The organism is Microbulbifer pacificus, assembly GCF_002959965.1.
Lineage (GTDB): Bacteria > Pseudomonadota > Gammaproteobacteria > Pseudomonadales > Cellvibrionaceae > Microbulbifer > Microbulbifer pacificus_A.
The window spans coordinates 584,214-641,884 of record NZ_PREV01000026.1; the positions used below are offsets into that span (position 1 = coordinate 584,214).

The following is a 57,671-nucleotide window of genomic DNA, read 5'->3' on the forward strand; positions in this document are numbered from 1 at the left end:
GAAGATCAAATTCACCCGCCGAAAGCGGAATAACATTATCGTCCACCCAGGCACAACGCTCATTTCTGTCGAGGCGCAGATTCTCGATATGCACGGACGTCATTTTTTCTCTCGACGGCAACCGCCGGCGAAGACAGGCCTGAATTCTCGCCAGCAGAATCTCCGGATGCACCGGTTTTACGATAAAATCATCCGCTCCGATTTCAAACGCCTTCAGCTGACTGCGCACATCACTCAGTGCCGTCAAAAACAGAAATGGCCCGTTAAATTCCTCACGAATCTGCCCTGCAATGTCGAAGCCATCTCTGCCGGGCAACATGACGTCGCACAGCACAAGATCAACCGATCCCGTTCGCAGGGTTTGCGAAATACCGACGCCATCGGAAAAGTGACGCACAACAAAACGCTGCCGCTCCAGAAAATGTACGATGGAGCGCGCGAGGCGCTGATCGTCTTCAATCAACAGGATACGTTTTCCATGCATCACAGAAAACTCCACAAATGCCGTCGTTTCAGCCGCACCTGGCGACCGACCGCCAGAATCCTGATGGAGCTGGAAGCGATTTTTTCCGGGGCCTGCTTCAGAGCGAGATCAAACCGGGTCGTTTCGCTCACGCTCAATTCCAGTGAAACGCGACCTGCTTTTTCAGTCGGAGAACAGTAAATTGCGCGCTCTTCGCCCGCACGAAAAATGCAGACCTCCGCCGAGGCTAACAGCTCCCAGGAAAACACAAATTGCATGCGGCAGGACGAATCACGGTCGACAACACAGTTTCCCGGGGCAACCTGGAAGCGTTCAATCTTCATAGGCACCTCCTCGGACGGTGCAGCGGCAACCGAACTGGTTTCCAGAAAAAATAAAACAACCGCAAACAACCTGTAGCCTGTCATATGCGGCTCACTTCAAGCTGTATTGCACACCGGCAAAAAAGGCGATGGGCTTATGCTGAACAACAAATGGGCTTGCTACGATGGTGTCGTCCAGCCAGTCCATCCGTCCCGCCAGCACCAGGTTCACAGACGTGGAGAGATAATATTTAGCTTCAAGCGTCGCATGGGTATTCAGGGCATCTCCAGCCCGATACAGCAGAATATTTGCCCGCGTGTTACCCAGCATGTCTGCACCGGTCTCTGCACCGTAGTAATAATCCACGAGTTTCCGGTTTTGATAGGTCGCACCCAGCTCGACACCGAATCCAAAACGTCCGATTGAAAAACGCTTCCCCAGCACCAGCGGTATTTCGTCTCCGCCGTGAACTCCGGTGACATCCCGGTACATTCCCAGGCTGATGTCCAGGGGGCCCAGCCAACGCGCGGAAAAGCCGCCCAGATAGGACACGCGGCGCTTGGGGGGTGCCATGTCCGTTTCCACGGGCTCATCCACACCCAGTAACTTCCCCGTCAGCGCAAGGCCTTCTGTCAGCTCACTGCCACTGCCCGGAAAGAACAGACCATCGGTATTCAGACGTCCGGCGATATCCAACGCGAAGTTGGGTGTTTCATACAGGCTGAAGCCAACACTGGTGTCTTCCAGATAAAAACGCTCGCCGTAGTAGCGGATGGCGGGCATCACATGAACATCAATATCTCCGCGGTCACTGAGCGGGCTTTGCAGTACACCGCGGCCTACGGCCAGTGCCAGTTCCCAGTGACCCGTTTTCACATAACCGTCTACCGTTTCAGCGGCACCAGCCGATACGGCTCCAGTGACAGCCATCACCCAAAAAAACGCACTGGCCACTCTCCGGGTCTGGGCCGTCCGCGCGAAAAACGCGTGCATATCCAAGAGTTTCCTGACTACTGACAACGGCTTTTACCCGGTTGAACGCCCATAACTAGTGATTTGCTGCAATCTATAGAAGCACCTTCCCCCGTAAAAGACCCTTTCGGGTGATTTGTACAATTTTGTACAACTCGCAACGCCAGTACTGGCGCCATCTCCGCGCTCGCCCGCCACAATTTTGCACAGTTTCACAGGCTCCACTTTGTTATACGGAAGCAGTTCTCGCGGCACCGCGCCGCAGTTCATTTCAATAACAGTTCCTTCCAAAGGAGAAGAAACGTGAAAATAAAAACCCTCGCGACGGTGATCGCCTCCGCGCTGTGTACCAGCGGCGTGGCGGCATCCGTCAACACTCATCCGGGGCCCGGGCTGCATCAGATCAAAGCGTCACAGATCGTCCGAAACACGCAACCTGTTGCCGCAACCACTCAAGAAAGTTCCACGCCGTCCCTTCAGCAACGCCGACCGGGCGGAGTCAACCAGCAGATCCGTCCAGCCTCCGCTGCGAACAAATTCGCCCATGAGCCGGAGCGCAGCGGTGAAGACGTATATATCGTGCGTCTGAACGACCTGCCTGTAGCCACCTACGATGGTCGCGTAAAAGGCTATGAGGCCACATCGCTCAGCGCACTGCGGACCGAAGCGGCTCAGGGTATCCTGGCGGTGCCGCGCGGCCCGCGAGGTCTGGAGACGATTCAGCAGAATCGCGCGCAGGGCTACAAAAACTTCCTGCAACAGAAGCAGCAGACGGTGCTGCAGGAAGCCCGCGGCCTCGGTGTCAAGCGCAACCCGCGCCTGCAGTTCACCGACGCCATCAATGGCTTCACCATAAAAATGACTCAGGCCCAGGCGAAGAAACTTGCCGAGTCACCGAACGTGGCCTTCGTACAGCGCTCCGACATGTTGCAACTGCACACGGATCGCGGTCCGGAATTTATCGGCGCCGACAAAATCTGGAACGGTGAGACCAAGGTCAATCCCGGTTTGGACCTGAAGGGCGAAGGCATGATCGTGGGTATCCTGGATACCGGCATCAATACCGACCACGTATCTTTTGCCGACATCGGTGATGACGGCTACGACCACACCAATCCCTGGGGTGAAGGTGTCTACGTGGGCGACTGTGCCACCGGTGCCTCTACCTGTAACGACAAGCTGATCGGTGTGTGGAGCTGGCCTCTCATCACCGACGGTTACAACGGCGTGCGCCCGCCCAGCGGCGAGGACTACAACGGCCACGGCAGCCACACCGCCAGTACTGCGGCGGGCAACGTCGTGCACAATGTGCCGCTGCTCGGTGGCTCTCTGGGTGACGGCGACGGCATTCCCAGCGGCTTCGAATTCGAGCAGGTAGCCGGTGTCGCCCCCCACGCCAATATCATTTCCTATCAGGTCTGTATCCCCAACGGCGGCTGCCCCACCGAAGCGGTGCTGAAGGCAGTGGACCAGGCGATTCAAGACGGCGTGGACGTAATCAACTACTCCATCGGCGGTGGCGACAACCTCCCCTGGGACAGCGCGGATGCACTGGCCTTCCTGTCTGCGCGCGAGGCGGGTATCTCCGTGGCGGCCTCTGCCGGCAACGCCGGTCCCGGCTTCTATACCCTGTCGCACACAGCGCCCTGGTACGCCGTTGTGGCCGCGACCACCTCCGACCGCAAGATGAACATTACCGGAAATGGCATAGCCCTGAGTGGCGGCGCCACCACCCCGCCGAACTTCTATGTCGACCCCACCGATGAATGGGATAACGTCGCCGGTATCTCCGCTTCCGGTATCGTTGGCACCCCGGTCATCGCCGCCGATTACGGCGACGAACTGTGCCTGAACGAGTTTCCCGCCGGCACCTTTGAAAGCAACGAAATCGTTATCTGTAAGCGCGGCCAGAACGCCCGCGTGGCCAAGGCCTTCAATGTACAGGCGGGCGGCGCCGGCGGCTTTATTCTCTACAACGCCGGCGACGAAGAAGATTCCAAGCTGATCGACGATATCTTCCCGCTGCCGGGCCTGCATATCGGCAGCTACAAAGGCGCGGAACTGCTGGCCTGGATCAACGATGGCGGCAGTGATCACACCCTGACCATCACCGCGGCCACTATCGACCGCACCCTCGATCCGGCAGAGGGCGATCTGCTGGCGGACTTCTCCTCTCGCGGTCCCGCTCAGCACTTTACCGGCAGCCTGGCGCCGCATATCAGCGCCCCCGGTGTGAATATCCTCGCGGCCTACGCCGACGAGCACCCCTTCCACCCGGATTCCGCGGAGTCCAAAGACTGGACCATGATCAGCGGTACCTCCATGGCCAGCCCCCATGTGGCAGGCGCGATGACCCTGATCAAACAGGCGCATCCGGACTGGACGGCAGCGGAAGTACAGTCCGCGCTGCAGATGACCGCCGCGCAGACCGTAAGCTACAAGTACAGCAGCTGGTCTGACGCCACCCGCCCGGCACACACCTATCGCGCAGGCAGCGGTCGTGTGGATGTGGCGGCCGCCGTGGACAGCGGTCTGGTGATGGACGAGACGGCAGCCAACTTCGAGTACGCCAACCCGAACAATGGCGGCGACGTGAAACAGCTGAACCTGCCGCAACTGGTCGACAACCACTGCCGCACGAACTGCTCCTGGATCCGTACAGTCCGCGCTACCCGCGCCGGCGAGTGGACCGTGAGCAACGGCGACTGGACCTATGACATCTGGAATACCGGTCAGGGCGAGGTCGCGGTCAGCGGTGCCAGGATCGAGGCCTACCCGTCCAGTTTCAAACTGGAGGCCGGCCAGAGCCAGACCATCATCTTCCGTGCCGATCTCACCGACGTTCAATGGGAACGCAACACGGTCATTGGCGGCCTGGAAGAGCTGGACCAGATGGAGCTGTGGAGCGAAGTACGTTTCACGCCGAAGAGTGACGATATTCCAGCGGCCCACTGGCCGGTGTCCATCAACTTCGACCGCGGCGGCCTGCCCAGCGCGGTGAATGTAGACGTACACCGCAATAACGGCGCCTACCATGTGAAGGACCTGCCGCTGCCGGCGATGAACAGCGTCCAGTACCGCGGTTTCGGTCCGGTCAAGGCGACGGTGGAGGAAATCACGCTGAACCAGGATAACAACCATATTCCGGTACGCGATGACAACGACTACAGTCCCGGCCACGCGCGCGTGAGCCTGCACGAGATTCCGGCGAACACGGCGCGTTTCGTAGTGGAAGTCCTGGAAAACGTGAAGAGCCCCGGCTGGCACGAGTATCGCGGTCCGCTGCACGGCTGGATGACCGTTTATATCGGTCGCGATAGCAACGCAGACGGCCTAGCGGACTTCGATACCGAGCTGCTGTGCGCCTCTTCCACTGAAATCGAGATGAACTACTGCAGTATCAGCAACCCGGATGCCGGTAGCTACTGGGTAGTGGTGGACAACCACCGCATTAACGCGACCGACTACGAGGATCTCGACGGCTTCGAGCTGAAGGACACCTACAAGCTGGCCACCGCCCTGGTACCGGCGACCGCAGGCGGCCTGCAGGTGAGTGGTCCCACCAGCACCAATGGCAACAAGGTGGGTGTGGATCTGACCTGGAACATGAGCGACTTCGAGGAAGGCGATGTAGCCTACGCCGGCTTCGATATCGGTACCTCCAATGCGCCGGGGAGTGTCGGCTTCGTACCGGTGAAACTGACCCGTGGCGTCAACGATCTAAGCCTCACTACCAGCCAGACGCAGGCAAAAGGTGGTGACGTGATCGACGTCAGCGTGCATATGGTGGAGAACAATTCCGGCATCGACCGCGAGATCGAACTGCTTGGCCAGTTGCCGAAAGGACTGACCCTTGTGGAAGGTTCGGTGAGAGTCAGCAACCCACTGATGCGCGACGGCCTGATGGTCGACGGCGACCTCATCAGTGTCGCCGGCGTGCAGAAGAACTCCGAAAACTGGCAGCGCGATTACAAGGTCACCACCAGCGAAACCGACCAGGCTTGCCGCACGCCGGTATACAGCAATGGTATCGTGGCCAGCGAGGGCGGGTTCGTCGGCCTTTCCGAGCGATTCGGTCTGTCTCCCGACTTTGGCGGCACCGCCATGGACTCGCAAAAGCCGGAATTCGCCATTCCCCTGTTCGCTTTCTGGGGTGAAGATGGAGAAATGAACCTGTTCCACAACGAGGAGTTCAAGGCCTACGGCAACCTGTATGTGTCACCGCAGGGCTACGCCTCTCTGGATCAGTACTCCTGGTACCCCAATCAGCACTGGATTCACAGGGAATTCCCCTACTACTCCGACCCCTACTCACCATTCATTGGTGTTTTCTGGAAAGGCGTTGACAACAGCGTGACCTGGTTTGACGTCCAGGCAGACATGCTGGGTACACCGCTGAATCCGGATCCCTGGAATCCGGCGATGAACTCCGGCATGGTGATGGGCTACGCCTACGACCCGGATAATAATGTCAACGACATTATTATCGAGTGGAATAACGCGCGTACCCAGAAGGTTGCACAGGATCCACTGACATGGGAGCTCGCGGTAACAGAAGACAAGGCCGATCGCTATAACTTCAACCTGATCCTGAGCAAGGGTTACCGTTATGGTGAAAGTGAGTTCGAAGTCATTATGGCTTACGGCAATATGGACTTTGCCGGTGAAGGTGGCGATGGCTCCGTCGGCTTGCACGGCAACTATGGTCCGCTGGATATCTACGGCTTGCCCTTCTACTTCGATCAGGAAATTGGCAAGAACTTCGCTTTTAACGACCTGGACAGCAAGCTGAAAAAAGATCTGGTGATCTGCTACGACTATGTGGGCCCGGAATCCACTCAGTTCGATCTGAATTTCCAGGTGCGTGTAGCGGAAACTGCCGCCGGTCAGGATCTGGAGCTGGCCTTCGTCAGCGATATCGACGGTATGGCCCAGGAAGCCGTAGCCCAGATCATCGTGGTACCGGGCAACCTGACCCTGGCTGGCATCGCCAACCAGACCGTTGCGGAAAACACTACGCTGGATGGTATCCAGGTGGTCTATCTGGATAAGGACGCGGCACCGAACATCATTGAGGTGAGCGGCGAGCACATCTCCGCAACCGTATCCGGCCACACCTCTGGTTCTACCATCAGCATCACTCCGGAAGCCAACTGGTATGGCGAGACGGACGTGACCGTTACCGTTCGCGATGAACAGGTGCCGAGTGACAAGCACAGTATCGCCTTCAAGCTAACAGTAACTTCAGATGGCAAGGAACCTGGTTGTACCGATCCGGCAGCTACCAATTACGATTCTGGTGCGAATCATAACGATGGTAGCTGTATCTACCCGGAGCCGGAGCCGGAGCCTGAGCCTGAGCCCGAGCCCGAGCCCGAGCCTGAGCCCGAGCCCGAGCCCGAGCCCGAGCCCGAGCCCGAGCCCGAGCCCGTATTAGGCTGCACCGACTCGAATGCAACCAACTACGACACCAACGCTACGGAGAACGACGGCAGCTGTAAGTACAAGAAAAAGAAAAAAGGTGGCTCCACCGGCACCATCCTGCTCGGACTGCTGATGGCATTGGGACTTGTCCGCCGCTTCAGGTTTAGTGTTGTGGCGCGATAAGCCAGCAGATCTTACAAGCGTCCTATTGAAATCGCGGTAACCGGAAGTGTCACCGCGATCCTCTCTCTTGCCCCGGTTATCCCGGGGCTTTTTTCGTTCCAGGTTTCCCTCACGCGGGACACCACCATCGTCGACCGCCAACTCCAATTCTGTACGTGGCGGCACATTCCCAGGCTTTCTGCCTACACTTTCACCAATAGACACGGAAGGTTTCACTGCGGAGATGGCTCATGGGACGCCCAAAACTCTGCCTACTGTTATGGATGGCACTGGTTTCCATCCCGTGCAGTGCACAGGATGACGAACTCCTCGCCAAAATGCTCGCCAATCCCGTTGGCGCCCCCAACAGCGTGCCGCTGCAGGCTAACTGGAATTACAACGTCGGCCCCAGAGAAGAAGGCAAACGCTTCGTCCTCAATATTCAACCCGTCCTGCCGTTTTCCATCAACGAACACTGGAACCTGTACAGTAGAACCATTCTGCCCGTGGTTCATCAGCAGGATGTACTACCCGGCAGTGGCGTCCAAAACGGAATCGCCGATACCGTGCAGCAATTTTTCTTTTCCCCAAAGAAATCACCGGGGACCAAGTTGCGCTGGGGCGCTGGCCCTGTGGTACTGATTCCGACGGGCTCCGAAGACTTACTGACGTTCGGGAAATGGGGGGCAGGACCCACCGCGGTCGCTCTGCTACAGGACGGCCCGTGGACCGTCGGTGCACTGGCCAATCAAATATGGTCTTTCGCCGGATCTGATCACCGACCGGATATCAACCAGGGATTTATCCAGCCGTTTTTGGCCTACACCACCTCGCGGGCCTGGAGCATCATCTTCATGTCCGAGTCCACCTATAAATGGGATACGGAAGAGTGGACAGTGCCACTCAACCTTCTCGCGGCCAAGGTATTCAAAATCGGCAGCCAACACGTTCAACTGAGAGCGGGCCCGCGCTACTACGCGGAAAGTACCGATCTGGCCCCCCATGGCTGGGGCTTCCGCGTCAATCTCATTTTGATGTTTCCCGAATAGACTGCCGTGACCAGCGCCAATGACGCCTGTAATTTCAATACCGAGCGCAATCTTCCTTAAGATCCGGTTCCTCACACGGTTACTACGGCGATGGTACGTATTACTGTTGATCGTCACATTAGCGGGGTGCGGCGGAAATCCGGAAGATCTGTCCGCACAAAAGGCAGCGGAGGGCCACAACAGCGCCTATGTGGAAACCGGAGATCTCGCGGCACTCAAAAAGCGGGGGACTATCCGTTTCGTCAGTGTGTCGGTGCTTGAGGAAAATGTTCTTGAGCAGTTCCGTCGCTCCGAGATCGTCACCCAGCGGCACTACGAGCGCGCCATGGAATTCGCCCGCCGACTTAAACTGAAACCGGTGTGGATGCGAGCGCAGACAGATCAGGAAATCATTGAGATGCTGCAAAGCGGCAAGGCCGATATTGCCGTAGACAGCGCCATCGTCACCGAGGAACGGCGCGAGCAGGTGAACTTCACTATCCCACTGGAAAAAATCCACCAGCTACTGGTTACCGGTCGCCACGGACCGGATATCAGCAACGTGGAAAATCTTCGCAACGTAACGCTGATGGTGATCAAAGGCACGGTTCTCGTGGATACAGCGAAAGAGATCATCAAGGCGCACCCCGACGCAAATCTCACGCTGCAGGAAATACCCTTTTCAGAAGGCGTCGACCAGTTTATCGATCAGGTAAATCGCGAGCGCAACGCGGTTACCATTATGCCGAGCAATATTGCCAAGGGTGTCACCGAGTATCGTAGCGACGTCCGCCTGGGTGCCCAGGTTTCCGACCTGCAAAGTATCGCCTGGGCTTACCGGCATAACTCCCCCGAACTCGGACAGCGCCTGGACAACTTCCTTACCAGTACCCTGGTCAACCCCATCGAAAAGCGTATCGCCGACTGGAAGCAGATAAAGGAATCCGGCGTTATTCGCCTGCTGACTTACAACGGGCCGACCGGATACTTCTTATGGAAAGGTGTTCTGATGGGGTGGGATTACGACCTCGCCGTCGCCTTTGCAGAAAAACACAAGTTGCAGTTGCAGGTGGTTGTTGTCCCCTTCGAACACAGTCTGGTGGAGTGGCTCAAGGAGGGCCGGGGGGATTTCGCCGGTTCCTTTTCCACGTTGACACCGGAGCGCAAGGCACAAGGTGTAGCCTTTAGCACACCGTTCGCGGAAATGGCGGAGCAGATTCTCAGCAACAGGAAAGAGCCTCCGATAACCAACCTCGAAGATCTCAAAGGGCGAACACTGATACTGCGCGCCTTCTCACCCTTCAGCGCCAGTGCGCACGCCCTGGAAAAGGCCGGGCTCGGGGTGAACGTCGAACTCGCACCACCGCAAGACTCCTACATGTGCCTGATCAACAAGGTCGCGGAAGGCGAACTCGATGCAACCATCATGGATGCCCACACTGCGCAGATTGAGGCATCCCTGAGACCGGATCTGATAGCGGGTATGATGACCAGCGATCCGAAGCCCAAAGGTTGGATGGTGCTGCCGGAAAACCAAAAACTGCTGCAGGAAATCAACACATTCATCCGCGACTATCGCAAGAGCGAAGCCTACTCCGAACTGGTAAAGCATTATCTGGAGCCCAAAAGTCGCTATCTGCCGCGTATGCAGGCACGTATCGTACCCGGTGCGGATATCTCGCCCTACGACGACCTTGTCAAGGCCTCTGCCGCGGAATACCGGTTTGACTGGCGAATGGTCGTGGCACAAATGTGGCAGGAGAGCAGTTTCAATCCCAACGCAGTGTCACCCGCGGGGGCACAGGGGCTGATGCAGGTGATGCCGCGCACCGCGGAGGACATGGGTTTCGATCCGCCACTGTTCGACCCGGAGCGGGGAATCCAGGCCGGAGTCAAATATCTCCGCTGGGTCCACGATCGCTTTCCCGAATCATTGGATGAAGATGAAAAGCTGTGGTTTACCCTCGCGTCCTATAATGCCGGATACGGTCACCTTCTCGATGCACGACAACTCGCGGAAAAGCTGGGTCTGGATCCCGATCAATGGTTCGATAATGTCGAAGTCGCCATGCTGAAACTTTCCGAACCCCGCTATTTCGAAAAGGCCCGCTATGGCTTTGTGCACGGCGCTGAGCCAGTCGCATACGTGCGCAATATCAGCAACCTGTACAAAGCCTATGCGGAAGTGGCCAGCGGGGATATTTCCCGTGCGGAAGGAAGCCCCTCGATCGAGGCAATATTCATCGCGATACCGGATTAACTGTCTAAACTTCCTATCACGTATCAGACAAATTGCCCGGTGTTTCTCGCGCTGGTCGCGTTCGTACACCCCCCTCCGCCCCGCTTATCCATACGACCAAGGAGTCCCGATGAATCGTTCGATAACCTGGCGCACGCTTACCAGGGCCATGATGGCTCTCACCGTGAGCCTGTCTGCATTCAGCACATCCGCGCATGCGGAACTGACGCCGGAAGCGGCGAAACAGATTGCCGTGGAAACCTATATCTACGGCTATTCGCTGATCTCGGTGGAAATGACCCGCAAGGTCATGACCAACGTTGCCAAGCCCAGTACCAAGCATGCGCCCATGGGGCAGTTTGCCAATCTGCGCGAGTATCCCTCGGCCAAGTTCCGCGACGTTACCGCGCCCAATGCGGACACGCTGTACTCCAACGCATTCGTTGACCTTTCCGAAGAGCCCTGGGTTGTGAGCTGGCCGGATATGGGCGATCGCTATTACGTGTGGGAGTTTTATGACGCCTGGGTGCCGGTCGTCTTCGACCCCGGTTCCCGCACCACCGGACAGAAGGCGCAAACCTATGTCCTGACCGGCCCCGGTTGGAGCGGCAAATTACCCGCCGGTGTAAAAGAGGTGAAGTCCCCCACGGCCACCGTGTGGATTCTCGCCCGCACCTATTCCACCGGAACCCCGGAGGACTATAAAAAAGTATGGGCGCTGCAGGATCAGTACAAGCTCTACCCTCTCAGTGCCTGGGGCAAAAACTACGTGCCTCCCGCGGGAAAAGTGGATCCGTCAATTGATATGAAGACCGCGGTACGCGATCAGGTCAACGCACTGAACGCCGAGCAGTACTTCGGCTGGATGGCGGAGCTGATGCAAAACAACCCGCCCACGGCCGAAGACGCACCGATGGTCGCGAAGATGAAGAAAATCGGCCTGGAGCCGGGCAAGCCTTTCGATCTTGGCAAGCTCAACCCCGCCGTCGCCGCCGCCATTAAACAGGCCCCCCAAACCGCCTGGGAGCAGATCGTCGCCTATACCAAAGACTCCGGAAAAATAAATAACGGCTGGCTGGTCAACCTCAAGGTCGGTCACTACGGCACCAACTATATGGCCCGCGCCTGGCTCTCGGCGTTTGGTATCCCCGCTAACGCCCCCAAGGACGCGGTCTACCCCGTTGGCCAGACCGATGCCGATGGCAACCCGCTGGATGCCTCCAAACACAACTACGTGATCCATTTCAAATCCGAAAAGGATTTGCCACCGGCCAACGGATTCTGGTCTCTGACCATGTACGACGACGAGTACTTCTTTGTGCCCAATCCGCTGAACCGCTATACCCTCAGCGAGCGCAATTCACTCAAGAAAAACGCTGACGGATCCATCAGTCTGTACCTGCAGAAGGACAATCCCGGCCCGGAGAAGGAATCCAACTGGCTGCCCGCACCGAATGCGAAATTCATTCCCATGTTCCGCCTTTACTGGCCGAAGGAGAATCCACCATCCGTGCTGGATGGCAGCTGGTGGCCGCCGGTCATTGAGAAAAACAGCGCATCAGAACGCTGAACTCAGGCTCTGCCCCGACTCGCCAGGCGCGCGCGGAACTGTGCAGGGGTGACCGCGTGCGCCGCGCGAAAACTGGCGGTCAGATGGCTCTGACTGCTGAAGCCGCACTCCTGGGCAATGCTGGCAATCGGCATTTCTGACAGAGACAACAGCTTGCGCGCCTGCTCCAGGCGCGCTGCCAATACATAGCGGTGCGGCGCCATACCCACCGCATCCTGAAACAGGCGCCGGAAATGCGCCTGGCTGACACCCGCTCGCAGCGCCAGCGCATCTGCCGAAAGATCCCCCGCCAGGTTCTGGTGAATATGATTCAACACCGCCTGCAAACGCGAAAAGTGCGCGTGGCGCGGGCTGATACCACCGGTACCCGGTGTGGTCAGCACGCGGTAAGTCTGCTCCAGCATCAACGCCGCCAGCCGCCCCATAAACGCCTGATCCGCCACCGGCCCCTTGTGCAATTCGCTCACCAGCTGCTGCGCCGCGGCGCCCACCAGCGGATCGCTGAAGGGCAGCGGCTGGCCGCGGGACCCTGCTAACAACTCCAGGTTCGCCATGGTGTCCGTGCCGCCCTCAAGAAAATAAAACACGGAAAAATCCACCGTGCCGGAGTAGTGCCAGTGGGTGGGTACACCGCGGGGAATCAGCAGCGACTGGGTCGGCAGGTTCTGGCTGACCCAGTGATCCTGCTCCCCCTCCTTCACCTGCCCGCCACCAAACTGGTTGATCAGACCAACGCAGTCCAGGCCGGATACGGTGCGTTCGATGGTCTGATACATGTAACGCTCCACAAAGAGCGGCACCTCCCCTTCGATAAACCCCTCGAGAATGGGCTTTTGCCCAAGCTCTTCGCGTACTTTCAGCCAGCTCGACTGCGGCAAATCCCAACCCTCCCTATGAGCGGATTTTGATAAAGATACGCACAGTTGCTGAAAGTCACCAGCGCCTTCGACGGCGCACACTGTGCGCTGCAGATAACAAATACGCGCGAGGCACCGATAGCGATGCAACTGAAAACCCAACTGACCCTGCCGGACGTCGGACTCTCCGGCTTTGAAACGCCGCTCAGCGAAGAGGAAGCAGCCATCCAGGCCTCCGTGCACCGTTTCGCCCGCGATACTCTGCGTCCGCTGGGCGCGGAGCTGGACAGGATGAGTGCCGATGACGTGGTTGCTCCCGGCTCCCCCTATTACAGCGCCTTTGCCGAGTTCGCCAAACTTGGTTTGAGCCCGGAGTTGCTGTCGGAACTCCCCCCGGAAATGGCGGTGCGCGTGGAGTCCCTGATTGGCGAGGAGCTTGGCTGGGGCGACGCCGGCCTCGGTGTATCGCTCGGCGCCGCAGGCTTCCCCCTGCAGATGGCCACCGCCATGGGCGACCGCGAACTGATCGAGCTGTGCACCGGCAAAATCGGCTGTTGGGTGATTACCCAGCCGGACAGGGGCAGCGATGTGCAGGTGTTCGACATGGCCCGCGAATGGGTGCCCGGCCAGCAAGGCAACAAGGGCAACCTGTGGGCACAGGTGCGCGGCGATGACATTGTCATCAACGGTCAGTGCTCGGCGTGGGTCTCCAACGGCGCCGTAGCGCAGGTGGCACTCTGTTATATGGCCGCCGATTACGGCGACGGCTTTTTCGAGGCGGATGGACGACCGAACGGCCTGAGCGTCATCGTGCCCCTGGATCTCCCCGGTGTTACCCGTGGCAAACCGCTGGACAAAATCGGCCAGCGCGCCCTGCCCCAGGGTGAAATCTATTTCGACAATGTACGCGTGCCGAAACGTTACGCGGTGGCGTTGAAAGACGAGTACTACGGGAACATGGCCTCTACCTGGTCCTACGCCGGCACCCATATGTCCCAGGTGTTTACCGGTGTGGCGCGCGCCGCCTTTGAAATGGCCCTGCAGTATTGCCACGAACGCAAACAGGGTGGCCGCCTGCTGATCGACCACCAGCTCACTCGCTTCCGCCTCGGCGACATGCTGCGCCGAGTGGAACTGGCGCGGGCCACCGCACGCCGCGCGCTGGCGTTTGCGCGCCTGTCGCCCAACAGCCATCCCTATGCCACCGCGTCTGCCAAGGTCACCGTCACCGAGGAAGCCATGCATGTGGCCGGCGAAGCGCTGCAACTATTTGGCGGCGCCGGCACCTCGCGGGAATACCCCATCGAAAAACTGGTGCGCGACGCCCGCGCCGCGCTGATCGAAGACGGCGAAAACCGTGTACTCACCATGCGCCTGGGGCTGCTGGCCCAGCAACTCTATGCCGAAGGCTGGACCCAGAACTGATTCCAAAAACAATGAGAATGATTGAGGAGAGAAAACAATGGCCAAATATCCCGTAGTCATTTATGGAGCCAGCGGCTACACCGGCATGCTGATCATGGACTGGCTGATCGATCAGAATATTCCCTTCACCGCCGTGGCCCGCAACGCCGGGCGCGTACAGGAAATGATGTCCCAGCGGGTAGTGCGCCTGGAATCCGCGACCTACGAAATCATCGAAGCGGAACACACTGTCGATAGTCTGGCAACGGCTTTTACCGGCGCCAAGGTGGTGTGTAACACCGTCGGTCCGTTTGTGAATTTTGGTCTGGTCGGCGTTGAAGCCGCATTGAAAGCGGGCTGCCACCACATCGACACCACCGGCGAACAGGAATACATCCGCACCGTGCGCGACGAGTATGGCGAGCAGTTCCGTCAGGCGGGCCTGCTGGTTTCCCCCTCGCTCGCGTACATGTACACCTTCGCGGAAATTGCCGCGGAACTCGCACTGGAGCACCCGGGCATTGACGCGCTGGAAACCACCACCCTGTGCCGCGGCCCACGCGAAGGTGTCGCCGGGGTTACCGTGGGTTCCACCGCGTCCATTTTTGAAATGCTGCGTGCGCGCGAATACTACCTGTGGGACGGCAAACTGAAAGAGCACGCCCCCCACACCTCTTTCAACATCACCTCGCCGCACTTCATGCAGCCGGTGTTCTCCCTGCCCTGGGGCGGTACCTCACTGCCGATTTATTTCGAAAAAGATTCACGGGTGAAGAGCTGTGTTTCCTCCGTCGGCTTCTACGATAACGACGTGATGCAGAAGGTGCACCAGCTCAGTTACAAGTGGGAAGAGGAGTACAGGGACCTGCCGCGTGAACACCAGGATGAGGTGATCAGGCAGGTAGTGGCGTCCACCACTCCGAGCATGCCGCCGCGGGAGCGCACCACGCAAATGCGTATGGTGGATACCGCCATCGGTCGCGGCCAGCTTTCCGCGGTGCGCGCGGAAGTCTTCGGTACCACCGCGTATATCGCCACCGGCGCCCTGCAGACCGCCGCGGTCATCAAACTGCTGGAAGGTGAAACCAACAAGGTGGGCTTCGCCTCCGGCTCCAAGGCCTTCGGTCACCGTTACCTGTTGGGCTTCCTCGAAGAACGCGGCCTGGCGCGCGCTTCCGTCACTCAACTGTAACTGCCGCGCAGTTATTCCCTGCCATCGCCGCGGCTCCCGCTTTCGGGAGCCGCGCCTGTTTCGAGGAATTTCCCATGGCCATTATCGATTTCTTTGACCGCGGCTGGCGCGGCAATCCGGAGGGCAGCGCGTATATCCAGGACGACCGCCACTACAGTTTCAACGAAGTGGGTCAATTGTCCTGCCGCATTGCCAACGCGCTGCTCGCCGAAGGCTTCGGCAAAGAAACCAAAGGCGCGGTCTGGGCCGGCAACGACGTGACGGCCTGGACCTGCACCCTCGGCCTGTGGCGCGCCAACATGTGCTGGATTCCCGTGGGTGCACGCAATGCCGTGGAGGAAAACCTCTATGTGCTGGACGCCTTTGATTGCGAAATTCTTTTCTTCCAACAGGCGTTCGCCGACACCATCGCCGCGCTGCAGTCGCGGCTGCCGAAAATCCGACTCTGGGTTTGTGTCGATGGCGAATCACCGCAAGTGATCGAGAGTATTTCCCTGAACGGCTGGGTGGAAACCCAGCCAGCCAGTAAACCGGAAGTGCCGGTGGACCCGGACGATGTGATCATGCTGTCCGCCACCGGCGGCACCACCGGCGCACCCAAGGGCGTGATGAACACCCACCGCAGTACCCAGGCCTTCTGCGCGCATTTCATGATGCGCTGTACCTATGGTGGTGAGAGGGGAGGCAACGAGCGCCCGGTGAACCTGGCCGCGGCCCCCATCACCCATACGGCCGGCCTGCTGTCGGTGCCCTGCTCCGCACTCGGCGGTACCGTAGTGGTGGTGACCAAGCCGGACCCGGCCCTGCTGCTGGGCGCCATCCCGAAATACAAGGTCACCGAATTATTCCTGCCGCCGACGGTCATCTACCGCCTGCTGGATATTCCCGACCTGAAACAGAAAGTGGATTTCTCGTCGCTGAAATATTTCATGTACGGCGCCGCGCCCATGTCCGTGGAGAAACTGAAACAGGCTATCGACACCATCGGCCCGGTGATGATGGGCGGCTACGGCCAGACCGAAGCCCCCGCCTCCATCGCCTACCTGCGCCCCGACGAGCACTTCGATACCGATGGCAACCTCGCTTCCGACACGCGCCTGTCTTCCGTCGGCCGCCCCAACGCACTGATCCGTTGCGAAATCATGAACGAAGCGGGAGAAATTCTCGCTGCCGGTGAAAGCGGTGAGATCTGCGTGCGCGGCGACCTGGTGATGAAAGGCTATTACAAAGCCCCGGAAAAAACCGCCGAAGCCATTATCGACGGCTGGCTGCATACCGGTGATATCGGCCATATCGATGCCGACGGTTACCTGCATATCACCGACCGCAAAAAAGACATGATCATCTCCGGCGGTTTCAATGTGTACCCCAGCGAAGTGGAACAGGTGATCTGGAGCCACCCGGCGGTGCGGGACTGCGCGGTAATCGGCGTGCCCGATGCACAGTGGGGCGAAACGGTAAAAGCGATGGTGGAACTGAATCAGGGGCAGTGCGCGACCGCCGAGGAATTGGTTGCCCTGTGCAAGGAAAAACTCGGCTCGGTGAAGTCGCCCAAGTCCGTGGATTTTATCGACGCGCTGCCGCGCAGCCCCGTAGGCAAGGTGCTGAAAAAAGACCTGCGCGCGCGTTATTGGGCCGATAGCGAGCGGAAAATCTGATGAGCAATATCTACATTGCCGGTATCGCCATGACGGTGTTCGGCCGGCATCTTGAACGCAGCCTCCACGATCTCGCCGGCGAAGCGCTAAAAGGCGCGCTCCGCGATGCGGGTTGCACCACCGACGATTTGGGCATCGCCTATTACGCCGGCATGACCAACGGCCCGCTACAGGGCCAGATTTCCATTCCCGGCCAAGTGGTGCTCAGCAAGATCGGTGTGCACAGCATTCCGATCTTCAACGTGGAAAATGCCTGCGCCTCCGGCAGTTCCGCCGTTCATCTGGCGGTGCAGAGCCTGAAAGCCGGCAGCGCCGACGTGGCGCTGGCACTGGGTGCGGAGAAAATGAATATCCCCGATAAAGCCAAAGCCTTCGCACTGTTTGAAGGCGGCTGGGATGTATCCCGCGCGGAAGAGAATTACCGGACGCTGGTAAAAATGGGCGAGGGTGTAGCGGTGCCGGAAGGTTCTACCTCCGAGCGCCCCTACAGCCGGTTTATGGATATCTACGCCGCCATGTGTCGCTTCCATATGAAGACCTTCGGTACTACGCAGCGGCAGATTGCTGCGGTGTCGGCCAAAAACCACGGCCATTCGGTGCACAACCCCAACTCTCAGTTTCGCCAGCCGTTCACGGTGGAAGAAATATTGGCAGCGCCGCCCATTACCTACCCCATCACCCTGCCCATGTGTGCGCCACTGTCCGACGGTGCCGCCGCGGCCATTCTGTGTACCGAGGAAGGGCTCAAGCGCATTGGTGCCGACAGAAAACGCTGCATCAGAGTCGCCGCCAGTGTAATCCAGAGTTTCAGCCACCGCCCGCTGGAGAAGCCCGAGCTGCACGTAGGCCGCCGCGCGGCGGATCTCGCCTATGAAACCGCCGGGCTCGGCCCCGGAGATATGCAGGTAGCCGAAGTACACGACGCTTCCGCCATGGGTGAAATCATCCAGGCGGAAAACCTGCGCCTGGTACCACTGGGAGAAGGCGGTCCAGCCGCGGAGCGCGGGGATTTCACCCTCGGCGGGCGCATCCCGGTCAATACCTCCGGTGGCCTGCAATCCAAGGGCCATCCCCTCGGCGCCACCGGCATCGGCCAGCTGTACGAGCTGGTAACGCAGCTGCGCGGTGAGGCCGGTGCGCGGCAGGTGGTTGGCGCTCGCCACGCCATTCAGGAAAACGGTGGTGGTTTACAGGGTATCGAGGAAGCTGCCCTTGCGATTCATATTCTCAGTAAGTAACCAAGTGACTGAATCATGACAACAATATTGAAAGGTGGCTGCCTGGCGATTTATCTGCTGGCGCTGGTGGGTCTGTTTACACCACTGCCGTTCGGCGCGGAAACGCCACTACTGTATACCGCGCTCTTCCTGCTGGCCGCACACTTGCTGGAAGCGGTGGCGATGTTTCGTATCGTGTCCCGTTATCCGGGCCCTCTGGCAACCAGCCTGATACTCACCCTGCTGTTCGGTTTTCTGCACTGGTGGCCGCTGCGTCAACAGGCAGCCTGATTCGGCTTTCCAGAAATAGTGTTTCTCTCACAGGAGAAAAATATGTTCGAGAATAAAGTGGTTGTCATTACCGGCGCCGGTTCCGGTATCGGCCGGGCTCTCGCGGTTCAATTTGCCGAGGCCGGCGCGCGTCTGGCGCTTTCCGATATCCATGACGCGGGATTGAATGCCACCCTTGCCATGCTGCCCGCTCACATCGAGGCGCGGGGTTACCAACTGGATGCCAGTTCGCGGGCAGCAATGTTCGATCACGCGGACGAAGTGCAGCGCGACTTCGGCACCGCCCACTATGTCGTCAACAACGCCGGCGCCACCGTGGTCGGTACCGTCGCCAATACGGATATCGAGGAGTACGAGTGGCAGCTGAACCTCAATCTCTACGGCGTGCTCTACGGCACCAAGGCCTTCCTGCCGATGATGCTGGCGCAACGCGAAGGCTGCATCATCAACATCTCCAGCGTATTCGGCCTGCTGGCGTTCCCCAGCCAGAGTGCCTACAACATGTCGAAGTTTGCCGTGCGCGGCCTGACCGAATGTCTTTGGCAGGAACTGGAAGGCACCGGCGTGCGCGCTGTGTGTGTACACCCCGGTGGTATCAAAACCAACATTGAGCGCGCCGGGCGCAGGGTAAAAGCCGCCGGCACCGAAGAAGAGAAATTTCTGGCGCAGGCAGAGAAAATGCTGGTGACGCCGCCAGAGACCTGCGCCGCGCAAATCCTCCGCGGTCTACGCAAAGGGAAAAAGCGCATACTCACCGGCCATCTGTCGCGCACTATTTTCTGGCTGGTCAGGCTGTTACCGGACAGCTACCCGGTGATTCTGCGCCGGCTGGGTTGATCATCCATTATTGCGCCAGAAGCGCACACCTCCGATGCCATCCTGTACTAGGGTTTAACGGAATTGTGCGATTTAGCCAGCGCCCCACTTTGCCCTGTCCGCTCGCGCCTGCAGACAGGGAATGTGTGCAGCCAAGCAAGACTTGGTGACAGAAAACTTCCGAGGAAAAGGATGTTAAGAAATTTCATCTATACCGCCGTGCTGTCAGCTGTCGCCACGAACGCCTTCGCAGACACGCCCAAATACAAGATGACCACGGACATGCCAGCGTCGATTACCACGCCGGACACTGTGGAAACTTCGGCTGGTACCTTTCGCTTCTTTGATGGAGTCCCCGACCTAAAATCGGTGCAGACCGCCTACGATGTGCTCGATCGCATGCGTGGTACCGAAGCGTACATCACCGGCCTGCCTACAGCCTCCGCGTACGCCCTGTATACGGGGCCAAAAGCCATTGGCTGGGAGAGGCCCAACCAGATCCAACTGTTCAAAGACCTATTGGACTCCACAGCGCTGATTCTGACTGGCAATACCTCCACGCTATACGCCATTTCCACCCTGGATCTGAAGACAGACGGCGCCACCGTGATCGAGATACCGCCGGGTATGCTCGGCGCGCTCGACAGCGCCTGGTTCAAATTTATTGGCAACTTTGGCCCCGCAGGGCAGGACAAGGGGAAAGGCGGTAAATACCTAGTGCTGCCGCCCGGTTACAAGGGTGATGTTCCCAATGGCTATTTCATATTGAAGGCCCCCACCTACCGCAATTGGCTGTTCTTGCGCGGCTCCATTGCCAAAGGCCTGAAACCGGCGGTGGAAAATATCGAAAAGCATCTGCGAGTCTACCCGCTCGCCAAGGCGAGCAATCCGCCGGCGACCGAGTTCATCAATGCCTCCGGCAAACAAATGAACACCATCCCCGCCAACGATTTCAGTTTCTATGAGCAGCTGAACGCCGCAGTGCAGTACGAGCCGATCGACTCTCTGGACCCCGTCACCCGCGGTCTCTACGCGTCCATCGGCATTGTCAAGGACAAGCCATTTAAACCCGACGCACGCATGAGGAGACTGCTGACCGATGCCGTGGCCATCGGCAATGCCATCGCCCGTGCCAATACCTTCTATCCGCGCAATAAAGGCAATTACATTTATGGCGAAGGCAGCGGCTGGGTTATGGGGTACGCAGACAAGAACACCACCTTCACCTATAGCGGTGCGTACGATTCCATGGCCGCGGCCTTCTTTCACTACAATGCCATCGGTGTCACTCCAGCGATGGCGCTCACCCGTCCCGGCGCCGGCTCGGATTACGGCATCAACGGCACGGATTCAAAAAAGCGTGCTCTGGATGGCTCCAAAACCTACCGTCTGAGGCTACCGCCCAATGTGCCGGTAAAAGATTTCTGGGCGGTGACTATATACGACACCCAAACCCGTTCACTGCTGCAAACCGACCAGCAGTTTCCCACCGTGGGTAGCCAAACCGAGGGCATGCAGAAAAATACCGACGGCTCCTACGACATCTACTTTTCACCCAAACCTCCCCAAGGCAAGGAAGGCAACTGGTTGCAGACGATTCCGGGCAAGAGCTGGATGATCATCCTGCGTATGTACGGCCCGCAGGAGGCGTGGATTGATAAAACCTGGAGGCCCGGCGAGATAGAGCTGATGGAGTGATCCGAATTCTGTGCCGATCATCCTCACGAAGATTTAAACTCTGTCATTGTGAAGGAAATAATCTGGGGAATTTGCCTTATGTGCCTGGTAATTACCTTGCGAAGCCGCAGAGAGTGGAAGTATTTCCCTGATTGTTGACATATCTCCCGGCATATCCCGACAGCAGAACATCTGCGTTGACGCGGCGCCAATCAAAAGGAGCCGGCGCCAATCAAGCACTTGACTCCGATCAACGCGCCTACACTGGAAACTGTGTCAGTTCCACAATGCATTCAAATTCGCCAAGGTAGGCAGGGATGAATATTCGGATTATTGGCCTTTTCCTGATGGCGCCGGCATTTGCTCTGGCGCAAAGCGGTGAGGATCTGGCGAAAAAACTCGCCAACCCCATCGCCAGCCTGATCAGCGTGCCCTTTCAGGGCAACTGGGATTACGACGTGGGGCCGCTGGAAGACGGCGAGCGCTTCACCCTGAATATCCAACCGGTGATCCCCATTTCCATCAACGACAATTGGAACCTGATCAGCCGCACGATACTCCCGGTAATCAACCAACGCCGGATATTTCCCGGCAGCGGCACCCAGACCGGCCTCGGCGCCACCACCCAGAGCCTGTTCTTTTCTCCCAAGGAACCAACTGAACACGGCATCATCTGGGGGGCGGGTCCGGTATTCCTGATTCCCACCACCACCGACGAACTGCTCGGCACGGAGAAATGGGGCGCGGGCCCCACCGCGGTGGCGCTCAAACAGCAGAACCACTGGACTTACGGTGCGCTGGTGAACCAGATATGGTCCTTCGCCGGCCCCGACAATGACCCGAACGTCAACCAGGCATTTATACAGCCCTTCTTTTCCTACACTACGTCTACCGCCTGGACCTTTACCTTCACGACCGAGTCCACTTACGACTGGGACAGCGAACAGTGGACAGTGCCACTGGACTTTCTGGTCGCCAAGGTGTTCAAGATCGGGCACCAGCACGCTCAGCTTCAGGTAGGCCCGCGCTACTATGCCGACAGCCCAACGACCGGTCCGCACAACTGGGGATTCCGCGTTAACTTCGTACTGATGTACCCCAAGTAAAATTTCAGCAGCAATAACGAGCCGGTGCGCTATCGCGGCTGATCCCGATGGTTAATAACACTCAGGGGCCCGAGTTCACCGGAGACCGTCGCCGAACCAACAAGGCTACAGCTACTTTTTTTGCACCAATGGGTTCACGAACCCGTGATGTATTGGCGCAGCCGGTGAACCGTACATGTGCCCATGAGCGGTGGGACGGTCTTGCGTTTACCTGGGCGTTCAAAAGCGATATCGCACCGAGGCGCGCAGTGCCCGCGGTTCGAAAATATGGAAATGGACATCCTCCACACCCTCGGCGTTTTCTCCCGGCAGGCGCGAGCCGTAAAAATAATCCACATCGTGGTCATCGGAATCCAGCGCGTTCAGCAAGTCCAGTTGAATACGCCAGTCATCGAACTCGCGCCCCACGCGCAGATTGATCAGGGATGAGCCATTGGACTCCACACTGCCGTCCTCGATCAGGGGGTAGGGGCCAAAATGGCGTAGATGCAGTGCAGCAAACCAGCCATTTTCTCCGCTGTAATTCACCGCGGCACTGGCGACAAATGGAATCGCCCCGGGAATATCATGACCCGAGGGGGCGCGGTCGGCGAAGCTCGCATCGGTATACGCGAGTTCCAGTTCGGTACTCAGCGAGTCGGTTGCAAACCAGTAAGCCCCCAGCTCAAGGCCATTGCGCTCGCTGGGACGGCTGGCCTCGGTATTGCCGGCGTCACCGACGAACAGCAGTTCCGAATCCAGCTCCAGATTCCATAATGCGAGCGTACCGTGCAGCTGATCGGTAACGAAAACCCGCGCGCCGAGCTCGTAGCCGGTGGATGCCACCAGCGGATCCACCCTGTCCACCGGATCACCACTGTTCGGGTCAATCCGGATGACGGTACCGCGCGCATCGTTGGAGTGCAGGCCCTGGCCATAGCTGGCATAGAATTCTGCCACCGGCAGCGGCTGCCAGGCCAAGCTCCCTTTCACCGAACTGGCGCCATCGGAACGGGTGCCACTGTTCTGGGGCAGCGACGCATCCACATCGAAATCATAATGGTCGTAGCGTAGGCCGAGATAACTACGCACCGTATCCGTCAACTGGTACTGATGTGAGGCGTAGAGGCCGAGGCTGTCTTCCAGCACCGCGTCCTCGCGCACCGTGGAGACATAGTCGCGTCGGCTGGTGCGGTAGAGGCCGACGCGGTCTATATCGTCGCGCCGGCCCTGAAGGCCGAGTTCCCAGTCGCTTCTGCCGCCGCGCCAGGATTGCGCCAGATCAAATCCATAGATGCGGCGATCGTCGAACTGTTTGAACTGATCACCGTCTTGCGGGTCGTCAAGCAGGTAGGTGAAGTTGGACCAGAGGGAAAACTCGTAGTCGACCACATAGGCGCTGGCGCTGAGCTCGCCGCTGGCCAGCGGGGCATCCCAGCCGGCCGACAGACTGTGTCGACTGGTCTCACCACCGAGTGTCGGGTCGAGGGAACCGTAGGCATCAATCATGCCCGACGCCACCGCGCGCGCGGGAATCTGATCCGGTGAATTCCAACGGTTGTCGTAGCTCATCAGCGTCACGCGGCCGCGTCCTTTGCCCAGGTCACCGCTGATGCGCGCGAGCAGATTGAGCTTGCCCACGTCCTCATCGATATCGCTCCAGGGACCAGCGTAGGTCTGCCACTCAGCACCATAGAGCACCTGGGTGGACGCCAATTCAGTGGAGTCCGCCACTACCCCACGGCGCCAGCCATACTGCCCGACACTGCCCTCGGCAATCCCCTGCGGCAGGTTATCGCTCAGGTGGAACTCCGCCGATCCCGCCGATGAAAAATCCCCGATATCCGCGTAATAAGGGCCCTTTCGATAGCGCAGCCGCGCGACAGTTTCGGGAATCACGAAATTGAGATCGGTGTACCCCTGACCGTGCCCGTGGGTTCGCAGGTTCACCGGCATACCATCGACGAAGGTGGCGAAGTCGGTACCGTGATCCAGGTTGAATCCGCGCAGAAAATACTGATTGGCCTTGCCGCTACCGGAGTGCTGGGTGGCCACCATGCCGGGCACAAACTCCATCAGGTCCCCGGTGCGCAGCAGCGGCCAGCCACCGATTTCAGCGGGCCCTACCTCCCCTTGCGATGCGGAAATCGCCTCGCCGGTAAGATTCACACGACGGCCGATGACCGATACTTCTTCCAGGGATTTGGCGGATGCGTCCGCCGGCTGACTGCCAGCAGCACCGGCGAGCGTAACCAATAGCAGTGGAATTACCGGATCCATGTTATTCCTCGTTATTTAGCTCAGGTCCGAAACGTAAAAGTTCGGCGATCAGTATAGTTGGCGATGATGAAACGCATATGTCTGCGGTTAAGGAGGGTTGCGCCGTGCAAGAGCCGGATTGCCGGCTCCTGCAAGTCCGATCATCAGGGTGTGTACCAGATAGGTGAGCTGTAAGCGCGCTCCTGGGTCACCATGGGCACATTCGATTCCTGCGTGCGCTCGAAGTGCGCCGCGTCGTAGGCTGTCCAGCGGGGTGTGGGAATCTCGATTACGCGGGCGTAATAGAAAGCGCGCTGAGCGGGGTCGAAGTCCGGATCTTCCCACACGGTACTCAGTTCCGGTGCGCCAATACGGTTGCTCCAGCTGGCGTCGGCCACATTGACCGTGTTGCCTACCGCCGGCAATACGCCGTCGCGCCCCATCTCGCGGTCACCGGACCAGACCACGTCGTACACGTTTTCCCGGGTTTCGCCGTTCTCGTTGAGCCAGCCCTTCACGATCTGCACCCGGTCCAGATTGCCGGACATCGGATCGCGGCGTGCCGACAGCAGGAAGCGCGGTGCCCTGCCCTCAGGCGCTCGAGCCAGGTCGCCCCCCATGGGCACACCTTTGCTGTAGCCGATGGCCGCGAGTTCACTGGACGTGGCATCGGCAGCCTCGAAATTCCAGCCGCCGAAGAAACGCAGTTCCATACGCGGCCCGGTGGTGGCATATACCTCTTTGCGCATCATGGCATCGAAAATTGCCTCACGTGTATTTTCCGTAGCCCAGACCGCGGCGTAGCCGGAGCCCACCATCTCCCACCCCATCAGTGTGATATCGCCCAGCTTACCCACCGGCTTGCGAGTGCGTTCCGCGTCCGGCTCTACGCCGGAGTGCTTGCCGAAGAAGTTATTCTCTTCCGCGGTGGAAAGGCCGGTGTGACTGTCGGTGGAACCCACCATGCCGAATTTGTACGGGTTGACGCCCAGCTCTGCTTCCAGTTTGAGGCCGTTTTTCAACGCCTCCCGGGCGTATTCGTACTGCAACATTTCCGGCTTTTTCGGCACCGGTCCCAGATTGGATTTATCCCAGGTTTCGTAATCGGCGAATTCATCGCTGGTAGAGAGATACGGGTGCGCCTCGCCGTCCCCTTTCATCTGGGTCACCTCGTAGATCGGCTCCCAGCGGGCCCGGGTCAAGGCGTACTCGCGGTCGATGCGTGTTCCCGTAGCCGGGTTGATCTCCGGAAACATCCAGCCGTTCGACAGGTTGCCGTTGTGGGCCAACGCCAGCACCCGGCCACCGGTGCTTTGCTCATACTGGTTCATCCATGCCCACAGGTCTTCGGGCCTGTCGCTCTCCATCGCGGTAAATGGCTGCACCCGCACCGCCTGTTCGGCGCCATCGCGGTAGAGCACGTTGCGATGCAGGTTGTTACCGCCGGGCATGGACGTCCACTCGTAACCGATAATCGCGCTGAAGTAACCCGGGACATTAAATTTGTCGGCGGTGGCCACGTAGTCCTGCCACACCTGGGTGGAAATCTTTCCATCGGACATCACCGCGGGTACATCGCCCTTGCCCACGGCGAGAATCAATTCCATGGTCGCACCGAAGCCCTCTTTACCACCCGAGTTGATGCGCTGGTGCCAGTCGCGTACTTTGGGGTCACTCAACAGGTGCGGATTCCCGGTAATGATTTCATCCATTACGCCGAGGGCATCCGAATGATCCGCAATAACCAGCCAGTTCAGCGGCCGCGACAGCTTTACCTTCTCGCCGCGGCTTGCGGTCACCACCTCGCCGCGGGCGAGGCGGTAGGCGGTCTCTGGATCCAGCGTGGCTCCGAATGCCCGCGCATCCAGCGACAGGCGCGTGTGCAGGTGAGTATCACCCCACAGCAGTTGGTCGGGAATATTTCGCCCCGCCTGGGGAGAATAGGGTGTACTTATATCCCCGGCGAACAGTGGCGCACTGCATTGCGCAGCGAGAAGCAACGCCAGCAGCTTTGCCGAAAGTTTCGTTTGGTTCCGTTTCATTTTTATTTTCATCGTCTTTCTCTCGTTGGTGCACGCGCTCAGGTCAGGAAATTACTTGCGCGATCAAAAAGCCAGAAGCTCGCCAGCGTCCCCACCAGATAACACCCCAGCTGTGGCAACCGCGGCCACTGTGCCGTCGGCAACAGACGCCCGACCAGCGCATACAGCAGCAAGCAGGCGACAACAAACAACAGCTGGCCAATCTCCACCCCTACATTGAACGCCAGCAGCGCCGCCGGTAGTTGCGTCTGCGGCAGACCGATATCTCCCAGCACCGAGGCAAAACCAAAGCCGTGCAGCAGACCGAACAGGGAGGAGACGAGCACCGGGTAGCGCCAGGTCCAGGAACCCGCCCGCGGCCGTGCAATTTCGCAGGCGAGAAACAGAATACTGAGCGCGATGACCGCCTCGACCGGCGCAATCGGCAACTGCACCCAGCCCAGGGTGGAAAGCGCCAGGGTCAGTGAGTGCGCGGCGGTAAACCCGGTAATGGTGATCAGTAAGCGCCGTGGTCCGCGGGCAACCAGCAACAGGCAGGCAACAAACAGCAAGTGATCGAGCCCTAACCAGATATGCTCGATGCCAAGCAGCGTGTACTGCGCCGCCACCGCGACCGCCTCCTCACGCTGGGGGATGTACCAGTGCTCCTCCCCAGGCGCCAGCAGCTGCGTGTAGCTGGCACCGCTCAACAGGTCCAGTTGTACGATGGTCGTGGTCGCAGGTTTGCCCGCGGGGTATTCAATGCGCAGTTCGCCACCGGCAACGCCCTTTTCACAGAGGAAAGTCTGGCGCAGTTGCAACGCGTCACTCTGGCGCAGCAGCGCCAGTGCCGTAGTGGCCTCACAGCCTTCGGGCATACCGACTTGCGGTGGCGCGGGAAGTGACCGAGGAAGTTTCGCCTGGAGCAGGAAATCACCCGCGGCACGCTCATGAATCTGCAGGTAAACCGGGCGCAATTCATGCGCGGCGACGGACGCGGACAGCAGCAACGCAAACAGTGAAAGCAGTGGAAACAGACAGCTGCGCATCACGAGTCGGAATTCCCATCAATGATGCGATAGCGATTTTTCAGCTTCGCAATGACCTGATCCACCTCACGCTGCACACGCGCCTCGCGCGCATCCGCCTCAACCTGTGCGTAGATGTTTGCAAGCAGCGCTGGTCGTGCCGGCTGGCGATCGGCAACCAGTACCAGATGGAAACCAAGCACCGATTCCAGCGGCCCCTGCCATTCACCATCATCGCCTTCGGGCACAAACAGCTCACGAGCAAACTGCTCATCAAATTGAGCGGCAACATAGTCGCGACTTCGCTCCACATAATTGCTGTGGTACGCAAACTGATCACCATATCCATTGGCCTGCTCGAACGCCACGCCATCGGCACGCAATGTTTCAAGAGCAGACTCCGCCAGTTGTGCCGCCCGCTGACGCCCGTGAATTGCGCTGGAGAAAAATACGTGAGTGAAGGTGATGGATGCCGGCTGGAGATAATCATCCTTATGCCGGTCGAAATAATCTTCCACCTGTTCGCGCGGAAGATTTCCGTCATTGCTGATAAATCCACGGGCGATAAATTCCATTTTGTTGGCCAGTCGCTGGCGGATGACATAATCATCGCGATCCAGTTGCAACGCCTTGGCTTCGCGGTAGAGGAGTTCCTCACGCAACCACTCCTGCTCCAGCTTGCGCCGAGCGTCTTCACCCATACGATCCAGCTCGTCGTCAAAGCGCTCCTGATCAAACGTCTTGGCGCGAAATTGCAGCATGGTTACCAGCTGCTCGCGACCGACACGAATTTCCAATGCATTGTCTGCGGCGCCATTGAATAGGCGCTCAGCGGCAAACAGCAGTGCACCCAACAATAAAAAGTGCATCAAGGGCTGCCTGGCGACACCAGCAATGAAAGAAGAGCAGAGAAAACGAGGAAACATCGAGTATCTCTTTAGAATTATTGATCGATATCCATGAACTACCGGAAAAGCTGTTCCACAGCCTCCCCATTCACGGAGGCACTATTGTTCAGAAAGAACGGTATAGGCGATTCACCCCAAAGGGTGATATGGCGATGGGTGATAGCAACCGCCACCACATGACACGCAATCCGATATGTATTGTTGCTAAGCTCAGAAGAACCTGAACGCAGATGTCTCACGACGGGGGACAGGTAAATGCTCCCGCACTCTGACTCCGGCAGAGCATTCCCTGACCTCACCGGGCATTCAGAAACGCTGACCTCGGGAATATCACTATGCGGTACGCTGCAAGTATTTTACTTTTCACATTAGCCATACTGAGTGTTTCACCAGCGACGCTGGCCGACGAAGACGGTACCAGCTTCTGGCTGCCAGGCCAGTATGCGAGCTTTGCCGCCATCGCACCGTCCTCGGAATGGTCGCTACCGATGCAAACCTACTACTACTCAGGCAACGCCGGAGCAGGACATGCAATCATTCGCGGTGATCAGATCACTTTCGGTCTTGATACAGATTTCGCAGCACAGTTCATCGCCCCCACCTACTCGCCCGACACCAAGGTGTTCGGCGGACGCCCCAGTCTTTCACTGGCATTTTTTCCCGGTTACGAGAGCACAGATATTGACTCTTCTCTCGGATCGCTGAGTACCCGGCGCAGCGATGCATTGACCGGATTCGGCGACCTCTATCCTACGGTGCAACTGTTCTGGGACTGCGGCACACACAACTGGATGGCTTATCTCACAGGCGATATTCCTGTCGGTGCATACGATCCCCACCGTCTTTCCAATCTTGGGCTAGGCCATGGTGCCGTCGACGCGGGCGGGGCCTATACCTACATGAACACAAAAACCGGATGGGAGTTTTCGGCCACTGCGGGGCTTACCTACAACCTGGAAAATTCGGACACCGACTATAGAAGCGGCATCGACTCACACCTTGACCTCGGGCTCTCGCGATCATTGACGGAGCACTTCTTCACGGGTCTGGTTGGCTACGCGTTCGTGCAGCTTACGCCAGATCACGGACAACCAGCGCTGCTCGGTGATTTTAAAAGCCGCACCTTCGCGATTGGCCCTCAAGTCGGCTACACCTTTCAGGTTGGCAGCAGGTCCATCTTTGCCAACTTGCGGGGTTACATAGAATTCAAAACTAAAAACCGGCCGAGTGGTGGCGACGTGTATCTCACCATCAATATCCCCCTCGGCAGATCGAACACCATAAATTAGATGCCAAAAAGTCAAAGAACGTAAAAGCACATAACAGACCTACTTATACTGATCCCACGCCATCACCATACACAGGGTTTTCACGGAGAATCACGTATGTCTCGCCACGGCAAATATCCCACCAGGGAATCGTTGATCGGCACATCCGCAGGGGTGTTACTTGCGCTGGCACTGCTGTCACCAGCATCCACCCTGGCGCAGGGTGATCCAGAGAGACGCGAGGCTTACTACGGGGAGACGCATCTTCACACCAGCTGGTCTTTCGACGCCTTTATCTTCGGTGATACCAAAGCAACACCGGCCCAGGCCTATGAGTACGCCAAGGGAAAACCACTCATGCACGCGCTGGGCTATGAAATGAAGATCACCCAGCCACTGGACTGGTTGGGGGTCACCGACCACTCGGAATATGTCGGCATTATCCAGACCGCCAATACCCCGGGTTCCGAGCTCTCGAAAACCGAACTTGGTAAAAAGCTCATCGTACGGGATGCCGCGGATATACAGCGTGTCTATCTGCTGCTGGGAAATTCGATGATCCAGAACAAGCCTTTCCCGGAACTGGTCGCGCCCAAACTGGCGGCGTCCATCTGGGATAAAAACAACGCCGCCGCAGACGCCGCCAACGAGCCAGGCAAATTTACCGCCTTCAACGCTTATGAGTGGACGTCGACGCCAAACAACGCCAACTTGCACCGGAACGTATTCTTCAAAGACGGCGACAAGCTTCCCGAAATGCCGTTCACCTCGTTTGACTCCCAGGCGCCAGAGGATCTATGGGCGTGGATGGACAAGCAGCGCAACAGTGGCATCGAACTCCTCTCCATCTCCCACAACGCCAATGTCTCCGACGGCCTGATGTTCCCGATGGAGGTTAACTTCAAAGGCCGCCCTATCGATAAGGCCTGGGCCGAAGCACGCATGCGCAATGAACCACTCACCGAGATCAAACAGATCAAGGGACAATCGGAAACACATCCGCTGCTCTCGCCCAACGATGAATTCGCGGACTATGAAATTTTTTCATTTTTGCTCGGAAACCCCGATGGCCGTTTCCCCAAGATCCCCGGAAGTTATGTGCGCGATGGCCTGAAAACCGGTATCGCCATGCAGTCGACCCGCGGTTACAACCCCTACAAAACCGGTATCGTTGCCGGATCGGACTCCCACAACGGCGCGGCGCCCTATCGCCAGGACAATTTCTTTGGCGGGCATGCGAGAATGGACGGCGGATTAAAAGAGCGCATGCGGGGGCATCTGTTTACGGGGCTGGATACCCGTTTGATCAATCCGGCGGGACTCACCGCCATCTGGGCCGATGAAAACACCCGCGCCTCGCTGTTTGAGGGTATGAAGCGCAAAGAGACATTCGCCACCAGCGGCCCCCGCCTCAAGCTGCGTTTTTTCGGCGGCTGGAATTATGCCGGGGACGCCGCCGACCACAGGGACTGGGTAAAGTCCGCCTATGAAAATGGTGTTCCGATGGGCGGGGATCTGCCAGCCGCTGCGGGCGAGGCACCAAGTTTTATCGTGTGGGCAACCAAAGATCCCACCTCGGGCAACCTCGATCGGGTGCAGATCGTCAAAGGCTGGTCCAAAGACGGGCAGTCCTTTGAGCAGGTGTACGACGTGGTTTGGGCGGGCGACCGCAAGCCGGACTACATCACCGGAAAGGTTCCCCCCATCGAGTCAACCGTCGACCTGGAACAGGCAACCTATAAAAACTCCGTGGGAAAAACGGAGCTGAAAGCGGTCTGGCGGGACCCGGATTTCGACCCGTCTGTGGATGCGTTCTACTACGCCCGGGCACTGGAAATTCCCACACCACGCTGGACGACCATTCAGGCGAAGGAGCTGAATATCCGGCCACCTCAAAATGTACCGGCAACCGTTCAGGAGCGAGCCTGGAGCTCCCCTATCTGGTATACGCCGACCGACCAACAGCGTAACGCGGCAAAATCTGCCGGTATTCGCATTGCGGATCTGAAGAAAAAAGGAATCAATCCACTGGGCGAAGCCGACCTCAGGAAATTGTTGGTTGAGAAGGATACCTGGATCAAAAACCGGGTGACCGGCGCCATATTCCGACTGGTGTGGCAGAAGAACGGTCAGCGCGCGCTGTGGAATGTCAATCCCAGTGATCCCATGCCACAGCATTTCGGCTTCGCCAGTGCGGACTCCTACCTCGGTATTCCCACAAGTTATGAGATCAAAGGCAATCAGGTCATCGAGCACTTCGGCAACGGCCCACTGAGCTGGACCCTGTACCAGTCCGGCGCAGTGACACTGATGGCCCGCAGCGATGAATACGGCTACGCCAATTACGAAATCATCGAGACACCGAAACATCTCGTTGATCTGGAAAAATTGAAACGAAGCCAGTAATTACGCCCGTCGGCTGCGCGGATCGCATCCGCGCAGTCTCTCCTACGCACAGAAATAATTTCAATAACCGGCTTTCAATATGAAGACCCAGAACGCCTCGAATCGTCGCGTCGCGACGCTGCCCCTTTGGATCCGCGATCCCCTGTTCCACTTCATCGTCGTCGGCATGGCAATCTTCGCCATCAGTGCGCTGCGCCAGGCGCCTTCGACCGAATCAGATATTGATGTCAGGCAAATCGTCATCACTCCCGACGACCTGATGCAAATGCAGCTCGCGCTACGCATGGAGTCACTGCCGCCCCGCCACTCCGCCGCATTCGACAGCCTGATCGAGACCAGGGTACGCGAAGAAGTTCTATACCGGGAAGCCCTCGCGATGGGACTCGATAAAAACGACATTATCGTAAAACGCCGCATGGCACAGAAAATGGACTTTCTTGCGGAAGATATTTCCGCACTGCGTGAACCTACACAGAAAGAGTTGGAGGATTGGTACGAGGCGCACACGGATACCTTTGCCATCCCGCCACGAATCACCTTCAGCCATCGCTTTTTTGCCTTTGACCGACACGGAGACAACGCCCGGAACGCCGCCAGAAGCGCCCTTGCCGAGATCGCCTCAGCAACACCGGCGGATCAGCTGGGCGATCCATTCATGTTCCAGGATTATTATCCGGATCGCACACCGATGCAGATCTCCTCGGTGTTCGGACCGGACTTTTCCAGGCAGCTGTCCACACTTCCGCCCCGAGAATGGAGCGGGCCTGTGGAATCGGGATTTGGCTGGCACCTGGTGTATATCGACAGCATCGTTCCATCACGGATTCCGGAGTTTGAAGAGGTGTCTGCCGAAATCAAGGCGGATTGGTTTGCGCACCAGCGCGAGAGCTTCAAGCGTACCGCCTATGAACTGATGCGTGCAAAATATGAAGTCGTACTGCCTGTTGAGGAAAACATCACTGCCAGCACGCAGGAAAATGCGCCCGGAGACAAACCGTGAACGCTTTACATTCCGCGACACGGGTACTGTTCCTGTTACTGCTGTTACCGTGTGTGCTGTTCTCCCCGCACGGATACGCGCACGATAGCCGCCCCGCATACCTGCAAATCACCGAGCTACCGGGCGGCGAGTACGCCATGCTGTGGCGAACCCCGGTGAAGTCCGGGCGACGGTTACCGGTGGCTCTGGGGTTGCCGGAGACAACCATCACCGTTGGTGAACCGGTCGTCCAGCGCCTGCACGACTCGCTGTTGGAACACCGAAGGTTCCGGTTGCCCGAAGGCATTGCCGGGCAACGGATTGATTTCACCGGTCTGCAGGCCACCATTACCGATGTATTGGTAAGAATCGAATACGCGGATGGCCGCCGGGCGACGCAACTGGTACAGCCCAGCCAGGCCTGGCTGGATGTCCCCGAACCACAGTCCGGCCTCACCGTGGCAACCAGTTATCTGCGGCACGGCGTCGACCATATCCTGTTCGGCTTTGATCACCTGCTGTTTGTTCTGGCGCTGCTGCTGATCGTCCGCAACCTGCGGGTATTACTGTGGACGGTGACCGCGTTTACCCTGGCCCACTCCATCACCCTCGCGCTCTCAACCCTGGGGGTTGTACGGTTGCCGTCGACCCCGGTAGAGGCGGTGATTGCACTCAGTATCGTGTTGCTCGCCAGCGAAATCCTCCGCGTGCGCCGGGGCCACGAGAGTGCAACGGCGCGCTGGCCGTGGCTGGTTGCCTTTGCCTTCGGGTTATTACACGGGTTCGGTTTTGCTGGTGCCCTGAGTGAGCTGGGACTTCCGGAGGGCGATATTCCGCTGGCACTGCTCGCGTTCAATCTCGGCGTCGAGCTCGGACAGCTGCTTTTCATCACCGCGGTACTGACCGTGATTGCGTTGGCGCGGCGTATGAACATTCCGACGTTGACGCAGCGCTATGCGATGATCGCCACTACCTATGGTATCGGCTGCCTGGCCATGTTCTGGTTTTGCGAACGCGCGGCGCAACTGATCTGATTGCGAGCGTCCGACGATTCACGGCGCCTGCTACCGGGCGCTGGCTATTCGAAGATTCCCAGCTGCTTCAGGCTGCGCACCGCCTGGGTGCGCCGCGAAACGCCCAGTTTTCCGTAGGCGGACTTCAGGTGGGTCTTGACCGTGTTGGTAGAGACACACAGTTTTTCGGAAATTTCCTTATTGGAATAACCTTCCACCAGTAACGCCAGGGTGGCCAGCTCTTTTTTGGTGAGTTCCCCGACCAGGCCGGATGCCACCTGCTCGGCGTTTTCCCGCGCGGGGGAAGGCGGAATTTTCTGATAGGGAGTGGCGATGATGTCGATCTGCTGCTGCCACAGTTGGTGCCGCTCGGTACCGGAGGTCTGCCTGAGCGCCTCTTTCAGTGACAGCAACGCCTTGATGACCGCCTCGCCCTCATCCCGAAACACCTGAATAACACTGTGCTCCATATCCAGGGCGAGGGCTTCCCTCAATGTCTGTTTCGCCAGATCCTCACGCTTTGCGGCCAGCTGGATTCGCGCCAACAACAACAGCAATTCGAGCGCGCGAAACCGGTTATCGCTATGGAGAAACTCCTCCAGAACCGGCTGCAAATGTGTTTCAGCGCGCTCCAACTTACCTTCCGCCAGCAACAGGCGCACTTCGGCAACACGCGTCCAGTACTCGATACTCGAGCGGGTGTGATCCGGAACGGCGGTGAACGAAGCGCGTGTGTTCTGCCATTCGTCGAAACGGCGCCGCGCCTGTGGCAACTCTCCCAGGGACAGCAGCAAGCGCACCCGCTCATGCACCAGGCAGGCCTGCAGACGCTTCCAGCCGCGCGCGTCCGCCAGCTGCTCCGTCTCACGCAGGTAATCGAGCAGCGCTTCATGCTTGTGCTGTCCATAGAGCAGCTGGGTCCGCGCGCGGGTAACGGCGATGACCAGGTCAACGGTGGCAATTACTCGCTGCGCATCCAGACCACGCTGAAAAAATTTCTCGGCTTTCTGCCGGTCGCCGCAGTGATAGTGAAGCACCCCAAGCATCGATTCCATCAGCGCCACCACCTGGGAACTGGGCATCACGTCGCGCAGGATATTGCGCAACTGGTCCTCCATGCGGTCCACACCCTGCTTGATCCTGGCGCCGACCAGACAGGTCAGCGCCTCGATACAACTGGCATAGGCCTGGTTGTATACCAGGTCCGGTACCGTAGGGGCAGAAAGCAACTCTCTCGCCACCGCCTGCGCGCCGGCAAAATCCCGCCGGTGGTAGCGCACCAGCCCCTGCAGCAGGCGAAACGTCGGGCGCAGGTAAATCGGCTCGGCGGGTGCCCGCGGTATCCAGGCCTCCGTCAGCTGGCCGGCTTTTTCCACCTGATCGTCAATGGTGTAGATGTTGGCCTCGATCAAATGCACTTCCACCTGCTGCGCCAGATTCAGCGTCTGCATGCGGGCTTTCAGTTCATCGAGCATACGCCGCCCCTGCTGCAGCTGATTGCTCAGCACCTGTAGCCAGGTCAGTTGGATCAGCACACCCAGGCTCTCCCCAAGCATGGCTTCCGGCAACCGCCGGATCACGCTGAGAAGCTGGGACATATACCCCTGCGCAATGAGGCTGACGCCGTGATCGTCCAGTAGATCGAGGGCACGGCTCTCGTCACCGGCGCTGATGGCGTGCTGAATGGCCTCCGTCATCATGCCCTCTTCTTCGAACCAGGTACTGGCCCGCCGGTGCAGCTGTACCAGCTGCGCGGCTTCCGCGGACGCCAGCTGGCGCAGGAGAAAATTGCGAAACAGCGGGTGTAACCGGTACCAGTAGCCGACATCATCCAGGCTCTGCACCAGCAGACGCGAGTCGCGCAGCCTCACCAGTTCGGCACTGTGCTGCTCATCGCCGCTGACCGCTGCGCACAGAGGCGCGCAGAAGCGCTCAAGAATGGCGATACGACGCAGGAAGTCCGCCAGCGCCCCCGGCATCTGTGCCACCACTTCTTCAGCCAGGAAATCGGATACCGAGGTGTGGTCCCCGGAGAAGGCACTGACAAAACGGCCGCGGTCCACCGCGCCCTGCATGGAGAGCGCCGCCAGTTGCAGCACCGCCGCCCAGCCCCCGGTGCGCGCCTGCAGCAACGCCACCTCCTCACCACTGACCTGCAGGTGGTTGGCCTCCCGCAACAGCGCCCCGGTCTCCTGGTCGTCAAATCCGAGAGCATCACTGTCCAGCTGCAGCAGGTCACCCGCCGCTCGCAGACGCGAGAGCGGCAGCGGCGGCTGGCTGCGAGACCCGATGAACAGGTACAGATTGTCCGGCAGGTGCTTCAGCAGAAACTGTACGGCCTCGTGCACCTGAGGGTTCTCTATATGGTGGTAATCGTCGAGAAACAGCGCGTATTTGCGCGAAGGGTTAAGGGCGCCGAGCAGTTCGGTGATCAGACGCCGGCCGGCGCCGCTCTCCCCCTGCCCCAGATAGCGCACGATAGCCGCTCTGGTGAGCGCCGGGTTCAGCCGGCAAAAGGCGGCAGCCAGGTAGTGAAAGAATTGATCCCGTTCGTTGTCGTCTTCATCCAGCGTCAGCCAGGCGGTGGCCATGCCCTGGTCGTCCAGTTGACGCAGGCACTGGGCCAGAAAAGTGGACTTGCCATAGCCCGCCGGTGCCGTGACCAGACACAACCGCGCCGCCGGCCCACCTTCTTTACAGGCGCGCCGCAGCAGCCGCTCTCGCCGCACACTGTCATCCGCCAGACGCGGGGGTGTCAGTCGCATCGCGATCAGTAGAGGGGAGCCGAAATTGTTCTCACTGCCAGAGACCATCGGGTTCTCCGTTCGGGGCGACTGCGGAAATTTCATCGCCGCGCATTTAATCAGGGGGACCAGCACATCGCCTCACCCGAAAGGGTGAGGCGATGTGCTTCCTACAAGCCCCATTTCGCTGAATTTTTGCACAGTTTCAGCGACTTGAAGGTCAGCCCACACTCGGCTGCCAAATTCATGCCGTTTACAAAATCATAACAAAGGGTGAAGAGGCCACCACGGGAATGCCCTAGCCTGCGTGCTCCATAACAATAAACCGTCAGCCCACCGCTGATAAACAGCGACTGTTTATACGCAGTCCTGCCGATGAGGAGAGCGCAAGTGCACACACCAAACCGTTCGACACTCTGGACCCGTTCCGCCCTCAGCCTCGCCGTAACCGCGGCGGCCCTGGGATTTTCGCAAGGCAGCCTGGCGCAACAGATTGAGGAAATCATGGTTACCGCGCAAAAGCGCGCGGAAAGCCTGCAGGATGTCTCCGCGTCCGTATCCGCCATGGACACCGGTCTGATGCAGGACGCCGGTATCAACGACATGTCCGATGTGTCCTACTTGGCACCGGCACTGACCGTCACCACCAACAATGGCCCATGGGCCTCCAGTTTCCGGATGCGTCGCATCGGTAACGAGGGCAATATCCCCACCTTCGAACCCGATACCGGGCTGTTCATCGACGGCGCCTTCCGCTCCCGCTCCGGTACCGGTCTGAGTGATCTGGTGGATATCGAGCGCATCGAAGTCGTCAAAGGCCCCCAGAGCACCCTGTACGGAAAGAACGTGACCGCCGGTCTGGTCAGTATCAGTACCCTCGCTCCCAGTCAGGAATTTGACGCCATGGGGGAACTGAGCGCGGGTTCCTTTGGCGAAATGATCGGTCGCGGTTATATCAACGGCGGCCTCAGTGATACCGTCAGCGGCCGTCTCTCCATCTCCAGCACCCAGCGCGATCACTGGGTTGAAAACCTGGGCACCGGCGGCGACGCCGACAACCAGCAGAGCTACGCGCTGCGCGGCCAGCTGCTGATCGAACCGACCGACGACCTCTCCGTGCGCCTGATCGCCGGTGCGGTAAACCGCGATTTCGACAGCGCGCTGGGCGATGTGACGTTTGGTAACCGCGTGCAGTCCCTGCTCGGCACCTCGCAACTGCTGTTCGGTTCCTCGGTCAGCAACACCACCGCGCTGCAGGACAATGTAGCCACCAACCGTCTTGTCGACCGCAACGGCAACACGCAATTTACCCAGGACTCCAAGGAGTTCACCGCCATTGCCGACTATGCGATGGGCGACCTGACCCTGACCTCGATCTCCAGCTACGACGATTACGACGTGGCCACGAATCAGCACGACGCCGACCAGTCCCAGCTGAGACTGGCCAGCTTCAACGAAACCACCAGCGGGCGCTCATTCAGTCAGGAACTGCGCCTGGCGTCCGCTGGCGGTGAAACCGTCGACTGGATGACCGGCCTCTTCTATTACGACAACAACTTCACCCGCGGCGACGGCTCGGATACCGATTTCCTGATGCTGGAAGACATTGACGAACTGGGTAAAACCATCGCGTTTGCACAGCTCGACCCAGCCACCCAGGGCATGCTCCTCGGCCTGCCGGAAGGTGCGCGTTACGGCGCCCTCCCCGCGCTGCTCGGCCAGCCCGGGGAATATGCCGATTTCTACAACGAACAGGACACCAACACCTTTGGCGCCTTCGCCTCCGCCACCTGGAACATCAGCGACGACTTCTCGCTAAGCGGAGGCCTGCGCTACAACCGGGAGAAAAAATCCGCGCTGCTGGAATCCAGCAACAACGGTACCGGCATTTCCGTCATCGGCCTCGGCAACCCGAACAACCCGTTTGCCACCCCCGACAATCTGGGGCTGGTGGGTAAGCTCGCCCCCAACAATCACTGGGAAGCGGAAGATACCTGGAGTCACGTCACCTACAACCTGACTGCGGAATACCACTGGACCGACGATTTCATGACCTACCTGACCGGCGCCCACGGTTTCAAGGCCGGCGGTTTCAACCTGGGCTTTGGCGACGCCCCGAACGACGAGCGCCCCTTTGGCGAGGAAACCGTAGACACCGTGGAACTGGGCTGGAAAAGCCACCTGTTCGACAGCCGCGTGCAGCTGAATGGTGCTCTTTTCCACACCGTGTACAACGACTTCCAGTCCGCGGCCTTCCAGGGCCTGCAATTCAACGTGGACAACGCCGAGAAGGTCACCAATCAGGGGCTGGAGTTCGACGCGCTGATCATGCTCGGCGAGCGCCTGAGCATGAATCTGGCCGCCTCCTATGTGGACGCCCGCTACGATGAGTACACCCGCGGCACCTGCGCCTTCGGCGTCGCCGCCGGCGCCAATGGCTTCTGTGACCTGAGTGGAGAGACGCTGCCCTTCGCGCCCAAATGGAAAAACAGCGCCGGACTCCAGTACGAGTACCCGCTGGCCGGAGGCGACCTCTACACCCGCCTCGACGTGTCCTATGTCGGCGAACATATCCCGGCGTCCTCCCTGGACAAACGCTTTACCCAGGAGGCCTACACCCTCACCAATGCCCGCCTCGGCTGGCGCAACGAGAACTGGGACATTTCCGCCTGGGGCAAAAACCTGACCGATGAGACTTATGTCGGGCAGTACGCGCCGGACAACGTCATGGGCGCGCTGGGCGCGGATAACTCCTATCAGGCATTCCTCGGCGCACCGCGCACCGTCGGCGCCACCTTACGCTATCACTTCTAACACCCGAGTACCCGGATGCCGGCAACACCGGAATCCGGGGTATTCCCGCAACCATTTTTATGTGGAGACCACCATGGGAAAGATGTTTTTTGAAACCGTAGACACCGCCTGTATCGACCCGGACGATCTGCCCTGGACCCCCTTCACCCCTTACACCGAGGAGGTACACGTGAAGCTGTTGCGCGTGGACCCGGTGAAAGGCGAGACCGTCACCATGCTGCGCGCACCGGTCCATATGCAGCTGCCAAAGCACCACCACTCGGGAACGGTGCAGCTTTACACCATCGCCGGCGCCTGGAAATACATGGAGCACGACTGGGTCGCCAAGCCCGGCAGCGTGGTACTGGAAACGGCTGCCAGCTCCCACACCCCCATCGGTGTGGAAGGTTACGGCGATGAAATCATTACGTTCCAGATCACCACCGGCGACCTGCTCTACCTGGATGAAAACGATCAGGTATGCGCGATTGAAAACTGGAAAACGGCCATGGAACGCTACCTGGCCTACTGCGAAGCCAACGATATCGAGCCCAAAGATCTGAGCCACGCCTGATACTTCCCGCCACAGCCCGCGCGCCAGCTCGCCGGGCTGCACGGCGAGATGCAAACACCCCCAAAAAACAGAACCGAGGAGAGCCCATGCTAGGCAAAATGATGCAATGGCCACTGCTGGTCTCGCGTATTTTTGAATACGCCACGCAATTTCACGGTGAACAGACCATCGTTTCCGTCTGCGCCGGCAAATCCGTATTCCGCTACAGCTACCGGGATTTCGGCCTGCGCGTATGCCAGCTGGCCAACGCGTTGCAAGCCGCCGGGGTAAAGCCCGGAGATCGCGTGGCAACCCTGGCCTGGAACGACCACCGCCACCTTGAACTGTACTACGCCATCTCCGGTATCGGCGCGGTCTGTCACACCATCAACCCACGCCTGTTTCCCGCGCAGATGGAGTACATCGTCCACCACGCGGACGATGTATTGCTGTTTGCCGACCCGACATTCTCCGAACTGATTGCACCCATCGCCGCCAAGGCACCCAACCTGCGCCAACTGATCTGGCTGGGCGACGAAGACCTCCCGCGCAGCGATGTGCGCACCACCAGTTATGAAGACTTTATCGCCGGCCACAGCGACAACATCGAGTGGCCGGCGCTGGATGAGAACGCGGCGTCCTCTCTGTGTTACACCTCCGGCACCACCGGCAATCCCAAAGGTGTGCTTTACAGCCACCGCTCCACGGTGCTGCACTCCATGGCCGTCACCGGCGCCAATGCGCTGAACATCGGCCTGCACGACGCGGTGCTGCCGGTTGTGCCGCTGTTCCACGTCAACGCCTGGGGCATTCCCTACAGCGCGCTACTGAACGGCGCCAAGCTGGTACTGCCGGGGCCGAAACTGGATGGCGAGAGTCTGTACACCCTGATGGCCGCGGAAGGCGTTACCGTCACGGCCGGCGTACCCACCATCTGGCTGGCGCTGCAAAATCACCTGCGCGACAACCAGCTGCAGCTGCGGAACCTGAAGCGCATGATCGTCGGCGGCTCCGCCGCACCCCGCTCCATGATCGAATACTTCGAAGAGCAGCAGAACGTGGAATTCATTCACGCCTGGGGCATGACCGAAATGTCCCCGGTGGGCACCGTCTGCAAACTGAAGTCCCACCTGATCAACCGCGATCGCGACACCCGCTCCGAGGTGCAGGTCACCCAGGGCCTGCCGGTGTTCGGTGTGGAAATGAAACTGGTGGACGACGACGGTCAGGTACAGCCCCACGATGGCGAGGCCATCGGTGAAGTCTGGGTACGCGGCCCCTGGATTACCTGCGGTTACTACGAAGACGCGCAAGCCGACGAAGGCAAATTTGATCGCGACGGATACTTCCGCACCGGTGACGTGGCCAGCTTCAGCCGCGATGGCTACATGCGCATCTGCGACCGTTCCAAAGACGTCATCAAGACGGGAGGCGAGTGGATCAGCTCCATCGATCTGGAAAACGCCGCGGTTGGTCACCCCCTCGTCGCGGAGGCCGCGGTGATCGGCGTGCATTCGGAAAAATGGGCGGAGCGCCCGCTGCTGGTGATCGTTCCCCGGGACCCGGGCACACCGCCGACACTCGCCGCCATGCACGACTACCTCGCTGACAAGGTGCCCAAGTGGTGGCTGCCGGATGCCATGGAAGTCGTGGCGCAACTGCCTCACACCGCCACCGGGAAAATTCAGAAACGGGATCTGCGCGAGCAGTTCAGGGATTACCAGCTGCCCTGATTTCCGCGCACAGCACACGCGGTTTCACCTCTCGATTTACGTGGAGAAGCACCACCATGCCCATTACCGATCTGACGCACAGGAAGGTTCTGATTACCGGCGGCGCCGCCGGTATCGGTCTGGCAACCGCCGAGGCCTTTGCCCGTCAGGGCGCTCTGATTATTCTGGTCGACCTCAGTGAAGCGGCGTTGGAAGGCGCCCGCGCGCAGATCGAGTCCATCGGCGCACGCTGCGAAACGTACCGATGTGATGTCGCAAACTGGGACAGCGTCAGCGCGCTCGCGGATGACATTCACCGCACACTGGGACCGCTGGATATTCTGATCAACAATGCCGGTATCGCGTTTTTCGCCGGCGTGGTGGAGCACCCGCTGGCGCAGTGGGAAGCCATCCATCGCGTGAATGTCATGGGTGTGGTGCACTTGGTAAGCGCGTTTATGCCGGCGATGAAACAGGCCGGTGGACCCCGCCACATCGTCAATATCGCCTCCCTTGCCGCACTTGCTCCGGCGCCAAACATGAGCGCCTACGCGGCCTCAAAAGCGGCGGTACGCAACTTCACCGAGGTGTTGGCCATGGAGGAGCACGACAGTGAAATCGTGGTGCAATGTGTTTATCCCGGGTTTATCAACACCGCCATCGTCGCAGGCATCCATTCGGTGGGCGCGAACATATCACCGCGCCAACTGGAAAAGCTGCAGCAGTTTTATCGCGCGAAGGGTGCCGACCCGGATGTGGTGGCCAGTGATATCGTTCGCGGCGTGCTCACCGGGCGCGCCCACATTCACACCGGCCCGATGTCCAGTGTGGCCGCGTGGCTCGGTAGACTTTCTCCGCGCCTACTGCGCAAGGTATTGATCCGTTCGTCCATGAAAAGTGGGTACCTGGCGGAGTCCTGACCGCCACCGGCAAAAATTCCGACGGCTTACTGGCCGGGACCGAACGCGGTCAACGCTCCGCCAGCATATATCCCCGCCCCCATATGGTACGCACGGTGAGGGAGAGGTCGGCACGGGCATCCAGTTTTTTTCGCAGGCGACTGACACGCCGGTCGATGGTGCGGTCCAGACCATCGTATTCGCGCCCGAGCGTGTTGATGAACAGAAATTCGCGGCTCAGCGCCTGATGCCGATGGGTGGCGAGCATCCACAGAAGCTCAAACTCTCCCGTAGACAGCGGCATACGCTTGCCGCGCACCAGGGCACAGTGGTCGTTGCGATCGATGACCAGATTGTCTATTTCAACTTTTCCATCCGGCTCTGGCGGCTGCGGTGCCAGTACCCGCTGTCGCAGCCCGGCGCAGATGCGAGCCAGTAAAATACGCGGGTCGACGGTTTTACAGATAAAGTCGTCGACCCCGAGTTCAAAGGCTTTCAGTTCGCCGGCGATGTCCCCCTGCGCGGACAAGACAAAATAAAGACCGCCAAAGCAGCGGCGGACCGTCTGAATCCCGTCAAATTCTTCCCGCTCCAGCGTGTTGATATCGCTGATGACCAGATCGAAATTGCTGTATCTGAGGATCAGACTGAGATCAACCGTCCGGTCGAAAGACCACACGAGAAATCCCCAGCCACGCAGTAAAGAGAGCGTGGATCGCGTTGCACGCGGGTCGCTCTCGATTAAAAGTATGCGCTTGCCACGCACCTGAACACTTCCGAACACTGCACCGACCCGAATACCTACGTAATCCAAACCGGGGCGTACACACTGCCCCCGGAAATACCTGATAACGCCAATCCGGCTGCTTCGCAGGCAAATCCGGGTGTACCGGTTTATCGGGGAAGCAGGCAATGCCGTATCGTCCTCGGGCATTTTATTGCGATGGGGAGGCGGGAACTTTTCCGTAGGCGACATTCATTTTCCACTTCATGACACGCCCGTTCCGTGCACAGAGGACGCCACTCCCGCGGGACAAATTGGGACAGCTCTTTGATTTTCGCCGTGCTATTCAATCGGGTTCTGTGCGCCTCCATACGCCCAGAAGCAAAACGATAAGTAGTATTCCGTGGGAGTAAGAACTTGAAAGCTAAAACGCTAGCGACGGTGATCGCTTCCGCCATCTGTACCAGCAGTATGGCGGCAGCGGTTGCCACCCACCCGTCTTCGGGATTGCAGCAAATCAAAGCTGCGCAAATGGCAGAGCTCACAAAGCAAACCGCCAGTCATCAACCTACCATCCTGCCGGAAAACCGGCGCCCCGGTGGAGTAAACCGGCAGATCCGGCCCGCATCCGGCGACGATAAATTCGCCCATGAACCGGCACGCAGCGGCGAAGACGTGTACATCGTCCGCCTGCAAGACCTGCCGGTAGCCACCTACGACGGCCGAGTGAAAGGTTACGCCGCCACGGCCAAAAGTGTGCTGCGCAGTGAAGTGGAACAGGGCCTGCTGGTTGCTCCCCGCGGTACCCGTGGACTGGAGACCCTCCAGCAGAATCGCGCAGTAAGCTACAAAAACTACCTGATGGACAAGCAGCAGTCCGTGGTTCAGGAAGCCCGCGCTCTGGGCGTAAAACACATGCCACGCCTGCAATTTACCGACGCCATCAACGGTTTCACCATGTCGATGACCCAGGCGCAGGCGAAGGCGCTGGCGAAGCTGCCACAGGTGGCCTTCGTCCAGCGCTCCGATACCCTGCAATTGCACACGGATCGCGGCCCCGAGTTCATCGGTGCCGACAAGGTCTGGAACGGACAGACCGCGGCGAGCAATCTCAAGCAGAAAGGTGAAGGCATGATCGTCGGTATCCTGGATACCGGGATCAACACCGATCACGTCTCCTTTGCGGACGTGGGCGACGACGGTTACGACCACACCAACCCCTGGGGAAGCGGCAACTACGTGGGCGACTGTGCCACCGGCGCGGCCACCTGTAACGACAAACTGATCGGCGTGTGGAGCTGGCCATTCATTACCGACACCTACGAGGGTATACGCCCGGCCAGCGGTGAGGATTACAACGGTCACGGCAGCCATACCGCCAGTACCGCGGCCGGCAACGTGGTCCACAATGTGCCCTACCTGGGCGGCACGCCGGGTGTTGGCGATGGCATTCCCACCGGCTTCGAATTCGAGCAGGTATCCGGAGTTGCGCCCCACGCCAATATCATCTCCTACCAGGTCTGTTTCCCGGATCACCGCGGCTGCCCCAGCGAGGTCATGCTGAAGGCGATTGATCAGGCCATCCAGGACGGGGTCGATGTTATCAACTTCTCCATCGGTGGCGGCGACAGGTTTCCCTGGGAAGACGCCACCGCCATGGCGTTTCTCTCCGCCCGTGAAGCCGGTATTTCCATAGCGGCCTCCGCCGGCAACGCCGGTAAGGGCTTCTATACCCTCTCGCACACGGCCCCCTGGTATACGGTTGTGGCGGCGAGCACCAGTGACCGTGTGATGGAGGTTACCGCCAACAGCATCGAGATGAGCGGCGGCGCTACCAATCCGCCGTCTTTCTACATCAGCGAGACCGATCCCAAGAGCGACGATATCGCCGGCTTCTCTCAGGGCAGCGTAACCGGCACACCGGTACTCGCCGCGAACTACGGCGATGAAATGTGCCTGAACGAGTTCGCCGCAGACACCTTCACCAGCGACCAGATCGTGATCTGTAAGCGCGGCCAGAATGCCCGTGTCGACAAGGCATTCAATGTGCAGGCCGGCGGCGCCGGCGGGTTTATTCTCTACAACGATTCCTACGCCGGGATGACGTCGGAAGAAAAACAGGTCTACGACGATATCTACCCACTGCCGGGCCTGCATATCAAAAACTACCCGGGTACCAAACTGGTGAACTGGGTCAGCGATGGCGGTACCGATCACCGTGTCACGATCACCGGCGGCAGCATTGCCCGCACCCTGGATGAGAGCGCCGGCGATATGCTCGCGGACTTCTCCTCCCGCGGCCCGGCCACGCACTTCACCGGCAGCCTGGCTCCGCATATCAGTGCCCCCGGGGTGGATATTCTCGCCGCCTACGCCGACGAGCAGCCGTTCACCGGCGGCCTCGCCAAAGACTGGGCGATGATCAGCGGCACCTCCATGGCCAGCCCCCATGTGGCCGGTGCACTGACCCTGGTGCGCCAGGCGCACCCGGACTGGACACCCGCCGAAGTGCAGTCCGCACTGCTGATGACCGCCGCGCAGACCGTGCGCGAACCCATTGATGCCTGGCATGACCCGCGCCCGGCCCACACCTACCGCGCCGGTGCCGGCCGCGTAGACGTGGCCGCAGCGGTAGAAGCCGGCCTGGTCATGGACGAGACCGCCGCCAACTTCGAATTCGCCAACCCGAAAAACGGTGGCGACGTAAAACAGCTGAACCTCCCGCAACTGGTGGACAACGACTGCCGCCGCAACTGTTCCTGGATCCGCACCGTACGCGCCACCCGCGACGGCAGCTGGACCGTGAGCAACGGCGACTGGACCTACGATGTGTGGGCAGCCGGTGAGGGCGAGAAGCCGGTGCAGGGCGCCAGAATCGAGGCCTTCCCCGCGAGCTTCAGCCTCAAGGCGGGCGAGACCCAGACCATCATCTTCCGCGCCGATCTGACCGATGCGCAGTGGGAGTGGAACGGCGTGTACGATGTCGAGGATCAACCGGAGATCGAGCTCTGGAGCGAAGTGCGCTTCAAAGCCAGCGACTCCAGCATCCCCGATGCGCACTGGCCGGTGTCCATCAACTTCGACCGCGCCGGCCTGCCCAGTATGGTCAACATTGAAGTACACCGCGACAACGGCAGCTACCACGTGAAGGACCTGCCACTGCCTGCGATGAACAGCATCGCCTACCGAGGCTATACCCCGGTAAAAGCAAAGGTAGAGGAAATCACCCTGCCCCAGGACAACAACCACTACGCCATTTACATGGACGGTGACCACAGCCCCGGTCACACCCGTGTCACCCTGCACGAAGTGCCGGAGAACACCGCGCGCCTGGTGGTGGAAGTACTGGAAAACGTCAGCGGACCCGGCTGGAACGAAGCCAAGCGTCGCTACCTCGACGGCTGGGCGACACTGTTTATCGGCCGCGATGCGGACGGCGACGGTGAAGTGGATATGGACACCGAACTGCTGTGCGCCTCCTCCACTCAGATCGAGCTCAATTACTGCAGCATTACCAATCCCGATGCGGGCAGCTACTGGGTGATGGTCGAAAACGTGCGCATGAAGGCCGCGGACAACACCGAGTACGAAGGTTTCGAGCTGGTGGATACCTACAAGGTTGCCACTGCCATAGTACCGGCCAATGTGGGCGGTCTGCAGGTTGAGGGACCGGCGAGCAGCGACGGCAGCAAAGCCGTGAGTGTGGACCTGAACTGGGCCCTGAGCGGCCTCGAAGAAGGTGATGTCGCCTACGCCGGCTTCGATATCGGCACCGCCAACGCACCGGGCAACATCGGCTTCGTGCCGGTCAAGCTGACCCGCGGCGTCGACGATGTCAGCCTCACCGCCAGCCAGACACAGGCCATTGGTGGCGACATCATCGATGTCTCCGTGCATGTACTGGAAAACAACTCCGGAATCGACCGCGAGATCGATCTGATCAGCCAGCTACCGGAAGGCCTGACTTTGGTGGAAGGCTCGGTGAAGATCAACAACCCGCGGATGCGCGACAATCTCACCGTGGATGGCAACCTCATCCGCGTGAACGGCGTGCAGGAAAACTCCGGAGACTGGAAACCCGACTACCGGATCACCACCAGCGAAACCGACCAGATGTGTCGCACGCCCAACTACGGTGGCACCAGTAACGGCGGCTTTATCGGCCTGTTCCAGAACTACGGTTTCATTCCGGAAATTGGTGGCCTCGCCACCGACTTTGTGAACCCGGAATTCCGCATTCAGCTGAGCCGCTTCTGGGGTGAAAACGCGAGTATCAACCTGTTCAACAACAAGGAGTACCGTTCCTACCCTGCGCTGGTACTGTCACCCCAGGGCTACGCAGCACTGGAGGCCCAGTACAACAGCGCCGCGCATATCGCGCACTGGGAATTCCCCTACTACTCCGATCCCTATACGCCCTTCATCGGCGCATTCTGGAAGGGTACGGTGAACTCCCAGAACTGGTTCGGCGCCAACGTCGACGCACTCGGCACACCGCTGAACCAGACGTCCAGCAAGACCGAAGGTTCCGGTATCGCACTGGCCTGGGCCAAAGACCCTGCGAATAATATCAACGACATTATTATCGAGTGGGTCAACGCCCGGACTCAGAACCTCGATGTCGGCTGGTCCGGCGGCACCCTGCTCAGTGAGAAGGCGGACCGTTACAGCTTCAACCTGATCGTGCACGAGGGCTACCGCTACGGCGAGGGTGAATACGAATTTACCATGGCCTACGGCGACCTGGACTTTGCCGGCGAACCCGGTGCCGGCTCTGTGGGCCTGCACGGCCACTACGGTCCGCTGGATGTACAGGGCTATCCGTACTACTACGACCAGGAAATCGGCAAGAGCTTCGCCTACAACAACCTGGACACCAAACTGAAAAAGGATCTCGTGGTCTGCTACGACTACGTGGGCCCGGAATCCACCCAGTTTGATCTGAGCTTCCAGGTGCGCGTAGCCGAAACCGCGACCGGGCAGGATCTGGAACTGGCCTTCGTGAGCGATATCGACGGTATGGCACAGGAAGTGAAGAGTCAGATCATCGTGGTGCCCAGCAACCTGATCCTGACGCCATTCAAAGACCACACCATGGACGAGAACACCACGCTGGAAGGCATCGAGGTGGTCTACCTGGACAAGGACCAGGCACCCAACCTGATCACCGTCAGCGGCGCGCACATCACCGCGCACGTATCCGGGAACACCTCCGGTTCCACCATCAGCATCACACCCGATGCCAACTGGTACGGTGAAACGCAAATCACCGTCACCGTCGCCGATGAGCAGGTACCGGCGGATAAGGCCAGTCAGACATTCACACTGACCGTAGTATCCGACGGCGAAGAGCCGGGCTGTACCGACATGAATGCGGACAACTACGACGAAAACGCCACCAAGGATGACGGCAGCTGTACCTATCCGCAGCCTGAACCGGAACCAGAGCCTCAACCACAACCGGAAGAGCCCAAGAAGAAAAAGAAAAAATCCGGCGGTTCTACCGGAACCCTTATGCTTGGGCTACTGATCATAATTGGCCTGATGCGTCGCTTCCGTATCACTGCCCACTAAAAAATAGTGCCGGCACGATACTGATCCGAACACACGGAATGTGTTCAACATTCAAAACCCTGGCAAACATGCTGGGGCTTTTTTATTTCCGGAAAAATTGTTTTTCCGGTTATTTCAGATTTTTCACCTGTCGTTTTTGGTTTTTTCCGACATAGACTTCAAAACGGTTTTTTTTCGGTCGCAGGCAAGACAATTTGGGACAATTTTTTCAGCTCCTGCGTGATATTCCTTGCGGTTCTGTGCGTAGCAATACGCCCAGTAGGAATAATAAATAGAAGTGCGAAGGAGCTAATAACTTGAAAATGAAAACGCTAGCGACGGTGATCGCGTCAGCTGTCTGTACCAGCAGCATGGCCGCGGCAGTCACCAGTCATCCGTCTCAGGTCGTGCAGCAAATCAAGGCTGCGCAATTTACTGAAATTAAAAAATCGACAATCCAACAACGGGAAACCGCGATTCCAGACAGGCGCCGCCCCGGTGGCGTAAACCAGCAGATCCGCCCGGCCTCCAGCGCAGATAAGTTCGCCGATGAACCAGAGCGCAGCGGAGAGGATGTGTATATCATCCGCCTGCAGGACCAACCGGTAGCCACCTACGACGGCCGAGTAAAAGGCTACGCCGCCACCGCCAAAAGTGCTCTGCGCGCCGAAGCGGAACAGGGACTCTTGGCCGCCCCGCGCGGCCCCCGCGGACTGAACACAGTTCAGAAAAACCGCGCTCTCGGTTACAAGAATTACCTGCTGGACAAGCAGCAGACCGTGGTACAGGAAGCCCGCGCCCTGGGCGTGAAGCGCGCACCGCGACTGCAGTTCACCGATGCCATCAACGGCTTCACCATGAAGATGACCCAGGCGCAGGCAAGGGAGCTGGCCAAGCTGCCGCAGGTGGCCTTTGTGCAGCGCTCCGACACGCTGCAGCTGCACACCGACCGCGGCCCGGAATTTATCGGTGCCGACAAGATCTGGAACGGCGAGACGTCTACCAGCAGCCTGAAGCAGAAGGGTGAGGGCATGATCGTCGGTATCCTGGATACCGGCGTCAACACCGATCACGCCGCCTTCGCCGACGTCGGTGACGACGGTTACGACCACAACAACCCCTGGGGCGAAGGCGTCTACGTGGGTGACTGTGCCACCGGTGCGGCCACCTGTAATGACAAGCTGATCGGCGTCTGGAGCTGGCCTTTTATCACCGACACCTTCGATGGTGTGCGCCCGGCCAGCGGCGAGGACTACAACGGACACGGCAGCCACACCGCCAGTACCGCGGCGGGCAACGTGGTGCACAATGTGCCCTACCTGGGCGGCGTGCCGGGCGACGGCGACGGTATTCCCAGTGGTTTCGAATTCGAGCAGGTATCGGGTGTCGCTCCCCACGCCAACATTATCTCCTATCAGGTCTGCTTTCCGGCCAATGGCGGTTGCCCGACCGAAGTGATGTTGAAAGCGGTAGATCAGGCCATTCAGGACGGCGTAGACGTTATCAACTTTTCCATTGGTGGTGGCGATCGCTTCCCATGGGAGGATGCTACCGCCCTGGCTTTCCTGTCCGCGCGCGAAGCGGGTATTTCCGTGTCGGCTTCTGCCGGTAACGCCGGCAAGGGTTTCTACACCCTGTCCCACACTGCGCCCTGGTACACCTCGGTAGCCGCGAGCACCACCGACCGCGTGATGGAAATCACCGGTAACACGATCGAGATGAGTGGCGGCGCTACTACTCCGCCGACCTTCTACACCAACGACAAGGCCGGCTTCTCAGAAGGTAGTGTGACCGGCACACCGGTCATCGCCGCGGACTACGGCGATGAAAAGTGCCTCAACGAGTTCGCCCCCAACACCTTCACCAGCGACCAGATCGTGATCTGTAAACGCGGTGAAAACGCCCGCGTAACCAAGGGCTTCAATGTACAGGCCGGCGGTGCCGGCGGCATCATCGTCTACAACGAACCCTTCTACAGCGGCATAACGAAGGCAGAGACGGAGGTGTTCAACGATATCTATCCACTGCCGGCTCTGCATATCAAGAACGCCCCGGGCAACCGGTTGCTGAACTGGGTCAACGACGGCGGCACCGATCACAGCATCACCATCACCGGCGGCAGCATTAGCCGCACTCTTGATGAAAGCGCCGGCGACATGCTCGCGGAGTTCTCCTCCCGTGGCCCGGCCACGCACTTCACCGGTAGCCTGGCACCGCATATCAGCGCCCCCGGTGTGGGTATTCTCGCTGCCTACGCCGACGAGCACCCCTTCTCGGAATCCCTCTCCCAGGACTGGGGCATGCTGAACGGCACCTCCATGGCCAGCCCCCATGTGGCCGGCGCCATGACCCTGGTGCGCCAGGCACATCCGGACTGGACCGCTGCAGAAGTGCAGTCCGCGCTGCTGATGACCGCGTCCGAGACAGTGCTCGAAGAAATCAACGCCTATAACGATCCGCGTCCGGCGCACACCTACCGCGCTGGTGCCGGTCGTGTAGACGTGGCCGCCGCCGTGGACGCCGGTCTGGTGATGGACGAGACCGCAGCCAACTTCGAATTCGCCAACCCGAGAAACGGCGGCGACGTGAAGCAGCTGAATCTGCCGCAGCTGGCCGACAACAACTGCCGCAGAAACTGTTCCTGGATCCGCACCGTACGCGCCACCCGCGATGGCAGCTGGACCGTGAGCAACGGCGACTGGACCTACGATGTGTGGAATACCGGCGACGGCGAGATGCCGGTGGCGGGTGCCAAAATCGAGGCTTTCCCGGCAAGCTTCAGCCTCAAGGCGGGCGAGACCCAGACCATCGTGTTCCGTGCTGACCTGACCGACGTTCAGTTCGAGAACAACACCATGCTCGGCGGCCTGGATAACCTGGAGCAAATGGAGCTGTGGAGCCAGGTACGCTTTAAAGCCAGCGACGCTTCAATTCCCGACGCACACTGGCCAGTATCCATCAATTTCGACCGCGCCGGCCTGCCCAGCATCGTGAATATCGAAGCGCACCGCGACAACGGCAGCTACCACCTCAAGGATTTGCCGCTGCCGGCGATGAATAACATCGTCTACCGCGGCTTCACCCCGGTGAAGGCGACCGTTGAGAACGTCACCCTGCCCCAGGACGAAAACCACTTCCCGATTCGCATGGACGGCGACTACGGTCCCGGCCACGCGCGGGTGACCCTGCATGACGTGCCGGCAAACACCGCGCGCTTTGTGGTCGAGGTACTGGAAAATGTGTCCGGACCTGGCTGGTACGAGGAAAAAAGTCGCTGGCTGGACGGCTGGATGACTGTTTATATCGGCCGTGATGCAGACGGCGACGGCGAAGCGGACATCGATACCGAACTGCTGTGCGCCTCCACTACCCAGATCCAGCTCAACTACTGCAGCATCACCAACCCGGATGCCGGCAGCTACTGGGTGTTGGTGGAAAACGCGCGCATGTGGGCCGCCGATTACGTGGAGTATGAAGGTGTCGAGCTGATCGATACCTACAAGGTAGCCACCGCCATGGTGCCGAAAAGCTTCGGCGGTCTGCAGGTCGAGGGACCGGCGAACACCGACGGCAGCAAAGCCGTGAACCTGGACCTAGGCTGGACCCTGAGCGGCCTGGAGGAAGGTGATGTCGCCTACACCGGCTTCGATATCGGCACCGGCAACGCACCGGGCAGCCTCGGCTTCGTGCCGGTCAAACTGACCCGCGGCGTCGACGATGTCAGCCTCGCTACCAGTCAGACACAGGCCATTGGTGGCGACATCATCGATGTCTCCGTGCATGTACTGGAAAACAACTCCGGTATCGACCGCGAGATCGATCTGATCAGCCAGCTGCCGGAAGGCCTGACCCTGGTGGAAGACTCGGTGAAAATCAACAATCCGTTGATGCGCGACAAGCTCACCGTGGATGGCAACCTCATCCGCGTGAACGGTGTGCAGGAAAACTCCCAGGACTGGGCGCGGGACTACGTGATCACCACCAATGAAAACGACCAGTTGTGTCGCACGCCCACTTACGGTGGCCCCAACGATGGTGGCTTTGTCGGCCTGTTCCAGAACTACAACATAGTGCCGGACATGGGCGGTAATGCGACCGAGTGGGTAAACCCGGAGTTCCGCATTCCGTTGAGCCGCTTCTGGGGTGAAAACGCCGGCATGAACCTGTACCACAACGAGGATTACTACGCCTCTCCGTGGATGGTGGTATCGCCACAGGGCTACGTTGCACTGGAGCACTCCTGGGATCCCTCACACCACCTTGCGCACGTGAAATTTCCCTACTACTCCGACCCTTATTCGCCGTTTATCGGCGTATTCTGGAGAGGTATGGTGAACGATCAAAGCTGGTTCGGCGCCGACGTTGACGCCCTCGGCACACCGCTGAACCAGACTTACGACAAGACTGAAGGTTCCGGTATTGCGATGGCCTGGGCCAAGGATCCGGCAAATAATATCGACGATATTATTATCGAGTGGGTCAACGCCCGCACCCAGAACCTCGATGTCGGCTGGACTGGCGGCAGCGTAACCAGCGAGAAGGCGGACCGCTACAACTTCGACCTGATCGTGCACAAGGGCTACCGCTACGGCGAGGGTGAATACGAATTCACCATGGCCTACGGCGACCTGGACTTTGCCGGCGAACCCGGTGCCGGCTCCGTGGGCCTGCACGGTAACTACGGCCCGCTGGATATCTTCGGCTATCCCTACTTTTTCAACCTGGAAAAGGGTCGGAGCTTCGCCTACAACGACCTGGACACCAAACTGAAAAAGGATCTCGTGGTCTGCTACGACTACGTGGGCCCGGAATCCACCCAGTTTGATCTGAGCTTCCAGGTGCGCGTAGCCGAAACCGCGACCGGACAGGATCTGGAACTGGCCTTCGTGAGCGATATCGACGGTATGGCACAGGAAGTGAAGAGTCAGATCATCGTGGTGCCCAGCAACCTGATCCTGACGCCGTTCAAAGACCACACCATGGACGAGAACACCACGCTGGAAGGCATCGAGGTGGTCTACCTGGACAAGGACCAGGCACCCAACCTGATCACCGTCAGCGGCGCGCACATCACCGCGCACGTATCCGGGAACACCTCCGGTTCCACCATCAGCATCACACCCGATGCCAACTGGTACGGTGAAACGCAAATCACCGTCACCGTCGCCGATGAGCAGGTACCGGCGGATAAAGCCAGTCAGACATTCACACTGACCGTAGTATCCGACAGCGAAGAGCCGGGCTGTACCGACATGAACGCGGACAACTACAACGAAAACGCCACTAAGGATGACGGCAGCTGTACCTATCCGCAGCCTGAACCGGAACCGGAGCCTCAACCACAACCGGAAGAGCCCAAGAAGAAAAAGAAAAAATCCGGCGGTTCTACCGGAACCCTTATGCTCGGGCTGCTGATCGCCCTCGGGCTGGGTCGCCGCCTCCGGTGGGCAACCAGGAAATGAGTAATGTGCGAGTAACGTACGTTATCTGAGGTTCCATACTAGACGCGAACTTCGAGTTCACCCGCTTGAGCCCCGCCCGCAAGGTCGGGGCTATTTTCTTTTAAAAAGACGCAAGAAATTCACCTCGCATATCAAAAAAATCCGAAAAACAGAATTTTTTCCTGCGCCCATTTTCATACAAATTTTTCGCCGCCGAATCCGTAATCGCCCATTTACAGTAACAAAGGCTTTGCCTGCACGACGGATTTCCAGCCGCTGTGGCAAAACCGCTTTTTCTGGATCAGAAGGTATTCAGAAAACACAAATAATTAAAAAATCCAATAAATTAGGGGCATCCTGATGCAGCATAAAAATCCAATATTCAGGCGAAGTATGATCGCAACGCTGACCGCACTCTATGTCGGCGGCGCGCTCTCCGCATCGTCACCCGGAGCAACCTCCGGTTCTACATTTCACCAACCCACCTTTACCACCGAGGAACTGGAAGCCCTGCAAATACAGCGCGCCAGTGCACTCGAGGGGGACATCTACGTCGGCGGCAAAGGCAAGCCCAATCGTCACAAGGCCATTGCACCTGCGGATGTGTTTCAGCCACAACCCGGTGTGACCGGTCGCCAGCAGTATATCGTTCAGCTGGAAGACAAACCGGTCGCCACTTACGACGGTGGACTTGAGGGTTACGCCCCGACCAGGGCCAACAAGAATCGCGCGGTGATGGTGCGCGATCGTGTATTAATGAGCAGCGCTCCGGTAAAGGCCTACAGCCAGCACCTGCTGGATCGCCAGTCGACACTGCTGCGCAAGTCGCAAAGTGCCGGCGCCAACATCGCCGTCAAACGCAATTTCACCCTGGCCAACAACGCCATGCTAGTGGAAATGACCCAGGACGACGCCGAAATCATGGCGCGCCAGCCGGGCGTCAAGCGCATCACGCCCAACCGTATTTTCCAGCTGAACACCGACCGCGGTCCGGAGTTTATCGGCGCGACCAGACTCTGGGATGGCAGCGGCTCTCCATCCGGCCTGAACGTCAAGGGTGAGGGTATGGTGGTCGGTATTGTCGATACCGGCATCAACACGGACCACCCGGCGTTTGCCGGCGACAACTTTGATCCCGCCGGCAATCCCCTCGGCAATGGCGTCTACGCCGGTGACTGCGCCAGTGACGCCAGCCTGTGTAACGACAAACTGATCGGTGTCTTCTCCTATCCGGAGATCACCGATGTCTACCGTGCACCGGAATTCCAGGAGAGGCCCTGGGATACCAAAATGATTCGCCCCGCGAACGGTGAGGACTACCACGGGCACGGCTCGCACACCGCCAGTACCGTCGCCGGCAACCGCATCGAAAATACTCCGCTGCAGGGCTTCGATGGCAGCGCCACCAGTGACGGTGTGGATCTGGATTTCCAGTTTCCACACACCTCCGGTGTGGCACCGGAAGCACGCATCATGGCCTTCCAGGTGTGCTGGCCGGGTAACGGCGGCGATCCCTATGCGGGGTGCCCCGAATCTGCGCTGCTGTCCGCATTCGAGGACGCCATCGCCAGCGGCGTGGTGGACGTAATCAACTTCTCCATTGGCGGCGCCGAGAACTTCCCCTGGGACGACCCGATGGAACTGGCCTTCCTGTCCGCGCGCGAGGCGGGTATTTCCGTGGCCGCCGCCGCAGGCAACTCCGGCCCCAACTACTTCAGCGCCGACCACACGTCGCCCTGGGTGACCACCGTCGGAGCGTCAACCCACGACCGCGTGATGAGTGCGGGCGACAAAACCCTGTCCGGCTTCGAGGGCAGCGGTTACATGTCCTACACGGAAATCCCCGGCAAGAGTTTCAGCGGCGGTATTACCGGCGAAGTGGTGCTGGCGGAGAACTATCCCGACCCGGATACCAGTGATGAATACACTGCGGCGTCGTGTAATGTTCCTTTCCCGGCAGGAACCTTTACCGCGGATCAGATTGTTATCTGTGAGCGCGGCGTTATCGCGCGGGTGGAAAAAGCGCAGAACGTGGCCGCCGGCGGCGCCGGCGGTTTTATCCTGCAGAACCTGTCCACCAGCGAAACGGTAGTGGCGGACAGCTATGTGCTCCCCGGTATCCACGTGGAGGCGAAATACCGCTGGACCCTCAAAAACTGGGTGAACAGCAGCGCCGGCACCGCGCGGGCGACCATCAGCGACTTCACCAACAGCTACGAGTTTGTCGCCGAGGAAGGCAACAACCTGGCAGTCTTCAGCTCCATGGGTCCGAGCCGCACCAACGACACCCTGGTGCCGGACCTGACAGCACCCGGGGTACAGATCTACGCGGCCAACGCGGACGACCAGCCGTTTACCGCCTATCCGGCGGCCTCCGACTGGACCTTTATGAGTGGTACCTCCATGGCCGCGCCGCACACCGCGGGTGCCATGACGCTGCTGAAGCAGCTGCACCCCGAGTGGACACCGGCGGAAATCCAGTCTGCGCTGATGCTGACCGCGGGCCCCGTGTACCTTAAGTCGGGCGAATATCGTTTCGAGCCCTACACCCACTTCATGGTGGGGGCCGGCGCGATCAACGTGGAGCGTGCGGCCAATACCGGCCTGGTCATGGACGAAACCATCGAAAACTACCTGGACGCCAACCCGCGCAACGGCGGCATTGCCAGCCAGGTGAATCTGGCCTCCATGGCAAACTCGAACTGTGAGGGCAGCTGTACCTGGCTGCGCACCGTGACCGCCACCAAAGACGGGGTCTGGAATGCCACAGGTTTCGGCAAGCAGGCAGGTGTGGAGATCGAGGTCTCGCCCAGCCGCTTCAGCCTCAAGGCCGGCGAAAAGCAGTCCATCGTGGTTCGCGCCACACTGCCGGCGCCACTGGAGCACAAGGTGGAACCGGAGGATCCGTCCCTGCCGTGGGATGCGGTGCAGAATAACTTCACGTACTTCGACGGTACGGTTGTGCTGACCGAAGTCAACGGCAACTCGCCG

At 59.2% G+C, this 57,671-nt stretch carries 33 protein-coding genes (2 of these 33 cut by a window edge); 23 read left to right on the forward strand and 10 right to left on the reverse strand.

What is annotated here, in order from left to right:
- The 3 genes in view from C3938_RS03025 to C3938_RS03035 are tightly spaced (at most 22 nt apart) and all read right to left on the reverse strand, a layout consistent with a single transcriptional unit that may run on beyond the window.
- Nucleotides 1-484: the 5' portion of a response regulator transcription factor gene (locus C3938_RS03025; RefSeq protein ID WP_105101773.1), read on the reverse strand. The gene continues 206 nt to the left of window position 1, outside the view; 484 of the gene's 690 nt are visible here — the first part of the coding sequence; the start codon lies at nucleotides 482-484; the stop codon falls past the left edge of the window.
- Nucleotides 484-876, reverse strand: a complete 393-nt coding sequence (locus C3938_RS03030) for a DUF3019 domain-containing protein (protein ID WP_158681538.1) — start codon at nucleotides 874-876, stop codon at nucleotides 484-486. Before C3938_RS03030 ends, C3938_RS03025 begins: the two co-directional genes overlap by 1 nt.
- A gap of 22 nt (nucleotides 877-898) precedes the next feature.
- A complete protein-coding gene (locus tag C3938_RS03035) occupies nucleotides 899-1,780 on the reverse strand; it encodes a MipA/OmpV family protein (protein ID WP_105101775.1) in 882 nt (293 codons plus the stop codon).
- Nucleotides 1,781-2,062: 282 nt separating this feature from the next.
- Between C3938_RS03035 and C3938_RS18290 the strand changes: the two genes are divergently transcribed.
- The 4 genes from C3938_RS18290 to C3938_RS03055 all read left to right on the forward strand — a co-directional run bounded on the left by C3938_RS18290 (nucleotide 2,063) and on the right by C3938_RS03055 (nucleotide 12,182).
- Nucleotides 2,063-7,366 carry a S8 family peptidase gene (locus tag C3938_RS18290; RefSeq protein ID WP_105101776.1) on the forward strand — a complete coding sequence of 1,768 codons (5,304 nt, stop codon included), beginning with the start codon at nucleotides 2,063-2,065 and terminating at the stop codon, nucleotides 7,364-7,366.
- Nucleotides 7,367-7,596: 230 nt separating this feature from the next.
- A complete protein-coding gene (locus C3938_RS03045) occupies nucleotides 7,597-8,394 on the forward strand; it encodes a transporter (protein WP_233998618.1) in 798 nt (265 codons plus the stop codon).
- 106 nt (nucleotides 8,395-8,500) lie between these two features.
- The gene (locus tag C3938_RS03050) at nucleotides 8,501-10,633 is read left to right on the forward strand and encodes a transporter substrate-binding domain-containing protein (protein WP_158681540.1); all 2,133 of its coding nucleotides are present in this window, start codon (nucleotides 8,501-8,503) and stop codon (nucleotides 10,631-10,633) included.
- 109 nt (nucleotides 10,634-10,742) lie between these two features.
- A complete protein-coding gene (locus tag C3938_RS03055; protein WP_105101779.1) occupies nucleotides 10,743-12,182 on the forward strand; it encodes a DUF1254 domain-containing protein in 1,440 nt (479 codons plus the stop codon).
- A 2-nt stretch (nucleotides 12,183-12,184) separates the two neighbouring features.
- Here the strand turns inward: C3938_RS03055 and C3938_RS03060 are convergent, their stop codons facing one another.
- Nucleotides 12,185-13,060 carry a helix-turn-helix domain-containing protein gene (locus C3938_RS03060; protein ID WP_105101780.1) on the reverse strand — a complete coding sequence of 292 codons (876 nt, stop codon included), beginning with the start codon at nucleotides 13,058-13,060 and terminating at the stop codon, nucleotides 12,185-12,187.
- Nucleotides 13,061-13,105: 45 nt separating this feature from the next.
- On the opposite strand from C3938_RS03060, the gene C3938_RS03065 reads away from it, so the two are divergent.
- The 8 genes from C3938_RS03065 to C3938_RS03100 all read left to right on the forward strand — a co-directional run bounded on the left by C3938_RS03065 (nucleotide 13,106) and on the right by C3938_RS03100 (nucleotide 22,400).
- The gene (locus C3938_RS03065) at nucleotides 13,106-14,464 is read left to right on the forward strand and encodes an acyl-CoA dehydrogenase family protein (protein WP_199775479.1); all 1,359 of its coding nucleotides are present in this window, start codon (nucleotides 13,106-13,108) and stop codon (nucleotides 14,462-14,464) included.
- A gap of 37 nt (nucleotides 14,465-14,501) precedes the next feature.
- Nucleotides 14,502-15,635: a saccharopine dehydrogenase family protein gene (locus C3938_RS03070; protein WP_105101781.1), complete on the forward strand. Its 1,134-nt coding sequence runs from the start codon at nucleotides 14,502-14,504 to the stop codon at nucleotides 15,633-15,635.
- 74 nt (nucleotides 15,636-15,709) lie between these two features.
- Nucleotides 15,710-17,293, forward strand: coding sequence for an AMP-binding protein (locus C3938_RS03075; protein ID WP_105101782.1), 1,584 nt, complete (start codon nucleotides 15,710-15,712; stop codon nucleotides 17,291-17,293).
- Nucleotides 17,293-18,531, forward strand: a complete 1,239-nt coding sequence (locus C3938_RS03080; protein WP_105101783.1) for a thiolase family protein — start codon at nucleotides 17,293-17,295, stop codon at nucleotides 18,529-18,531. Before C3938_RS03075 ends, C3938_RS03080 begins: the two co-directional genes overlap by 1 nt.
- A gap of 15 nt (nucleotides 18,532-18,546) precedes the next feature.
- A complete protein-coding gene (locus tag C3938_RS03085; protein ID WP_105101784.1) occupies nucleotides 18,547-18,801 on the forward strand; it encodes a hypothetical protein in 255 nt (84 codons plus the stop codon).
- 42 nt (nucleotides 18,802-18,843) lie between these two features.
- Nucleotides 18,844-19,638: an SDR family NAD(P)-dependent oxidoreductase gene (locus C3938_RS03090; protein ID WP_105101785.1), complete on the forward strand. Its 795-nt coding sequence runs from the start codon at nucleotides 18,844-18,846 to the stop codon at nucleotides 19,636-19,638.
- A 171-nt stretch (nucleotides 19,639-19,809) separates the two neighbouring features.
- Complete coding sequence (locus C3938_RS03095) at nucleotides 19,810-21,315, forward strand: DUF1254 domain-containing protein (protein WP_105101786.1); 1,506 nt, start codon at nucleotides 19,810-19,812, stop codon at nucleotides 21,313-21,315.
- Between the two features lie 296 nt (nucleotides 21,316-21,611).
- Entirely contained in the window at nucleotides 21,612-22,400 is a 789-nt protein-coding gene (locus C3938_RS03100; RefSeq protein ID WP_233998620.1) for a transporter, read from the forward strand.
- Between the two features lie 219 nt (nucleotides 22,401-22,619).
- On the opposite strand, the gene C3938_RS03105 is transcribed toward C3938_RS03100, so the two are convergent.
- The 4 genes from C3938_RS03105 to C3938_RS03120 form a co-directional block, all read right to left on the reverse strand.
- The gene (locus C3938_RS03105) at nucleotides 22,620-24,659 is read right to left on the reverse strand and encodes a TonB-dependent receptor (RefSeq protein WP_105101787.1); all 2,040 of its coding nucleotides are present in this window, start codon (nucleotides 24,657-24,659) and stop codon (nucleotides 22,620-22,622) included.
- A 143-nt stretch (nucleotides 24,660-24,802) separates the two neighbouring features.
- The gene (locus C3938_RS03110) at nucleotides 24,803-26,680 is read right to left on the reverse strand and encodes a DUF3604 domain-containing protein (RefSeq protein ID WP_105103195.1); all 1,878 of its coding nucleotides are present in this window, start codon (nucleotides 26,678-26,680) and stop codon (nucleotides 24,803-24,805) included.
- Nucleotides 26,681-26,718: 38 nt separating this feature from the next.
- Complete coding sequence (locus C3938_RS03115; protein ID WP_105101788.1) at nucleotides 26,719-27,708, reverse strand: HupE/UreJ family protein; 990 nt, start codon at nucleotides 27,706-27,708, stop codon at nucleotides 26,719-26,721.
- On the reverse strand, nucleotides 27,708-28,556 hold the full coding sequence (locus C3938_RS03120) for a peptidyl-prolyl cis-trans isomerase (RefSeq protein WP_158681542.1): 849 nt from the start codon (nucleotides 28,554-28,556) through the stop codon (nucleotides 27,708-27,710). The genes C3938_RS03115 and C3938_RS03120 overlap by 1 nt, the downstream gene beginning before the upstream one ends.
- Nucleotides 28,557-28,930: 374 nt before the next feature.
- Between C3938_RS03120 and C3938_RS03125 the strand changes: the two genes are divergently transcribed.
- The 4 genes from C3938_RS03125 (at nucleotide 28,931) to C3938_RS03140 (ending at nucleotide 34,282) form a co-directional block, all read left to right on the forward strand.
- The gene (locus C3938_RS03125) at nucleotides 28,931-29,884 is read left to right on the forward strand and encodes a SphA family protein (RefSeq protein ID WP_105101790.1); all 954 of its coding nucleotides are present in this window, start codon (nucleotides 28,931-28,933) and stop codon (nucleotides 29,882-29,884) included.
- A gap of 96 nt (nucleotides 29,885-29,980) precedes the next feature.
- A complete protein-coding gene (locus tag C3938_RS03130; protein ID WP_105101791.1) occupies nucleotides 29,981-32,269 on the forward strand; it encodes a DUF3604 domain-containing protein in 2,289 nt (762 codons plus the stop codon).
- Nucleotides 32,270-32,348: 79 nt separating this feature from the next.
- On the forward strand, nucleotides 32,349-33,269 hold the full coding sequence (locus C3938_RS03135; protein WP_105101792.1) for a peptidyl-prolyl cis-trans isomerase: 921 nt from the start codon (nucleotides 32,349-32,351) through the stop codon (nucleotides 33,267-33,269).
- Nucleotides 33,266-34,282 (forward strand): HupE/UreJ family protein, encoded by a 1,017-nt coding sequence (locus C3938_RS03140; RefSeq protein ID WP_199775480.1) that lies wholly within the window; start codon nucleotides 33,266-33,268, stop codon nucleotides 34,280-34,282. Before C3938_RS03135 ends, C3938_RS03140 begins: the two co-directional genes overlap by 4 nt.
- Before the next feature lie 44 nt (nucleotides 34,283-34,326).
- Here the strand turns inward: C3938_RS03140 and C3938_RS03145 are convergent, their stop codons facing one another.
- Nucleotides 34,327-37,074, reverse strand: a complete 2,748-nt coding sequence (locus tag C3938_RS03145; protein ID WP_158681543.1) for a LuxR C-terminal-related transcriptional regulator — start codon at nucleotides 37,072-37,074, stop codon at nucleotides 34,327-34,329.
- Between the two features lie 321 nt (nucleotides 37,075-37,395).
- Here C3938_RS03145 and C3938_RS03150 point away from each other — a divergent pair, with 321 nt between their 5' ends.
- From C3938_RS03150 to C3938_RS03165, 4 genes are all read left to right on the forward strand, one after another.
- A complete protein-coding gene (locus tag C3938_RS03150) occupies nucleotides 37,396-39,819 on the forward strand; it encodes a TonB-dependent receptor (protein ID WP_158681544.1) in 2,424 nt (807 codons plus the stop codon).
- A 73-nt stretch (nucleotides 39,820-39,892) separates the two neighbouring features.
- Nucleotides 39,893-40,372, forward strand: coding sequence for a 2,4'-dihydroxyacetophenone dioxygenase family protein (locus tag C3938_RS03155; protein ID WP_199775481.1), 480 nt, complete (start codon nucleotides 39,893-39,895; stop codon nucleotides 40,370-40,372).
- A gap of 86 nt (nucleotides 40,373-40,458) precedes the next feature.
- Entirely contained in the window at nucleotides 40,459-42,084 is a 1,626-nt protein-coding gene (locus C3938_RS03160; RefSeq protein ID WP_105101795.1) for a long-chain fatty acid--CoA ligase, read from the forward strand.
- Between the two features lie 56 nt (nucleotides 42,085-42,140).
- Nucleotides 42,141-42,983, forward strand: coding sequence for an SDR family NAD(P)-dependent oxidoreductase (locus tag C3938_RS03165; protein WP_105101796.1), 843 nt, complete (start codon nucleotides 42,141-42,143; stop codon nucleotides 42,981-42,983).
- A gap of 49 nt (nucleotides 42,984-43,032) precedes the next feature.
- Here C3938_RS03165 and C3938_RS03170 read toward each other — a convergent pair whose 3' ends face one another.
- Nucleotides 43,033-43,746, reverse strand: coding sequence for a response regulator transcription factor (locus C3938_RS03170; RefSeq protein ID WP_158681545.1), 714 nt, complete (start codon nucleotides 43,744-43,746; stop codon nucleotides 43,033-43,035).
- A gap of 357 nt (nucleotides 43,747-44,103) precedes the next feature.
- Between C3938_RS03170 and C3938_RS03175 the strand changes: the two genes are divergently transcribed.
- The 3 genes from C3938_RS03175 to C3938_RS03185 form a co-directional block, all read left to right on the forward strand.
- Nucleotides 44,104-49,260 carry a S8 family serine peptidase gene (locus C3938_RS03175; protein WP_158681546.1) on the forward strand — a complete coding sequence of 1,719 codons (5,157 nt, stop codon included), beginning with the start codon at nucleotides 44,104-44,106 and terminating at the stop codon, nucleotides 49,258-49,260.
- 302 nt (nucleotides 49,261-49,562) lie between these two features.
- Complete coding sequence (locus C3938_RS03180) at nucleotides 49,563-54,701, forward strand: S8 family serine peptidase (protein WP_105101799.1); 5,139 nt, start codon at nucleotides 49,563-49,565, stop codon at nucleotides 54,699-54,701.
- A 372-nt stretch (nucleotides 54,702-55,073) separates the two neighbouring features.
- Nucleotides 55,074-57,671, forward strand: partial view of a S8 family serine peptidase gene (locus tag C3938_RS03185; protein WP_199775482.1) — the 5' portion only. 2,406 nt of this gene lie beyond the right edge of the window; only the first 2,598 of its 5,004 coding nucleotides appear in the window; the start codon lies at nucleotides 55,074-55,076; its stop codon lies off the right edge, out of view.

Coding starts and splice junctions, on each gene's coding strand:
- C3938_RS03035 (WP_105101775.1), bottom strand. CDS start 1,780: ATGCACGCGTTTTTCGCGCGGACGGCCCAGACCCGGAGAGTGGCCAGT.
- C3938_RS03045 (WP_233998618.1), top strand. CDS start 7,597: ATGGGACGCCCAAAACTCTGCCTACTGTTATGGATGGCACTGGTTTCC.
- C3938_RS03055 (WP_105101779.1), top strand. CDS start 10,743: ATGAATCGTTCGATAACCTGGCGCACGCTTACCAGGGCCATGATGGCT.
- C3938_RS03070 (WP_105101781.1), top strand. CDS start 14,502: ATGGCCAAATATCCCGTAGTCATTTATGGAGCCAGCGGCTACACCGGC.
- C3938_RS03075 (WP_105101782.1), top strand. CDS start 15,710: ATGGCCATTATCGATTTCTTTGACCGCGGCTGGCGCGGCAATCCGGAG.
- C3938_RS03080 (WP_105101783.1), top strand. CDS start 17,293: ATGAGCAATATCTACATTGCCGGTATCGCCATGACGGTGTTCGGCCGG.
- C3938_RS03085 (WP_105101784.1), top strand. CDS start 18,547: ATGACAACAATATTGAAAGGTGGCTGCCTGGCGATTTATCTGCTGGCG.
- C3938_RS03090 (WP_105101785.1), top strand. CDS start 18,844: ATGTTCGAGAATAAAGTGGTTGTCATTACCGGCGCCGGTTCCGGTATC.
- C3938_RS03095 (WP_105101786.1), top strand. CDS start 19,810: ATGTTAAGAAATTTCATCTATACCGCCGTGCTGTCAGCTGTCGCCACG.
- C3938_RS03100 (WP_233998620.1), top strand. CDS start 21,612: ATGAATATTCGGATTATTGGCCTTTTCCTGATGGCGCCGGCATTTGCT.
- C3938_RS03105 (WP_105101787.1), bottom strand. CDS start 24,659: ATGGATCCGGTAATTCCACTGCTATTGGTTACGCTCGCCGGTGCTGCT.
- C3938_RS03110 (WP_105103195.1), bottom strand. CDS start 26,680: ATGAAACGGAACCAAACGAAACTTTCGGCAAAGCTGCTGGCGTTGCTT.
- C3938_RS03115 (WP_105101788.1), bottom strand. CDS start 27,708: ATGCGCAGCTGTCTGTTTCCACTGCTTTCACTGTTTGCGTTGCTGCTG.
- C3938_RS03120 (WP_158681542.1), bottom strand. CDS start 28,556: ATGCACTTTTTATTGTTGGGTGCACTGCTGTTTGCCGCTGAGCGCCTA.
- C3938_RS03125 (WP_105101790.1), top strand. CDS start 28,931: ATGCGGTACGCTGCAAGTATTTTACTTTTCACATTAGCCATACTGAGT.
- C3938_RS03130 (WP_105101791.1), top strand. CDS start 29,981: ATGTCTCGCCACGGCAAATATCCCACCAGGGAATCGTTGATCGGCACA.
- C3938_RS03135 (WP_105101792.1), top strand. CDS start 32,349: ATGAAGACCCAGAACGCCTCGAATCGTCGCGTCGCGACGCTGCCCCTT.
- C3938_RS03145 (WP_158681543.1), bottom strand. CDS start 37,074: ATGGTCTCTGGCAGTGAGAACAATTTCGGCTCCCCTCTACTGATCGCG.
- C3938_RS03155 (WP_199775481.1), top strand. CDS start 39,893: ATGGGAAAGATGTTTTTTGAAACCGTAGACACCGCCTGTATCGACCCG.
- C3938_RS03160 (WP_105101795.1), top strand. CDS start 40,459: ATGCTAGGCAAAATGATGCAATGGCCACTGCTGGTCTCGCGTATTTTT.
- C3938_RS03165 (WP_105101796.1), top strand. CDS start 42,141: ATGCCCATTACCGATCTGACGCACAGGAAGGTTCTGATTACCGGCGGC.
- C3938_RS03180 (WP_105101799.1), top strand. CDS start 49,563: ATGAAAACGCTAGCGACGGTGATCGCGTCAGCTGTCTGTACCAGCAGC.